This is a genomic window from Moorena sp. SIO4E2 (genome assembly GCF_010671945.1).
In the GTDB taxonomy this organism is placed as follows: domain Bacteria; phylum Cyanobacteriota; class Cyanobacteriia; order Cyanobacteriales; family Coleofasciculaceae; genus Moorena; species Moorena producens.
In genome coordinates this window covers 78,059-135,729 of record NZ_JAAHIE010000001.1, presented here as the reverse complement: position 1 = coordinate 135,729, position 57,671 = coordinate 78,059, and the positions used below count along the sequence as shown (strand labels likewise).

Sequence of the window (57,671 nt, the reverse complement as noted above, 5' to 3'; positions counted from 1 at the left end):
TGTGTAAAGACGGATAGTTAATCATAATTTTTCATAATTTTAATACTTTCAGGACTGCTGCAGTAAATCTACTTGTATGGTTACACGCCGTGCGCCCCTACTACATATAGAGTTTAAAGTCCAGTTTTGGGTAAATCCTGACTTTAAGGCCCTCACCAAGGCTATAGGGTTAAATAGGTAGTTAAATAGGTAATCAAATCCACTTTGTCCACCTGAGTGCCCAAACTTTTTCAACACCATAAAATGGGGCTAATAGTAGTGTGAGTGCAACCCATACTGGTCCGACTATGTATAACCAAATACCGCCACGATGACGTTTGATAAAACCCTCCAAGGGATAACGTAGTCGTCTATGCCAATAGGTTAGAGGGATCCATTCTTTGGTGTAAGTTTTGTAGATCTGCTCTAATTCATAAGTGGCTTTTACACCAGCAATGCTGGTTTTATTGTCACCACTTACTGGAGCAATGCTTAGCACCTCGTCGATAACGCGCCAGCGCACACCACGGGAGTAGAAATAATTAAATAGCTCAATATCCATGGTGTACTCATAACTTTCATTTAAAGGTTGAGGTCGATCAAGCAGCTTGCGCCGATAAAAGCAGCTAGGTTGGTGAATTGGAGAAGCAACAGCGATTAAGTCAATTTGTTTGAGTGTAGGAGCTTTGATGTAGATCTGGTTTTCTGCATCCTTGATCATAGGTCGTGCTCCTAATCCTAAGGGCAAGACTCGCCCAAACAGGCTCATCCAAAAATTAGCTCCCTTGAGTGGTTGACCTAAATTTTCAGTCCTATATTCAATTTGGCTGCGACCAACTAGGACATCAATATCAGGTGACTCGGCAAAGTATTTGCCCACTGTGTGCAAGGCATCTGGTGCTAGGAGGTCGTCACTGCACAGCCAATTAACGATATCACCATTACACTTAGCAAAACCTTTATTAATGGCATTAGATTGACCACTGTCCTTCTCACTAACCCACCAGGTAATGTATGGTTCAAACTGCTTAATTACCTCCACACTGTTGTCAGTGGAGCCGCCATCCACTACAATGATTTCCAGCTTGGGATAGTTCTGATCGATTAAGCTTTGTAAGGTTGCACCGATAGTTGCTCCGCTATTATAGTTAGGAACAACTATCGAAATGGTCGGAAGTTTGGCTAAGTGAGGGGCTTCTTGTTCACAAATGGTACTTTGCTCTGAATTTTTCATGGCTTACTATCCCGTTTAATTTAATGAAATAAATTAATAAAATAAATTTTTAATTATCAGGATAAGTTTAATGATATAGCATTTTAAATTATCTCATTAAACTTAATACTTAGTAAGTATATAGCGTTTCTCGTACTTATGAGGTACAGTCAATTTTATTTCCCCTACTCCCTACTCCCTGCTCCCTACTCCCTGCTCTCTGCTCCCTGTTCCCTTTACCCATCAAGTCTAGTTTCACATCTCAACTAAAAATGCTAGATCAGACTTGGGCAGCTTTCATTAAGTGGCGATTTTTGACAATTCGACTCTGGTAAACACCTGCGGAAAGAGCGGTTGATACGTATACAGTCCACAATATGTCCTCGACAAGAATTGATGGTTCTAGGCTAAAGTTAGCAATACTGAAAAATATTAGGTAGAGAAACATCCATAAAAATTCTATTTTTTCCCTTAAGCTTAGTAATTTAATTATCCTAAATAATGCCGTCAATAAACTAACCACAAAAAGTAAAACACCTAAAAATCCAAGTTGCAGAGCTAACTCAAGATAACCACTATGAGAATGACCATGTCCTCCATGGGCAAGCCATGTAGAGTTGATTACAGAGTAACCGGCGTCGGAAGACCAGAATCCCTCAAAACCGTAACCTAACCAAGGTCGTTCTAAAATTCTCTCAAATAACAAAGTCCAAATAGGTAAACGCCCGTTAAATTCAAGATCTTTGCCTAGAGTATCAACTACTATGAATTCCAGGTTCCATAAAATTAATATAGATGCAACAAAAGCCAGTAGAGCTGAGACCATGTAAAGAAAAGTTTGTAACTTATAGTGCTGTTTTACAAACTTGTGAAGGGGCAGGAGGGTAATCATAACTAAAAAGATTACCAACGCTGATTTTCCTTGAGAAAGCAGGAGCATCAAAACAGACAAGCTAAATCCAGCCCACCCTACCCAGCGATATTTCCGGTGGTTGAGGGCGGTCAATAAAGACATTATGGCATTTAGGGACATCAGACGAGCCAAATGATTTTTATGCCTAAGGATACCCTGAGCGGGAGCTCCCCCGAAGCCATTACCTAGAGTGACCAATAAGCTTAGAATCGCCACTATGCCTAGCACCCATGCCAGAAGACGCATTTGCTCCTTAGGGTTATAGCGAGCTGCTAAGTATCCTCCGAGGGCAGTTGCACGTACCACAGCTCTAAGTAATGCTGGAATACCGGGAACGGCAGACCATGCAATCGACCACACAGCAGTCCCCACTAAGCATAGTAAAGGTATATCCTTTGTAAAAACATATGCAACTCTTTTCCATCGCCAAATAAGTAAAAAAAACAAGATTAGATAGCTAGCAAGTTTTAAAAGCGTAAGTAGAGAGCCTGGTATGTCAAGAAACATGCCAGAAAATAAGCAGATGCCAATCATAAAAGGTTCTAACTTTAGCAAAAAAAAAGTTATTAATTGATTAGGCGATAACCTTTTTAAATTCACCATAAACTATCTATTAATACGACTTTTATAGCCCTAGTTATCTCAGAAATAATATCTCTCATATTAGTTATATAGCGTTGCTCGCAGTTATGAGGTACAGTCTTCTTTGACACTGATTCCCTGTCTTGATGCAATAGCGAGTGGGGGGAACCCCCAAGACCGCGCTGCATCGCTTAAAACCCTCTTTACTATTGCTAGCATGCCTATTGCCTATTGCCTTAAAGGGATAAGTAATGTCCCTCACTCGTCCTGAGAACTGCTATAATTATACCCCCGATAAAATTTCATTAAAAAGAGATAAGTAGCGTCTTGCTTGAATTTCTAAGGTAAATTCTTTTTCTACCTTCTCGCGGGCGCGGTAGGATAGTTTTTGATGTCGCTCTGTGTTCTCCAGCACCCAAGCAATTCCTTGAGCCAGAGCCTCAATTTTGTAAGGTTGGGCTAAATAGCCGTTTTTCTGGTGCTCAATCAGATCGGGCATCCCGCCAATGTTGAAGGCGACGCAAGGAGTTCCACAGGCGATCGCTTCCATCACTGTGTTTGGCAAGTTATCTTGAAGGGAAGGGGCAACAAATACATCTGCTGCTGCATAGACTAGTGCTAGGGAGAGATCATCGCTCAATGTACCTAAGTAGTGAGTCTTAAAACCAAACTCAGGTGGATTGTCTGGCTGAGAGTCACCAAAAATAACCAACTCTAGTTGATCTCGCCACCCGGATTGGCTCAGCTCTTGCAGCGCTGGTTGTAACAATTCAAACCCTTTTCGTTTGTCACTAGTGGCATTTACTGCTCCAAACAGAATAAGTTGCTTATCCTGGGGCAAACTAAGTAATTCTCGCGCTACCTGCTGATGGATGGGTCTGTATTTTTGAGTATCAATCCCATTGGGAATTAGCTCAATGCGCAGATCCTGGAAAAGGGAACTGGCACTGGCACATTTGGCTAACCATGAGCTAAGGGCGACAACCGTCAGGTCAAGATTTCTCCAAGCCTTGGCTTTGCGCTGCCATACCCAACGGGATAAATCCCAGTCTTTGCTGCTGTGAAGTTGAGGACAAGCACCACAGGAGGCTGTATAGCGATCGCAATCGTGATTGTAGTGACATCCCCCTGTGAATGGCCACATATCATGAAGAGTCCAAACAATCGGTCGCTTTAGTTTCGCAATGGTTTCAATTTGCACATAGCCAGCACAAATCCAATGGAGATTAATAATATCGGGCTGAAGTCGGGCAACTTTGGGGACAACTGCATCGGGAAGCCACTGGGTAGTAAACGTGGTATCTTCCCGTTGAGGGTAAAGCTTTTGAGGTAAAGCGCCAAACGTCCATCTCATCCTGGCTAGGCCCTCTTTCAACTTGATTGTCGGTCCAATTACTGTTTGATCATGACTAAATTTTTCCTGCACTAGGATTTGGGAATCTAAATTAATGCTTTGCAAGCCCTGATGTAATCGATAGGCAGCACGAGCAGCTCCACCAGATATATCGAAACTACTAACAATTAGAGTCTTCATGGTTTAATACCTTCCATGAATAGTGAATCAGGTTTACGCACTTTGCCATCAACCATATCTAGACCGTAGCTATTAAAATCTTGAATACGGCTTGAATCAGCACTACAAACGCGCACCTCCACAAATCCTGAGCGCTCAAGCAGTCGTCGTAAAGAAAAGCGGTCATACATCCAATAATGAATTTCACCTGAATTCCGAAACAACCCTACTTCAAATGCCCGTCGTGCTTCATTGCCTGCGATCAGAGTCACTAGATATTTGGCAATACTATTTCTGAGATTAAAGCTTCTAAAGGTTTTGTAAAACCAATAGGCATCCTTAGATGCTAGTCGCTCTATCAATGATTGTTTTTCAGAGTTTTTATCCAAAAATAGATCGGCATTGCTACCGATACGAGATACTATAAACTCTTTATTAGTAAGATTAGAGTCAGCTAGATAACTAGCCATTTCACCACCTTTAACGTGGCGAACTGTCTGGTCATAAAGTTCTAACATTATCCAGTCATAGTTAGCCTCTGCTTCCGTAAGACCAGACTCAACCTGTTCTAGAGTAGAGATATAATTTCTAGCTATTGATTCTAGATCAGGGACAACTGCCCTAATTATTCCCCGTGGCTTAAGAACACGCCAACACTCAGCCATAAGTTGATCAGCTTCATGCTGCTTGAGGTGTTCTATTACATGAGAACTATAGCAAGCATCAAAATAAGCATCAGGGTAGGGCAAATTTTTCCTGATATCATGATTATCAATATGGGATGATTGTGGTGCTAAATCAACGTTCGTCCACGCAGGATGATTAGAATATGTAGAGCCACAACCTATATTTATTAGTTTGAACATATACTTACCATAAAAATCACATCACTCAAGATAACTATTGGTTCATAAGACCTCTTGGCAAAGGATTGTTTGGATACGACTTTATCAAAAAAATCTGAATATTAGTTGGTGTTATCATAAATCATCAACCCCAATGATGATTTATTTGTCAATGCTATAAATAAAAAATGATATCATGCTTTTCAACAGGATTTTTTATTTGTCATACCAAGTTATAGTTTAATATTAACTAATAAATTATTTTCAAAAAATATAATGAATTAACTTTTTTTGAAAATAATTGTTAATTCAACTTTATTTTAATGCTGTCAGCGACATCAAGTTTTGCCTAGGTTATAAAACTTTTTTAATATTTTTTGTATTTTTTTAATTTTCGAGCGTTTAATAAAATTTTCGTAATAGTTTTTATCATAATCTCGATCTACCGCTGTAAAATTGTTATATTGGATCGGAAAGTTAAGACTTAGTGTTTTAAGTTTTGCTAGTTCGTTATCCGTTGATAAGGTATGAGTTGCATCTTCACCAAAACCAATATTTGAAATCAGGTTTACAGCAGGAACAACTGATAATCCAGACTGGGCAAGTATTGCAAAAGTCCATCGGTAATCCCAAGCATCATACTTACCGTTTAGTGTATATTCAATAGATTTTTTAAGTGCTTTGTAATGCTCTTTATTTGCCAAGACATCCCTGATCCGATTTTTGATCTCAGGATTTGACCAAAGACTCATATTAATATCATAATAGTTCCATGCCCTTCGCCAAGAAGCCCAACCCCAAGTTGCAGTATAATATGAGAAATGATAACTCTGAATATCAGAGTTCCATTGACCTAGAAAGTTACTACCACTAATGAGCATGATTCGCTCATCATCTCGATATCTCTCTAAGAGATTTTCACAAAATGGAAAAAAATCGGGATGTGGAAGACAATCATCTTCAAGAATAATTGCTTCTTCAACGGTGTTAAAAACCCAGTCTATGCCACTTGACACTCTCTGACAGCAGCCCATGTTTACATCAGAGTAGTTTTCCAAAACCTCACAATCCCAATCGACGCGCTCAATAATTGCACGAGCTGCAGCACACTTTTCTGCTTCACCTGGTCGATCGGCACGAGGTCCATCAGCAATGACTAAAAGTTTGGGAGGTTTGGCTTGGCGAATTACCTCAAATACTCTCTCAGTAGTATCTGGTCGTTTGAAGATTATGAACGCAACTGGAGTTTTCATCTCGATCTATAGAATTAATCTAGAAATTATTAGTTTTCAATAGCGACCTGTTAAATACTATTTAAAATAGTCTGAAGTTTCTCTATGAGCTGATCAGTAGAGTGAAGACGTCTATAACCCTGAAAATCCGGTTGCACTTCTTGGTTATATTTTTCCAGTTGACTACAGAGGCGACCGATAGCATAAATACATTGCAGCACATCCCCCTCATTGATACTTAAACCCAATTTAAATTTGCGAACTCTCTCTGCCATACAAAAGTTGCTGCTCACAATCACAGGTTTTTCAAAGACTGCTGCTTTAGTCAGGATATTGCTACTGTGGGGGAAGTTATTATAGGCAGCAAATAAGATATCGCAATTACTAACTAAAGCGTTAAATTTTGCTTCATCAGGAATACGCTCAAAATAAAAAAAGCAGTTAGGTAACTTTAAGTTAAGAATAGTCTGGAGTCTGGCTTGCTCCTGGGAAGTGTAGGTCTGCTTGGATAACTGACCAGCGAAGACAAAAAAATAGTCTTCTTTCACCATCTGCTGAGCAACTTCTAAAAGTGTCAGAACTCCTTTGCGCTTGGATTGTACCCCTAGTAATCCAATGATTTTTTTGCCATCGGCTTGGGCTTGAATTTGTTTCACGATTGACCAATTAAAGTCTGGGGCTGACTCGTCGGCAAAATCGGGAAAAGTAATTACATTTTTACCATTGATTTTGCTTTGTAATTTGTTAGCAATCCCTTCGTCGAGAACAGCAATAGCTGGGCAATGAGAAGACTTTAAAACAGCATGAGGTTTTAGAGGACCTCTATTGATAGACCAAAACTTTTGTTTAAGCCTCAAATGACGAGGGTGAAAATAGAGACCAGACCAACGGTAAGGGAAAATCCTGTCTACTACATGGTGTAGCAGGTAAGGTGCTAAGCAACTATCAACCCAGGGAAAAAACACTAGATCGGGTACTTTACCAATCTTCGATGAAGCATGCTGAATGCTAACTTTGGCGTAGCACCAACGTTTTACTGCATTCAGGGCTGCGCGAATTCCATTGATCGGAAATGAGCTAGGCTCTGGTGTTTGACATTCAAAAACCTGGAATTGCTCTTGATACTTAGAGCAGTTAAAGGCAACCCATTCACTCAATTCTGATGGTTCTGGGCAGAAGGCTATCACTTGATGACCAAGCTCAAGCAAAGTTTTGGTGAAAACCTTGAGGTATATTGGACGGTGCCCATTCCAATTTTCCTCAATTAGAGCAATGGTTTTCAAGGTTATAACCTCTTAAAATAGTTACATCTCACGACCAGCTAACAATACATACTGATATAAATACTGGCTACCAGAATTTTCCTTTTCCAGATTTATTGATATGCTCTCTCTAATACTAATTTCAAAAAATCTTGCTCACATTTAATCACCCACCACATGAAATTGATATAGCAAAGGGAGTAGGGAGTAGGGAGTAGGGAGTAGGGAGTAGGGAGTAGGGAGCGGTGCGACCCGTGGCGAATTAAATTCGCCACGGGTCGCACCTCTGCATCGCTCCTAAACTCCGAAACGTAAGTCTAAGCTGACTTCTGACTTCTGACTTCTGACTTCTGACGCTAAGCGTAGCGCTATATGAGATGCACCCCTGTTGACGGATGCGATCGCATTCTAGTTTTGTAAGACCTGATGATATAGGTCGATATATCGCTGGGCTTGCAGCTCTATTGAGTATTCTTCCAAGGCAATAGCACGACACTGTTGTGCCATGGTTTCCCGTAGATGTTTGTCTTCCAGTAGCTGCACAATGCCATTACAGAAATCTTGAGTATCCTCTGGTTGAGCTAAATAACCAGTAATACCAGGACGTACTAAATCGGGAACGCCGCCGATTTTGAAAGACACCATGGGTGTACCACAAGCCATACTCTCTTGCAGCACCAAGGGAAGATTGTCCGCACGGGTGGGGAAAAGAAACAAATCAGCAGCAGAATAGGCAATGGCTTTAAAGCGATCATTGCTGGCATAACCAAGATTCAATGCTGGTATGCCAACAGTCTCAGCAATTGTTTCGCCACCACTACCAAACGTTAGCACTACACTTTCAGCCTTGAGGGACTGGGGTAGACTTTGCAACGCTTTCAATAGCAAATCGCCGCCCTTGCGGTTCTCTGCTAAGTTTGTTGCTGCAAACATCAGAACTTTTTTGGACGTGGGAATGCCGAGTAGAGATTTGCACTGTTTGGATTCGAGAGGCTGATAGACTTCAGTATTAATACCATATGGAATATGGTGAATCCCAAAGCGGTTGAGCATACTTTGCTTAGCTTGCTCACCAAGCCAGCGACTGGGAGTGACAATTGTTAAGTTTGAGTGACTATAAGCCCAGTTTTTTAGCTTCCACTCTATATGAGTGTTATCTTTTGGAATAGCTGGGTAAGTATCTAGATCGGGACACTTGCCACAACCACTTTTCCAGCGATCGCAGTCATAGCTATAGGCACAATGTCCCGTAAAGCTCCACATATCATGGAAGGTAAACACAGCAGGTTTACGTTTAGTTAATGAAGGGATTGCTAGATAGTTAAAGTATCCACTACTGGCACCATGAAGGACATGAAAATTGAGGACATCGGCGTTTTTGTAAAAGCTGTGCTTAGGAATATTAAACGTGCCCAGTTTATTAATATAGTAGAGTCCTAGTTGTTGGGTAATCGGGTCAGTTAGTTTATCTAGAATCGGTAAACGGGGAGCAGAATCTACGCGATCACTACTAGTTTTGAGCCTCCAGACTAACAAGCGTGAGTCTGCGCCTTGACCCAGCAAACCTTGATGGAGTCGGTAGCCTGCGATCGCGGCTCCTCCAGAAATATCAGACTGATTGATATGTAGGACTTTCATGGTGCTCGGTGAGGTACTTTTGATAAATGCTAGAAGCTAATGTGCATTTAAATTGGTTATTTCCCGTTCTCTGTTCCCTGTTCCCCGTTACCTTTGAGGAATTTAGGTATCCCAATCTAAATGCTGAACAGCTTAAGTGGAATAGCGAACAAAGCGATAAATCTGCAGCCGAGATTAAGATAATCGACGTTGCTGAATAATAGAATGATTTTAAGAGTAGGTGCGCGCCTCCTAGGCCGCGAGGGATTGCTCGCGGCCTTGGGTCGCACCTGTAGAATGGGCATCTTGCCCGTTCGATATCTTGCCCTTGCGGGCAGGATGCCCACTCTACTCCTATCCATTACTTAATTCAGCAACGCCAGATAATCCATTGGTAATGATTGCAGGTACTTCAACTTTGTTGATTGCTGCTCTTAACTCCCCCTCGTGTTCCAACCTACCAGCTGCATAATTTTCATAGAAAAGCTTGGTAGTAATCTGGTCGCCAAAGCCAACAATACTTGGAACATTAAACAGTAGCTTTAGGGACAGACAAGCTGTACTGACGGCAAACACCCTGGGTTGATTATTTCGGCTTGAATCTAGGGGGAGGAAAGCTTCGGAAAAAAATACCTCAAATGGCAGAAAAAAGAGGTCTGGTTCTGATAAAACTATTATTTTATCAAACAAGTCAGATAGGGCATACTCCAACTTCTGGAGTTTGACATTGTCATCTCTAGGATGGGGTTTTAGCACCAGTACTGTGTTTGGCTCTATACCTTCACAGATCAGGAATTCACGGTAAGCAGCGATTTCATTCTCCAGAGACATTCTACCCGCCTCAGACAAATTTGAAGTGAGTAAGATTGAGACGGGAGACTCAGCAATGTTCTTGCGAAACTGGAGAATGTATTCTGGGTTTACCAAACCCCTCAGCTTTTGAAAAGTTTCGAGAAGCCACACCTTATTTAAGGTGACAGTTTTCATGGGAGGTGATTCCCCAAAAACGTCAGGCAATACAAAATAACCGATATCAAATTTTAGTCTAGGTTTTAGGGACGTTTTTATTTTTAATATCGTCTTAACTTTATTTAATAAAGATTTATATTTGGCTTGTATATAGTTAATTAAATTAGGCTTATTTTCTTGAGTTTCTGGAAACAAAGCTTTTGAATTTACTGAAAAATAAAAGCCAATACTATCACCGTAACAAATTTTTTGTGCCGATTTGTAAATATTAATAAGTAGCTTATTTCCAAACATCCAATTCCGGCACAGGTAAATTTCATCAGCCCTGTTAGTGCCAACCATTTCATGGACCATACGGAAAATTTTTGATGGGCTGGAATAGTCTAATCGACTCTCAATATCACTGAGCTGCTCAGGGGTGATGTACACAATTTTATGCCACTCACCCACTAACTCTGCTATAGTTTTGATAAAGGCGGCAAATTCATCAATTTGCCCTGGGGGAGAATAGAGATGATAAATAACAAGGTAGTCTTCGTATTTAATATTAAGGTCTTTTTGCTCTTTTTCTCTGTAACTAAGGACTGATAAGGCAGTCACTAGTTGAATGCTGCCTTGACAGGTAATGATGCGTTTAACAAGTTTAGGATTAGTCATTTTGTTTATGGGAATATTCAGCGTTGCTCCTGGTTAACAGACAAAAGTCTTAACCCTCCCAAGCTGAAGGCTTGCAAAGTCATAGCCAATCCGCTTTGATAACCCCCCTTTAGCCCAGACGAGAACGAAGTCGCGCGTCCACAAACTTTCGTCCGCACCTCAAGGACTAAACTATAAAGGGGGTTTTTAACGCCGATTTGGTATTATCCGAGACTTCTACTTGAGAAGCATTGCCTACTAACCCTTTCAGAAGTTATTTTTTGAATCGGGATAGTATTCTATACTTCCAGTGGGCATAAACTGAGCTTTTGGTTCAGCTGTAGAGTTTAAGTTCTAAGCTGCAGGGGCGTAAGCATTCAGCTATCAGCTATCAGGTATCAGCTCTCAGCTCTCAGCTCTCAGCTCTCAGCTTTTAAATAAAACAAGTAAGCATTGGTTTAATCTCTGTTACGTCAGCCATTCGCGAATGGCTGACCGCTGACCGCTGACCGCTGACTGCTGATAGCTTGTAGCTTATAGCTAAATGCTTACCTTAAACCTGTACTTTCATCAAGAGCTCACATATTTCTCGAACCCCTCCTTGCCCACCTGCTAATCTGGTAACATACACAGCACAGTCTCGGTTTTCTGGCATCGCATCAGCAACAGTTAAGGGACATCCTACAGCTTCCAGAACTGGTAAATCAATGATATCATCACCAACATAGGCGACTTGGGCAAGAGATAAACTCAACTGTTCACAGAGTTCTTTGAGGACAGCTAACTTATCTTCAACCGCAAAAAAACTGTACTTGATTCCTAGCTTTTGGACTCGATGTCGGGTTGCCCTACAACTGCTATTGGTAATAACAGCTACCTCAATTCCAGTCTGTTGCAGTAGCTTGATTCCCATGCCATCCTTGACATTAAACTTTCTGAGTTCTTCACCGCTTTCTGTGTAGTAAAGTCCGCCATCGGTCATGACACCATCCACATCTAGGGCTAGCAGTTTGACCTGGGATAAACGTGCTTGTAATTCAGCTTCAGGGATTTTGTTCATGGCAAATTTACCCCAGTTGTAGTGTCCAAACCCGCACGAACATTCAGAATTCCCTTTAGCACATTTTCCAGTTCGGCCAAGGGTACCATATTCGGACCATCACTAGGGGCGATGTCAGGATTTTCATGAATTTCCATGAACAGAGCATCAATCCCAACCGCAGCCGCAGCTCTGGCCAAATAGGGAACAAAGTGTCGCTGTCCACCAGACTTATCTCCCTTTCCTCCTGGCATCTGGACGCTATGAGTGGCATCAAAAACCACAGGATAACCTAACTCGCGCATCTGAGGGAGGGAGCGAAAGTCTACCACTAGGGTATTGTAACCAAAACTAGTACCCCGCTCAGTGAGTAAAATATTCTTGGCTCCCCCAGCTTCCAGTTTGCTGACCACATGCTTCATATCCCAAGGGGCAAGAAACTGACCTTTTTTGACGTTAATTGCCTTACCTGTAGCAGCCGCAGCGATTAGTAAGTCAGTTTGGCGACACAGAAAAGCTGGGATTTGCAGGACATCGACTACTTCAGCAACAGTTGCAGCTTGGTGACTTCCGTGGATATCGGTAAGCACTGGCACACCCACCTTCTGTTTGACCTTCTGGAGAATTTCTAGACCTCTGTCTAGAGTTTGTCCCCGAAAGGAGTTTATTGAAGTTCGATTGGCTTTGTCAAAGGAAGACTTGAAGATCAAAGGAATATTCAAGCGATCGCATACTTTGCGGATCTCCTCTGCCATTTTTAAGGTAAAGTCTTCCGATTCAATGACACAGGGACCACCAATCAGGGTGAGTGGGCAGCGATCGCCAATAGAGAGGGTATCAGTGATTTGGGTATTATTCATGAGTTTTACGACTGTTGGTTTCTTAAGACAGAAGCTTGGAGGTTTCTATTATCAATAATTTATCTCATGTCCAGTAACAGTTGTAGGGGATTATCGGGGTAATTAAAACTTAGATACTTCTTGTACTATAAGTTTTACAAGATGTATTTTGTGTTTTTATGGTGATTGTCCGCATACAGATATTAAAATTTTTTAGCACTACTATAATAATCTTTTATATTTTCATGATTCACGAAATTAATCCACTGGTTACTCTCATCTCCAATTAAAAAAATGTCCGATTTAGGATTAGTTTTTTTAGCTTGAGCTAAACTATAGAGTAAGTGAAGATAATTTCCCCGGTGAAGAGTGATGATAGGTATAGACACAAATGTATCCTCCAAGATAAAAATGTTATATTATCTGAATAATTACACTATAATTACAATTTTTTTATAGACTAGTTTGGGAGTTATGACCAAAAAATCATGTCGATAGCGATCGGCATTCTCTATTGCCTATTGCCTATTGCCTATTGCCTATTGCCTATTGCCTATTGCCTATTGCCTATTGCCTCTTGCCTCTTGCCTGCCCGTAGCGCTATAAATTTAATTGTGTCCGACTACTTAAATTACTCAACAACGTTTATCTTATCATGATTACTTGTTGTGGTTTGCGACTGTAAGGACAGAATTTCTGACACAAGTTCATTAGTGTAGACCTTGGCAGCAGAGTAAACCAGATGATCGGAATTTTCCATCTGCTCCTTGGGAAAGGTCATTGGCTCTCGGAAAATGTAGTGTACTCGTTCACTCTTGGCAGCATAGGCACCGAGAGTTTCTTGAAGTTGATTAAAATAGGCTTGAAAATCCTCATGCTCATAAAGACCTTCATACATTGGGCTGTTGGCTAAGTAAACATTAAAACCATACTCTTCCGCCAGTGCCACTATTCGTTCCAAAGCTTGACGGTTGTAGGGCGAAAGATTAAATTGATTGTTTCTGGCAAAATTGATATGCGACTCCTTCTGTGCTTCTACATAACTAGGGTTGGGTTTTTCCCAAACCATGAACCCATCTTCTTCTATATTGTAGCTTCTGACTTCCTTGAACGTATCCAGAGGAAACCTGAACCATAACGAAAGACTCTTGTTTTCAGAATAGAGGGGAAAATATCGCTCGATAAATAAAATACCCGGACCCCGTAAACGAATCTTTAGTGGTGGTTCAAGCTCCTGCCAGTATCCCCAACTCAAAGGAACTCTCGCTAGTAACGGAAAGTTAATTCCGCGATGCCAAACATCGTAGACATGCACGATCAGAACATTTTTTGGAGCTCCAGATTGCTGTATATATTTTTCTAGCATCCAGGCATCGTTGAGGCTCAACATGTTGCCGATAGTGCAGAGATTGATTGAGGTAACATCGAGTCTCTCGTTGAGAATACTTGGAACTACCCCCTGGTTACAACTGGAATCTCCTAGGATGAGCCAGTCAACAGGTTGCTTCAAGCCCAGTAACATTTCCCATTTTTCCTTGACCAACCAATAGCCTCGATTAGGTCGATGGTCATTCAGATACCATTTAGCTGCAAAATTGCACAAAATAACAAGTATCAAAGTTCCCAATAGAGATAGCAAGACTCCTCGACGGTTGGCTGACCCAATAATTTCTTCTGGTAGCTGTTGATTGGCGCGTTGTGCCATGTTTTTCCTTAACTCTTTACTCTCGTCATTAATCAAAATCAGAATTGGAAATAGATGAATTCTCCAGATGTGCGAACACCGAAAACACAAATCCAGATAATCAAGAAACTGTAGACCGGAACCCGACACCAATAGTTTAGCTTTGTTAGGATAAGCAGGTCACGGGTCACATACTGATAGATCTGAACCATGACCAATGGCAAGCAGAAAAACACTAAGTCATATCCCAAGAGTAAACTCTGATCTGATCTACCCACCCCCACTCTGGTAAGCATGTAATAGATTTGATCGGCTGAACTGGAACGGAAGATTACCCAGCCAATGTTAGTCAGGATAAACATCAACAACATTTTGCCCAAGATCCTTAGATAGGAATACTTACCGCTCCAAGGATCTTGATGTTCTGGATTCTTATCAAAGATGCGGTAGATGATCAGAATCAGCCCGTGAAATGCACCCCAGATCACAAAGTTCCAGGCAGCTCCATGCCAAAGACCGCCCAGAAGCATTGTTAAAAATAAGTTACGGTAGGTGTTTAAACTCCCCTGGCGGTTACCACCTAAGGGAATATAAAGATAATCTCGTAACCAAGTAGATAGAGAAATATGCCATCGTAACCAAAAATCACTGGGATTGAGAGCAAAATAGGGTAGCTTGAAATTCACCATCAACTCAAAGCCCATCAGCTTGGAAATTCCTCGCGCAATGTCAGAGTAACCAGAGAAATCTCCGTAGATTTGCACGGTAAAAGCCAGAATACCGATCAGGACATCCAACCCCTGATATTGGGTGTAGTTATTGAATATTGGATTGGCGATAGTCGCCATATTATCAGCAATTACTACCTTTTTAAAATACCCCCAAATAATTAGTAATATCCCAGCATTAATTTGTTCTATATTGAGATTACGTGGTAATATGATTTGGGGTATTAGCGTAGTTGCTCGTTCGATCGGGCCTGCCACCAACTGGGGAAAAAAGGAAACAAAAAGTGCAAAATCCAGGAAATTACTAATCGGCTTCAACTTTCCTCGGTAGATGTCGATGGTGTAACTCATCGTTTGGAAAGTGTAGAAAGAAATCCCTACAGGCAGCAGGATAGTTAAGGTAACCCAGTCAACCTGGAGTCCAACAAGTTTAAGCAAACTGCTGAAACTTTCTGCGAAAAAGTTAAAATATTTGAAGAAACCCAGTAGGGAAAGATTAAAAATTAAAGAGATACACAGGAGTAGTTTTCGTTTTCGCTCTTCTTTGATGTCTTGGAGCTGTTTTCCTACTGTAAAATCAACAACCGTGGAGAGAGCTAGCAGTGAGAGAAACCGCCAATCCCACCATCCGTAGAACACATAGCTAGCAATCAGCAGCAGAATGTTCTGGGCTTTATAGTTCCTATTTAAAAACAGGTAAAGCGTGTAGACAATGATGAAGAAAAGGACAAAAATAAATGAGTTAAATAACATCTTGGAGTTTCCTAAATTTGTTCATGGTTCTCTCATTCTGATCGGTACTCCAGCTTGTATGGTGGGCAAAAAAAGTTGGCTTCTTTTGAGTAGTCTAGATTAGATGATTTTGCCCACTCTACTTTAATTGATAGTTTTAATTGATATTTTTTTTACAGGCAAGTCCCTTTGTTCACGGTTCTCTCATTCGGAGCGGTACTCCAGGTTTAACTGAACTCCACTGATTTAGGCAGTGGTATTGGTCTTGGATTGAGGGAGTCTATATAACCTCAGTGCAAATCGTTGGATCTTGTTCCTTAGCCAAAGTAATTTTATCCTGACTAGGGATAGGAATCCGCCTCTGCTGATAAAGTGGATGTAAATAGACAAAAACCTGGAAAGCTTATTCAAGACAAGAAGCTCAGATTTATCAATAATAGATTCGTAGATGTTAAATTCTTGTTCATTCGGTTTCGGAATTGTCCTAAATTCGATATGGGCCTGTTCATATAGGTTACTTGGATAGCTCATCTTTTCTGCTAAGAATCCTAATAAGTGATCTACAGCCTGTTTATATTTATCTAAGTATTCCGGCGTTCTTTTTTGCTTCTGTCCATAGTGATTGTTGTTACCATGGGCTCTATACCTTACCAGAGGTTTGGCTAGATAAAATTTTCTAGCTCCTACTATTGAAGCTCCGAAAACTAAGCAGTCATCTGCACGAATGCGCCAATCTTCTTGCTGGGGAAGCGGTAGGAACTTCTCGAGTACATGTCTACGCATCGAAACTGTCGAAGTTCGATGACCTACCCATGCTTTTTTATAGAGAGTGGCGATTCTGGAATAGCCCAAATCTCGTGTATTGTTGTAGCAACTGGCGATTCGTTCTTCATTCCCAAATACCTCAGCGCTACAAAACAGAAAATCACACTCTGGGTGCTCTTGGTAAAATTTTACTACTTCTGCAATGTAATTTTCTTTATAAAGGTCATCGGCATCAAGAAAACAGATAATATCTCCACAAGAAGCAATAAATCCCGCATTAAAACTTGAAAGCTGCCCCTCATTTTTATCTTTCAATACCAGCTTGACTTTTTCGTTAGCTGCAAAATTTTTATGTAATATCTGGGCAGATTTATCTGTTGATTTATCATCGACAACAATAATCTCATCTACGGGAAATGATTGTTGGAGCACACTATCGATAGCATCACTAACATAATGCTGATAGTTATAGTTGTTAATTAAAACCGATAGTTTCATATTTTTTTAAATGTATAAAAAAATTATTGTTAAATAATCTGACATAATATAGCGTTTATCATAGCTATGAGGTACACATTATTTTTTACCTATTGCCTATTGCCTATTGCCTATTGCCTATTGCCTATTGCCTATTGCCTATTGCCTATTGCCTATTGCCTATTGCCTATTGCCTATTGCCTATTGCCTATTGCCTATTACCTGCTCCCTGCTCCCTAAAACCCAGAGATTTGTACCTGATGAGTATGATAGTTGCTATATACAGGTACCATCAATTAAAGCTAGAGCTGTCAACCAAATTTTTAAGATTAGGTTCGGTGACTTCGGTACCAGGTAGCTCCCATGACTAAAACTCCTGTCAACCCTAATGCTGCAATCAGTGGCAGTATGTCTCCTGTTCTCAGTGCCTTTAAACCAGAGCTACCTATTAACACAAAAGGGAAAACACCCGGAATGATGCCTAGAACCGTACCCAGAAAATAGTCCTTGAAGCTAACTGAGGTGAGACCAGCAGCAAAATTGACTAAACCATAGGGAATGATTGGCAGTAGTCGAATCGCAAATATGTATAACACCCCTCCGCGACGCACTTCAGTGTCCATCGCCCGCCAACTTTTAGCTAGCTTCTCAACCACTAGCTTACGCCCGACAGTGCGGGTATAAGCGAAGGATACCACTGCGGCAATTACCGCAGCAACACTAGTCCAGAGTGTACCTAACCACGGACCAAAGATGGCTCCTCCAGTTAAATTAAGTGCTGTTGAAGGGAGTATTAACACAGTCGCTACAACATAAAAGATGATATAGATCACTGGTGCCCAGATCCCAGCCTGTCTCAGCCAAGACTGAAGTTGCTCTGGCTCAATGCCTCCAAGTAAATGCATCACTAAAGCAGTTGCAAAGAGACAAACAAATGTGAGCAAGACAACAAACCGCTTATAGTTGAGCATCAAATAACGCTCCTACTTATCCAATCAGTCATTACATTTATCTCCGGTAAAAAGTTATTTTTATCTACTGTAATAGTAAATTTAACAGTGAATTATATCATATATAATACCGTAATTATAACCTATTTTTATATTATTTATTTTTTTGAGGAAATAACTTGATCATTTAGTGAATATGTTTTTGGTAAACCGTAGAGTTCACGAACTAGATAAATCGGTCTTTGTTTCGATTCTTCAAAGATGCGACCAATGTATTCACCAATTATACCTAGTGTCAGCAATTGCACTCCTCCTAAAAAAAGTATGACTACCATTAATGAGGCGTAGCCAGGAAGATCAATCCCAAACAGTAACGTACGAACTATTAGGAAAGCAGCATAGAGGAATCCAGCTATAGAAAGGATGAGACCGACATAACTCCAAACCTTTAAAGGCAGGAGACTAAATGATGTAATACCATCAATGGCAAAATTCCAAAGTCGCCAATAGTTCCACTTAGTGATTCCATCATAACGTGGAGGGCGATCGTAGAGTATAGAAGTTTGCTTAAAACCAACCCAAGCAAATATCCCTTTCATAAAACGGGTTCGTTCTGGCATTTGCTTGACAGCATCAACTACACGCCGATCAAGCAAACGAAAATCTCCAGTATTGGAGGGAATTTGCACATGGCTTATTTGACCAATCACTCGGTAGAAAAAATTGGCAGTAAAACGCTTAGCCCAAGTGTCTCCCTGACGAGAACGGCGTGTTGCATAAACAACATCGTAGCCCTCACGCCATTTGTTAATCATCTCCCCCATGATTTCAGGCGGATCTTGGAGATCTGCATCAATTGGTATAATGGCTGCACCACTAGCAAAATCGATACCAGCACTTAGAGCAGCCTCTTTACCAAAATTACGAGATAGATTGATAACCTTAATTACAGGATTTGAGTAATGGTGCTGGAGCAGTAACTTTAGCGTGTTATCCTTGCTGCCATCGTTGATACAAACAATCTCATAGTTGATGTTGAGATTGTCTAGCCCTATCGTAAGGCGTTCAAACAGGTAATCAATGTTGGACTCTTCATTATAAAGAGGAATCACAACGGAAATTTCGATATCGTCTTCTGAGTTAGAGAACATAATAAGCAACCTATAATCGCCATTGTATAACAATACAATTATCGTTTATTTTGTTGATATATCACATAAACAACGGATATATATTAAATATGTTTTATAAAGATATTATCAATATTATTGGAAGTTATTTTATTTTTGTAATAAAAAAAAGTTGTTTTTTATAGGCAGAATCTATCCTGTATTTTTGCTCAATTTTATGCTTAAATGATTCTGGCGTCTTATATAAAAAAACATCCTGGAATTCCTCAGGAATAGTAGGTTGGTTAGGCTCGATAACTAGCTGAAGTTTGACCTTGGGATCTAGTAAATGACTCAATTCCATGATGTCACCAAAGGTACCACCGCCATTTTTGGAGGCTTCACCGCTAACTACTAATGGCATATTTGCTCGATTAATAATCTCCGCGATTTTTTGATTATCACTGCGACTAGGTCTCACTGATTGAATAGCACCAGACAAAACTCCTGCTGCCATGATTGTTATGGTAATTATTCGCAAATGCTTCCGCTGCAAAAATTTTATTTTCGTGGAAGTGAACTGAGTAGAAAGAAAGTAAGCAACGGCGAGTTGGCATCCTAAGTAAGACGGAACGAAATAACGAGCGTTAGTTGAACGTATTCCACCAGACACTAAATCTGGAAGAGCTAGACTCAGTGAAATTGGTATGATTAAGGTGACAACAAATAGCCATATTTGCTTGGGGGTGTGTCGGCACAGAACATAAATTGAGTACCCCACTAGAATTGCCATAGCAAAGGCTAGCAAGGTTTTCAGAGATTCTGGAAGCCAAAATTGGGTTTTAAAAAAGACGGATTGAAGATTGAAAATCCAACTTTTTACTAAAGTGTTTACCGGCAGTGACATATCCATCCAGGCTGTTACTTCCTTTAGTTTGTCCAGATGGGTCAAAATCACCAGAAGCCAGGGCGAGAACGCCACAACTGAAACAAATGATGTTAATAAGTAAGCAACAGCTTTCTGACTTAGCCGAAATCCCTCATTGACAGCCACGTAAATTCCATGACCAAATAAGACAAAGACAGAAAATACAGCAGAATAGAGCGATAGTATTGTAGTTACTGTATAAATCACCCATGCAGATTTTGTTCCTAACCTCATTGCCCGCAGCAGTGACACGCTCATTAGTAAAGTCGTAACTGCCCACAAACCGTACTCCCGTATTTCTTGTGCATAGTACACATGGAAAGGAGAGATAGCTACTAATCCCATCGCTATCCATGCTGTCAAATAGGACTTAAAAAGTTCCAGACAAAGCCAGTAGATACAAGGGAGTGCCAACAGGCTGATTAAGACAGGTAAGCTTCTGTTGATGCTTACAGAATCCCCTAACCACTGAAACCAAAACCGTGCTATTAAAAAGTAGATGGGCGGATGATGTTGATCTTCTGTTACCAGCCCATTGAGAGTGTCAAAAAATTTTTTTTCATGATTAACACTTTGATACTGTCTTAGTTCTTCAACTCCAATTATGTGACCCGTAAATACTTGTTGAATTACCTCCGGTACCGTATAACCAGAAATTCTTAGTAAGGTGTAAGTCTCATCATGCCAATAAGCTCTTGTTTCAAGATTACAAAATCTAAAAAATACCCCTAATATCAATAAAAAGATAATCAGTAATTTTAACCAATTTGGTGGAAGTATCAACCTGGTTTTGATGATTTTATTCATATAACATATCTCATCATATATTATTTATGTTTAATAAAAATTATTTGATATTTTTTATATTATAGTATCATTATGACCTAGATTTAACTGTGGTTTATGTTATACCTATATACAGGTATACAGGTATAAAAATACTTTATTAAAACCTATTTACCTATACATTTTTTGATAAATTGCTTGACAGCATTATGGTAATTTAGCCTGATAGCCTTGAAATAGCCTGCTCTGATAGTTTTGTCTTTGATCAGATGCATAAACTTGAGAAGTTTAGTTATAAATGATACATTATTGTTTAATCTTAAAAATTCCATGGGTTTCCCCCCCATTTTGCGATCATACCAAGACAACAACATGCCTTGCTTTAGAAACATAAATGGTGTCAGCCCATCATATTTAGCATTTGCTGCTAGATGGGTAGGTAGATTAGGATTCACCTTTCTAAATGCCTCGGTGATCAGTGCAATGCCATTTGGTTTTAGCATGGAGTGTATATCTCCAATAGCAGCAAATGGATCACTCAGATGCTCTAGCACTTCAAAGGATAAGACTACGTCATATTGACTAGATAGACATTGGTTGTAATCACTTATAATAGTTATAGATTCATCTAATAAACCATAATTAGCAAACCGTACTTATGCTACAAACCAGTGACGAGACACGGTATTAGACACGGTAAGGGCGATGGATATCTCGCGAGATAGGTACGTCCCTTTCCATGTCCCGCCGTGTCCAATACCATTTCCTACCCATGGGTCAACCTCTCTCAAAACCGTTGTTTTATTACGCTCAGTTCAATAATCCAGTTAACTGTGAATCTACACTTAGGAGTCTAGCTTATTTTGCCACCCTAGAAAAAAATCGTAGAAACCGCTCAGATAGCCTTATCCCTTAATCACCTTTTTCGAGGCTTTGTACAAAAAACCCCTAATTCTCTTGAGGCATTGAGAGCGAGATATTTTCCATCTTAGAAAATAGTACCAATACCTTATCCGCCAAAGAACACTAGGTCTTCTCGCTAGCATGTATTCGTCTTGTTTCTTAGCATGGATATCTTTCCAACCTAATCCATCAGATAAGAGAGTGCGGAAAAGACTTTCTGAATTAACCCATTCGCCAGCCACATCTTCACCAAATGGTCCAGCTGAGTGATAGGGGAATGAATACACTTCTTCTCCAGTAGTTGTACTTATCGGCCAATTATGATATGTTGTTGCAACACTCGAACCATTAACAATTTTAAAGGCATCGTAATTTCCAAGGCTCGCCAATAAAATAAACACTTCAATAGAATGCGATTCAGCGGAAATGTACTTAGGTCGAATGTCATTATTTAAAAGTGATCGAAGGATCACATGGTCATAATGCTCGATATCGATCTTGACGTAATAGGGATATCCGTGTTCGTAAAAGAGCTGATTGACAGTTTTTCCAGGTAGGAAGACTTTTTCGTAGTTTTCAGGTTTATGTGTGGGAGCAGGAAACTGGCTTAGCACATGTTTAGTTTTATGTATGTAGAAGGGAACGCTTGTAACTTCATTAGCTGCTGTCAGAACACAATTCTCAATAACTAGTTTCTGTTGTTGAATCTCGAGTGCGAATCGTTTCTGCATTTGTTCACAAAGGATCGGATTGGCCTCGACAGCAATAACGATATCGGCTTTCTTCAAATAATAAGGGACATCATCTCCGTTATTAGCACCGATATCATAAATAATTTTTTTGTTCCCATTTGTAATTGAAGTCATTACTCGCTATTTATTTATATCCTTTACGGTTCACACTTCAATATACTTTATATTAACGATACTATCAGGATATTTTGATGGCGGAATACATTTTGCTCTGTCTCTAACTTGAGGATATTTACTTTGCCAACTTATTCTTTATAATAGTTTTTTAGTCTCGGTATTTAATTCTCTAATGAATCTCAGGTAAATACCCATTTTTATTGATTTTATATAATTATATCTTATTATGTCAAAAATAGGTAATTAATTTTGTGCACCTGCTTATTAAGTTTATTGACTTATTATGCTGAGGGGGTGACCTGACCCCTAAAAAGCTTAGTATATAAGGCTTTGATGTCAATGATATCATGGAAGATACAGTCCCAAATTAACCCTCGATTCATTTTATGGAAGCTCAAAACCTTATAACTACGTCCAAGGTCGCGCCCAAAACAGAATGTATATTTTTGTAACTTATGGGCTAAAATTATTACTGGGTAATAATTTCAGCTTGCATGTCACCCCCCCAGCTTATTATGACGAATAATTTATTTGGTTATCACTACTTATTTAGACAGCATATACCCTGTGAAATTTTAAGTACAGAATCTTGGTTATTTGTCAAAAAAAATTAGATGCGTTTGCCCTGATTACCGCTACCGTCACCTAGCATGAGAATTTTGATTTGCTTAGGATCTAATCCCCACTTTTCAGTGTATAAGCTGATTCGGTTTAGTGCTGACTCAGTCCATTTTTGTCGAGCAGGGTTTATCCAGAAAACAAGGGTTTCAAAGATAAATCCATAGCTCTCGCGGTAGAGTTGCTCCATATGTTCGTCATAGTGGTGGGGTGTTACCTGGAAGACAGGTATATCCTGTAGGACATTCCAGCCCAGATTCATACCTTCCATCCATACTCTGTGTCTAACTTATTGCTCCGATAAATCTGTAAATTTAGTAATTTCATTAACGATATCTTCAAAGGATAAAGGAATATGTGATGCTATGTCTAATTTCATGATTACTAGAATTTTTTGATGACGTTTTAAACTAACTTTTTTATTATTTAAATACTACTTACTTTTATATCTAAATAATTCAGGATTGAATTATTTTTTAATTAATCATGAATTTCTGATTAACGTCTTTGTCCAGTTCACTAATGGCAGGGAGGACAATCCCTGACTTACCTTGGCCTTAAAACTCAGCTTGGGTACAAACAGTTTTGGTGTAGACTTTACTAAGTGAGCTTGAGAAGGTCTAGTCAGTTTTTGGTAAACCAAACAGGCTCCTACTCCTAACTGATGGTGGGAATTAGCTGCACAAATTCTGATCGGTAATAAACCAGACCATCTTGCTAGTATGCTTAACATTACTTTTGTGAAAATTGTAGCTTTTCCTACCACTAATAAAAATCCCGATTCAGGGAGTTGTGGTTCAATCTCTACCAGAAGCTCCTTGATAGATAGCAGCTTATCCGGCAAATCCACCATTACCATCTGAAATTGTTTGCCCCCTGTCAGCTCTAAAGGCAGACTTTGTAGCTGAACCTGGTCTTTAACCTCAACCTTGGAGCACCAAGTTTTGACATCTGCTAAAGCTTCTGTAGTATTAGCATAAGTAATATCTAACCGTGGCAAGTCTGCTAAATCTGACAGTAGCTCTTTATTTCTACCTTTCCAGTAGAGAAGTTTGATTCGAGAGTTAAGCCGATGGATTTCTTGAATCAGCTCGTAAATTTTTAAACGAATGACAAATTTTTTTTCGTCTATCGGCTGATTAATGTGCCGCACCCGTGTGTCATGTTCTAAACGGAAAGGCGGCTCAATCTCACCCTGTAAGATGTAGCGGTAGAACTTTTGCTGTATTGCTTGTTGACTGTAGCAATCTATCAGCTTTTGATGAGCTGCTATAGCAATTTTTTCTGCTTGCTCAGGATGCTTTAGATAAAACTCAATCTTATTCAGCAGCTCATTTTCACTATCATAGCACTCTAGGTGAACCCCTTCTTCAAATAGAGAAAATAAACCTGACTGAGGACTGAGACGGTCTGTTAGTAGAAAACCTCCTGCCATGAGTACCTCAAAAATCCGGCGATTTGTATCTCCATTTAAACCACAATTCAATACTATCCGGGACTTACTGTAGTCCTCTAAGGATTCAAGATATGGTTTGCGACTGATATCAATTTTGACGCCATTATCCTGCAGGAACTTTAGTAGGTTGCTGCGGTAGACGTGCAGTGATGACTGAGAACCTCGGAAAATAATATCGTAGGATTTGGCTTCCTTCTTCTGAGGAACATAGTGGTCAATGACAGGAGTTCCTGGTAACCAGAAGACATTTTTCAGACCTGCTTCCACAAAGAAATGTAAATGTTGAACCCCCTGATAGACCCAATGGTAATCACAGTCAAAGCTTTGGCAGTATCTAATGATGCCACTTAGAGACCCATCACCCCAGTGAAAAGTATCCCCAATTTTCATGACTTTTGGACATGTTAATTTATCAAGTCCTCGCGGCATGAAGTGTATATTCCTGGCAGACATCTGCACTAGATCAGGATAGAAATCACTGGGTAATTTATCTAAAATAATATCAATAGAGAATTCTCCCATTGGGACGGGAATAGCTTTACCTGCCTTTACAGCCTCTGGCGGTGGATTAGGGCAAGCAGTTAATAGTTGAGGGTCATTTTCTCTTAATCGATTCAGATTGAACTGAGAAATTGATACAGGACCAGAAATAATACGTAGTTCCTTAATCATTAAGGTAGTGCCACAAATTGAGAGGTTGTCATAGAATCAGCTACTTTTTGAGCCAAAGCCTTTAGAGTGCTATGCAGTTGGTGCCATAATCAAGGCTTGAGCCTGCACTAAATCCTCAGGGGTATTAATCTCCAAAACTGCCCTTTCAGTAAGACACACCCGAATCGCAAATCCATGTTCCAGTACTCGCAACTGCTCTAAGCCTTCACACTCCTCTAGGAGTGTGGGTGACAGTTGAGCATATTTGCTCAGGAAATCTCGCTCAAAAGCATAGAGTCCGAGATGGTGAAATACAGGTGCATCTCCAGAATTACGGAAGTAAGGAATGGGAGCGCGGGAAAAGTAGAGGGCGTGACTTTTGCGATCGCATACGACCTTGACTGAGTTAGGGTCTTGATAGTTTGTTGCCATATCCAGAGGACAAGCAAGAGTCGTCATTGCAGGAAACTCCCCTTTGAGATAGGGACTTACCAGCTGGGTCAGCATCTGAGCAGTAACAAAAGGTTGGTCTCCTTGGACATTGGCTATTGCCGTCATTTCCGGATAACGTTGAGCTACTTCTGCAACCCGGTCAGTACCAGTAGCATGGTCTGAGCGAGTCATTTCTACCTCTCCCCCAAACTTCCCCACACAATCCGCAACTAATTCAGAGTCAGTGGCAACTACCACCTTAGTGAAATCAGGACAACGTTTAGCTGCTTCATAAACCCTCTGCACCATTGGGCGATCGCCAATCATTGCCAAGGGTTTGCCAGGAAAACGAGTTGAATCATAGCGAGCAGGAATAACGGCAAGAATATTCATAAACTAAGTTACCTAACGGGTGATATAATGACTGTTATTAAATTTATCAGTAGCTTTTTTTAACTCTCGTAAAGACGAGAAATAACTGGAGTATTGCCACAGGTTTGGGCGTAAAATAAATTATCGAAAAATATACTTTATAGCTTTCAAATCTACCAATATCTCTTACCCAAAACAAAGACTTGATTATGAGTCCGAGACCGCAGTTGCTGATTATGGGTATGATTTCGCCCCCCTAACCCCCCAATACTGGGGGGAAGGAAACTCTCAAAGTCCCGCGCCGCCCAATACTGGTGGGAATTAGCGGATGCTTCGATTTTTTACAGATGGGGATTTAGGAGGCAGTAGCCAAATAATACAAATAAATTCATACTTAAATTCAGCAACGCCTTATGATCTATTTGTAAATGCTATAGCTAAGTCTACTAAACCAGGGTGAAAGCATCAGACGTGATAGTTGTTGCTTGCACCCGATTTAGTAAAGCTAACTGTTCACCACCATTGATAATCCAGGTATCATTGCTATTGGAACCAGTACCTTGAGTGATTGTCAGCTGCTCCCACCTTAAACCACCAGATAGTGCCAGCCAATCTTCACCAACTACAAAATCAGTAATGGTCTTAGTTCCCTCTCCTGGGGCTAAGACAAATATGTCGTCACTAGCACCTCCAGTTAGTAGGTCATTACCACCACCACCATTAATGATATTGACATCTCCATCACCTATTAAAATATCGTCATAAGGTGAGCCAATCATGTTTTCAATATCATTAAGAGTATCTTCACCACTATTAGTATTCAGAATGCTGTTGTACCAAACATCAGCAACCTTTCCATAACCTTCTACATTGGGGTGAACACCATCTGGCAAATCACTGGGCACTAAGGCACTGTAAACATCGACAAAAGTTACGTTTTTGTCTTCCTCGACCTTGTCACTGACAATATCGGGTATAGATAAATTAAAATCTATGCCCTGCTGTTGTTGTGCTGGAGTTGGAATAAAATCACTGTCCGGTTGCTCTGGATTTGTACCAAATGGTGGGATTGAGCTTACCAAAAGCTCTGTATCTGGTAACTGATTAGTAATCTGATCAATGAGATTACTAAGCCGTAATGGTGCTGTTAATGATCGTCACCTTTGAGTATGTCATTGGTGCCGATCATTAACAGCACCATATCTGGCTGATAAGTGTTTAACCAACCATTAACATTATTGGCAATATCACGAATTCTCCATCCCCCAAATCCCGCATTGTCTTTATCAAAGCCATCGGGTCCAGTAGACTGGGGGCCAACAAAATCTATGTTGAAACTATCATCGACTAATAAATTCCACAAATCATCACGGTAAGCTGCTGTATCTCCCCAATCCCGACCAGGCAAGCCGAAGGTGTTGGAATCACCTAGGGGCATAATCTTAAACGGCGTGTCAGGTGAAGTGGCAAATTTGTGAGTGACGATATCAGTTTCTAGGTTGGCAATGATAGAGCCGTTTGCCTGAACATAAGTTATAGTATCAATTCCGTTGCCCCCATTAAACGTGTTGTTACCTGTACCACCATTAATTACGTTACCGAAGTTGACAGTTGGTGGGTCTAGTTCAGGCTCAGCCTCAGGAGTTGGGGTCACAGATGGTGAGACCGGAATCAAATCAAGGTAGTTGATATTGAAGCCCCCACTCAGTACATCCAGGCGCAATTGATGAGTCCCGGCACTGAGGCTGAGCACTTGGGAAGACTCGATCGTCTGCCAAGTTCTCCAGCCACCAGTGTTGCCCAAATTCACACTAGCCTGTTCTCCGTCTAGACTGACTTGGAAGCTATGATTGCCATTGAGTGCAGAAGCCACACGAGCTTCGAGTTGATAAGTCCCGGAACTGGGAATGGTGACCTCATAGGTCAGCCATTCTCCTGACTCAATCCAACCCACCAGCGGCGTGCCATCTACATCGCCGCTGTCAGAAATATCCACATCCTCAAAGCGATACTCTCCACCATTGTTGCCAGGGTCAAGATCGTAATAAGCTACCCCTTGACCACCAGTATTGTAGTCTTCTGCTTCGATGCGAACAGAGTTCATAACCTACTCCTAATAATTTTTATTTCCTATTACACGAGTAGGTAGATGCTTCTTCAAGCTTGCTCAAAGTATACCACTTTGAGCAATGTCATGGAGTCTAAGTAAGCCAATACAGCGTTTGTGTTTATCCACCACCGGCAACACGGAGATTTGAGAAGTCCGATTTTCCATAAGCTGTAAGGCATCGTAAGCCAGTTGGTCAGGTTGAACCATTACCGGATTGGGAGTCATAATTGCTACTGCCTTGAGGTGTTCTAGCTCCGTTGGCTTGATTTTGGCAATCGAACGTCGTAAATCACCGTCAGTAATAATTCCGAAAAGTTCACCCTTATCGTCAACTACATTGACTGCTCCCAAACTGCCTTTAGTGATAGCACCAACAATTTCAATCCAGCTGGCTTGAGGGGAAATCACAGGGTTGTCTTGGTCTTTGTGCATTAAGTCTGCGACTCTCAAAGTCAGGCGCTTACCCAAACGTCCTGCCGGATGATTCAGAGCAAAATCTTCTGGCGTTAGCCCCTTAATTGGCATTAGTGTCATTGCCAAAGCATCTCCAATTGCCAGAGCAACCGTTGTGCTGGTAGTTGGAGCAAGATTAAAAGGACACACTTCTTGATCAACGGAAGCATCAAGCACAACATCTGCATTGCGAGCAAGAGTAGAGTTCAGGTTGCCCACAATCGCAATAATCGGTAATTGCCGACGCTTGAGGTAAGGCATTACAGCCACAAGCTCATCGGTTTCACCACTGTTGCTCAAAGTCACAACCACATCTGAAGAGGTGACGCTCCCTAAGTCACCGTGCATAGCATCCCCTGGATGTAGATAGGTTGCTAGAGTCCCCGTACTCGTCAAGGTAGCAGCAATTTTACGCCCTACAATTCCTGACTTGCCAACTCCCACCAATACCACTTTACCTCGACAATTAGCTAAAAGCTCAACAGCTTGCTCAACTTCCTGAGGTTGAAGTCGATTGGCAGCTAGAGTAATTGCATCAGCTTCTATTTTTAGCCTTTCAACAACCTGTGAAAAGCAAGTTTTTTCCATTAGGAACTGCATATATCTGTCTATAATTGGGGTAATATAAGTAGATATACCCTAAACTAAATGATTTAATTTTTATCTCCTTAAATTCCCCATACATAAGTCGATTATAGGCTATTTTATTGGAGTTTTAAGTAACTTAAAACCGTAAGTATTCAGCTATCAGCTATCAGCTATCAGCTATCAGCTATCAGCTATCAGCTATCAGCTATCAGCTATCAGCTATCAGCTTTTGAATAACATAGGCATTCGTCACAGCGTCGAAGCCTGTGCCACAAACTAGAAGCCTGTGCCACAAAGCTGTTCGCGTAGCGTGAGCTAAAAGCTCACGGCTGACCGCTGACCGCTGAATGCTTACTTAAAACCAACTAGTTTTTTTAACGGATTTAATCGCCCTTTTTAAAGAAGCTATTTCCCGAGCCATAGTTGAGAAATTTCCCTCTAGTAAATCACGCCTGACGTAGGAACGAACAAGGCTTAAATCAATATCAGTTTGGGTTATATAACCGCAATCCCTAGCTTCGTTAAAGTACTGAAACCATAGATCTCCATAGGGATGATTGGTATACTTCCAGGGTTGAGTGTAGAGGTTCGTATAGTGGATTAAATTCGTATCTTTGTCATAGTAATCAAAGACATTCCAAAGGGGGTCTAGTTCTCCGATCTGGTAATTGTGATGAGCAAGAAAAGCAGGACTCATACGGGCAAGGTCAGGGTAAGAATACAGACCTTGCTCAATTTCGTCGTAGTAGGTTTCTAAATCAAAGTTGCATTTTTGACAATCGATCAGCATTACGCTCAAGCCCCAAAGGTCTTTAGCTTCACTGCTATAAGCTCTTTTTGCCAGGAAATCACAGCCATTCAAAGGTGTGTCTAATAGTTCACCAATATCAGTAAAACAGATAGTATCTGAGTCAATATAAATAGCTTTACCTTGATAGTTACAGAGTTGTGGAATCAAATATCGATAGAGACTAAACTCAGTTGTATTCCGATATTTAACTCTTAAGGACATGGGAGCGAGATAAGGCTGATCATCATTAAGTTCAATAGCATTGTGGGTGCCATTGAAAACATAAATATCCAGTTCCCTATGGCTATGCTTACGAAGAGAGTAAATTGAGACTTTCCTCTCCAGTAGACTCGCTTCGCCAGATCCGATAAATACTCGCACACGCTCTTGATTTTTCATGGCTAATTTTCATAATAGTGCTAGGAATTATTTATTAGTAATAATTTGATTAGATAAATCTATTTGACTTTGACTAGTCTTGGAAAAAACTTGATCCTGTTTACTCTCTTTAGGTTCACCACGTTTACGAATAACCTTGCCTGGTACTCCTACAACTACGGAGTAAGGCTCAACACTCTTGGTTAAAACTGTCCCAGCACCGATGACAGAACCTTTACCTATTCTGCAACCATCAAGGATTCTTACTCCCGCTCCTATCCAAACATCATCTTCTATAATGACACCTTTCTTAGTAGACGGTTGAAGGTCGATAGGCGTATCAAGATCATCAAAGGTATAGTTTGAAGTAACAATTACAGTATGGGTAGCGATTCTGACCCAGTTTCCTATAACTAAGTCACCTGCACCATAAAGAAAACAGAAAGGGTTGACACTACAGTCACTACCAATTTTTATCTTACCCTGTGCAGATATGAGCATTGCTGAACTTCGGATAATTGAGCGATCGCCAATATGAATAGCAGAGTCTTCCAAATTACATTTAAGAGTTACATTATTTTCTACAATGACTCGATTTCCCAGAAATAATTTATTTAAATTATTTTTGATTACGCTTTTGCCTATATAACAGTCTTCCCCAAGATTTCCCAGGTTTTTACGGTAATAGTTTTGTCTTAGTTGTTTTTTATAATTATTCCGTAAATTACGAATTAACTTAAATAAGTTATACATCTATTATAATGGTTATAACAACAATATTTTTTGTTATTGGGGTAATGCTTTCCATTTTCTAGGTTGATAAAATTGACATTGTGTCATTAATGAATTACTTTTAACTTTGAAGGTTAATGATACGTGGTCGTAGATATAATTAGGTGGCTTTTTGACCCATACTCTACTAGAGTAAGAACCAGGTCTTAATCCAAGATAAGGCATTTCTAACTGAAGTTCAACTATTCCATTATAAATTTTTAATATTGTGTTGTCTAGGTTACTATCCAGGTTTAATAATGGTTCCCCTTCTCCAGAAATTTCTCTAATCATAAGACAAAGGATTCCATGATAAATTTTTGTGTGAGCTTTGCACTTAACACACAAGTATACAGGTTGACCACTCAGAGGATATTCAATCCTATTTCCTTGTCCATCTCTAAAGTAAACGGCAAGAATATCTAAACCAGTGCTTTCTTCTGGTGGTTTTTCTTGAAAGAAAACAGCGCCCTTTGATTCCTGTTTGTTATCTAGGAACAAATCTTCATCATATTTTTGCATTACCACAGCCGCCTTACCAACTGCTAGTAATTTTCCTCGTTGAAGATAAATTGCTGAATCACAAATAGATAGAATAGAATTAGGATTGTGAGCTACTAGAACAAACGTTGTACCTTTATCACGTAATTCAGACAGCTTTCTATAGCATTTCATCCTAAACAGAAGATCGCCGACTGCTAGCACCTCATCAATCAGAAGAATATCTGGTTCTGTATGAATTGCACTAGCGAAGCCTAACCTTGCTGCCATTCCAGAACTATAGGTTTGTACCGGCGAATCAATCGCATCCCCAATTTCCGCAAACTCTAGAACTTGATCAAACCGCTGATCAATTTCTTCCTTCGACAACCCCAAAATCGACATATTGGCATAAATATTTTCCCGCCCTGTCAAAATCGGATTAAACCCTGCTCCCAAAGCAATCAATGGTGCCAACCGACCTTTAACTTCCACAGAGCCAACATCCGGCTTAATCAAACCACTAATAATCCGCAACAATGTCGATTTACCACTACCATTTGTCCCCACTAAGCCAATAGCTTCTCCTCGTCGCAATTGAATACTGACATCATTCAGTGCCCAAAACTCCTTTTTCCGCAGCTTCTCATCCTTCTGCCTCAATCCTACTAACTCAGTGGCAATATCATGGACCCCATATAATAAAGACCGCTTCAAGTCCCGACAAAACTTTTTAGAAACCCCATTAACCGAGAGAATGACTTCACTATCCTGGGATTTGTCCGCAACGTCTCGCTCAGTGCTACTAATCATAATTAAGAACTGATCCTCTCAACTACAAAAGGGATGGATAGACGATAGACAATCCAAGCTAGGAGCAATCCCACAACAGCAATCCCACTCGTAACCCAAAATCCCAGAGGTTCTGATATCACACCTGTCGTTGCCAACTCTCGTGTTGTCACCAGCAAAGGAGTGACTGGATTCAATTTCACAATAGCGCCAAATACCCCCTCACTAGGAACTGGGTAGACAACTGGAGTCAGAAACAACCAAAATCCAGTTGCCAAAGTAAGACCCATAGAAAAATCTTTATACAAGGCTCCCATCGGGGCTAATAACAAGCCAATAAATGTTCCGAATAAGACAAGATGAATGAAAGCCACTGGTGCTATAATCACGCTCCAACTTACTGGCATCCTGAACCAGATAAACAAGCCCACAATCAGAATCAGCTTGATACCAAAGTTAAAAAATACTTGACCCAGTTTGCTAAGAATAATGGCTTCACGGGGGAAATTAATTTTAGCCAACATCGCCTTTGCCTCGGTCACCGCTTGGACAGGACCATTCAGTGTTTCCACAAAAGTCTGCCACAGGGTCATGCTAAACATCACATAAGCTGGATAGGGCAAGTCTGTGCTACCAACATTAATCACCCCATTACTCTTAGCCAAAGTAAAGCCAACAGCCGTCACAATTGGTGGTATAAAAGCCCAGATAATTCCCAGCAATGACTGGCGGTATTGAGCACTGATATCCCGGACCAGAAGTCGCCAAGCTAGTTCTCTAGAAGCCAGCAAGTCTCGCCGCATCTCTTGAAATAATTGAAGCGGATGCCTCATCTGACTCTCAGGGGTATAAACCACCCTGGGTAATCTCTGATCTGATCTTTGAGTCCGTTTCAAAACTATCTCCTCACTAAAATCCCTATGGTTACTCTGGTTTAAACTTGTGGAATAACAATCAATTATTTTATCGAATCGATTAGATAATAATAAATTTTAAATTAATTTAAAATTTATTATTATCATAGCTTTACCATAGCGCCCTGCTAGGTTTTAGCTCTGAGGTATTTCTACTTATTTAAGGTATTTTTTTAAAGAGTGTAATGGCCATCAAACGTAATAATATAGGTTTTATTGCTAAAATATCAATGGGTTACAACTCTTTAAAAATTGAATAATTTGATACTATTTTTTTTGCTAGAATCTACAGGTTATGGTGAGATTTTAAATCTAGAATTATGGTTTATAATAATTATCTGTTCAGTTATTCAAGAGTTATTGGTTAAATCTGGATAGTTTAGCCAATCAATTAAATTCATTGGTTCAGAAAAAAAACTCTACCCCAGTTGACCAAACTATTCTTCAGCCAATTTTTTTTCCAATCACCAGCCTTGATATCAAGTTGCGTTCAAAGATATCACGATTCACAATCAGGATGGGGAAGAGGGGAAAGAGTCCAGAGTATACCATCGGGCACCTCTGGTTTAGAACCGGACTTTCCGACCCGTCTGTTGCCGGTAATATCATGTCAAGATAATTACCCTTAATAAAAATCTCCCCCATCTGGCCATCTGGCCATCTGGCCATCTCCCCACACTTCCCACCCTCCCCAACCTCCCCGCGCCCGGGCCCCAAAATTGATGGGTATTCAACCAGACTTGATATAAGGGGTTAATCATTTCCCGACTCTTCGGATTTCAGCTCTCGGATCACTTAGCAGTTGGATAGTAAAAGATTTAGCTAAAGCTTCAAGAATCCCGGTCTATTTATAGCGGGGAGACTCAAGACAACCCATACAGGGCAATCACCAGTGGCGGAATAATCAATGCCATCAACAAACTTAATGGGGCACCCACCCTAGCAAAATCCAAAAACCTGTAACCCCCTGGCCCATAAACCATGGTATTGGTCTGATACCCAATCGGAGTCATAAAACTATTGGATGCTGCAAACATCACTGTAAACATAAATGCCAGAGGATTGAGACTCAAACTCTTAGCTACCTCCACAGCAATCGGCAATAGTAACACCACCGAAGCATTATTAGACAGCACCTCTGTGATCAGGACAGTAACCACATAGAACAGTGTTAACAACCAATAACCAGGGAGATTACCCCCTAGTGCCACTAGATTTTCCGCTAACCATTGGGTTGTGCCTGACTCCTTCATGGCTATTCCCAAAGGAATTAACCCAGCCAGCAGGAAAATAATATCCCAGCGTACTGTTCCGTACAGTTCCCCAGGCTTGAGACAACCAGTGATCACCATCAAGACTACTCCCAACAAGGCACTCACCATAATCGGTAGTACATTAAAGGCAGCTGCTAAGACTACCCCTACACTAATTGCGATCGCAATCCCTGCTTTGTCTCGCCGTAGGGTTTCTAAATCTCGCTGTCCAATCACCAACAAATCTCGACTGGTTTGCAATCCCAACAAACTTTGCCTCGGACCTTGTACCAACAGCACATCACCAAAGTGCAAGCAAACTCTTCCAAGTCTTTCTCTGACCAGTTCCTGTCCCCGTCGAATTGCCAAAACCGTACCGTTATAGCGTTGTCGAAACCGCATATCCTTTAAGGTTGAGCCAATTAAATTAGAGTTAGCCAGGATCAACACCTCAGCAATCCCTTCCTCCCCAGAGGTAAGACCCGTTTCCAAGGGTTGCTTTCCAAATTGGACATCAGCTAAGATTTCTATCCCTCGTTCATCTTTGACTCTCAGCAGACACTCCCGACCAGACCTCACAATCAAAATATCCCCTGGTCGCAATACTTTATCTGCCAGCGGTTGGGGAAAACGGCTACCATTGCGAATCAGTTCCAAAACGTCCAAATCAAACTTCCGCTGAATTTCACTGGCACGTAGGGTTTGCCCCACTAGGCTGGAATCTGGTGTAATTACAATTTCACTGACATACTCTTTGAGATTATAGTCCTGAGTGACAATACCATTGCTGGCTACTTTACGGTTGGGCAAAAGTCGGGGTGCCACTAGAGCCAAATATGCCAATCCTATGGTGAATGTAATTAGCCCCAATCGGGTGAATTGAAACAAGCTGAAATCACCATAGCCCAACTGTTTAGACAACCCACTGGCCAAGACATTAGTGGAGGTGCCAATGGTAGTGATCATGCCCCCTAAGATAGTGACAAAGGATAAGGGCATCAAAAGCCTAGAAGGGGAAATACTTTGCTTGCGGCACCAATCTTCTACAATAGGAAGTAGTACAGCCACCACAGCGGTATTGTTAATGAAGCCTGTTATGGGCCCAGCAATTATTCCCATGGTAAAGATTTGCTGGGTTGACTCCTTGCCTCCCCACTTCAGCAGTAGGTCATTCACGATTTGAAGCGCCCCAGTTCGGGCAATCCCAGCACTGAGGATAAACATAGCCATCACAGTGATCGTGGCAGGGTTGCCAAAACCGGAGATTCCCTGTTCTGGGGTGACTAGCTTTAGAAGCATAAGTAATACCATCACTGCGATCGCAGTGATATCCACTGGCATCCATTCCCTAATGAAACTGATTAAAGCTAGTAGGACAACGCTCAGGGTTAGAAATATAGTCATAGATAGCGATCGCTCTCACCAAAAAAGACTACCTTAGTTAGGTAGCTCATGGACATCCATCAAACATTTTGATAAATTTACCTATCCATGGAATTTATCTCGCCATATACTAGCCAAAATGATTCAATAACGCTATTAGTTAGCGTATCCTTTATCAAACTAATTTATAGTTATAGCAATGAGCATAAGCCTTAGGAAATCAAATTAATTTAAAGGTAACTTCGGAACTTCGGAACTTTGGAACAAGCATGTACTAATCTTTATTCCCCGAATTCATCCGTGAATATGAACTTAATTATTCATTATTATCTAGTCAAGTAGATCCCTTAATTAAAACTTTAAATTAAGACACCCTTGATTTAAAAAAAATTAATAATAAACTGTCAATTATTGTTGACTGTTAACTGTTGACTGTTAACTGTTGACTGTTAATCTTACCATCCCGCCAACAAAAAAATCAATTAAATTAAAATTGAATAAACTCCTGGGGGTTGCTCTGAGGATGCCAGGGGAACAGGTAGCTTCTGGAGTAGGGGAGTAGGGGATATTCCATGTCCGTCCCGATTCCCCCATCCCCCCATCTTCTTCAAAGTAAAGCGTGGTAGCTCACGCTTCGAGCAATTTTCCACTTCCCATCAAGCAGAATTCCCAGAGGGATCACCCTTACTACCCTTGTCAATACGCTTGATCGGTTTCGGTCTTGGTCTTTGGGGTTTGGGTGCTGTGGCTGTAGCCACGCCATCCTTTTTACGAGGAGGGCGTGGCTTCGGGTAACTCTTTTTAGCACCAAAACGTTTTTTATTTTTATTAAATGGTTTCCTCTTTGGTCCAAATTTGTTGAGAAAACCAATATCGTTTCCTTCCTGGATCACCAGGGTATTGGCTTGCAGCTGTGCATGTAAATCCCAAAAATGACCAACGACCCTTTCTCCCAGGCAACCCTTAAGCTTTAACTTGAAAAACTTAGGCTTATCTGACTCTTTACGAGGTAATTGCCTAATTTTAACAACGACTTGTTCCTTCTCCCGCGAATGGTAGATCACCTCGCCACGAATGGAAAAATAGCCATCCTTCGGAATCGGTTCCGCCTCAGCTTCTGAGGAGTCATTTGATGTCTCGACTTCTGCTTCGGACTGAGCAACTCCCGAGTCAGTTGTTTCAGCTGAAGCTGTGGGTTCGAGAGTTTCTGGTTCCCAGACGCCAACAATTTGGACATGTAAGTTATCGTCTGCTTGCCTGATGCGGGGATAGACAACCCAGAGGTGGGGCTGATTGAGATCTAAGTGATTCTTGACCAAACTCATGACCCGACCGAGTAACACCGCATCAATCAAGGTTCCATCTGCCGCTACAAGTGTTCCCCTGGTCAACTGCTCTGCGGAAGGCATATATTTGCCATTGACCAGACCAATGGCGCGGTATTGCCTAGGTTCACTGGGGGCAGGAATTGGGTGCTGTCTTGAGACCTTACTTGAGACCTGAGTAGTTACTTTCCCATTAGATTCAGCTAAGGGAGCTGATTTGGTGGTATCTTGAGAGCCACCAGTTGGTGTTTCTGGGGGCTGGTTTTGCACACTGGATACTTCCGGTGGTTGGATTCCAGATGACTCAGCTGAGTCGGGAAGCCGATTCACAGACGAATTCATATAACCTCCTAGCGGCGGAGACACATTCCCATGGGTGGTTTTGACTGACATTGGCAGCATTGTTTTGTCAACATCTTCCAGCTTTCCGGTGTCCTTTCCAGAAAAAATTATCCTGGATTCTTGCCACCACAAAACTGGAGGGTGAGCGCACTTGGTACTAGTCTACCCACTGTACAGAATGCAGTGAGATAAAGGCTAGATCCGCAAAGTTTATGGAATCTTTAATCTGAGCGGTTTCTAGCCGATTTAACTGAGCTTTAATGCTAGCTTATTTAATAGATAGGATTTATGGGAGGATACTTTAAAACCCCCAAATCGTTTCATAATGGCAATAGAGTTCAAGAAGGTTTTGTGTCTCAAAAGCGCAGTCTGTGGATCAAAATAGTGCTAGTACTAGCTGTGCTAGCGTTTATCGGTATTTCGATGATTCCTTTGCTAGGGAATATTTTCAAGGATAATCCCGCCTCTGTTGGGGCAACACCTACAGCTACACCAAATATGTCTGCCCAGCAGCAAGCAGAACTAGAAGCTCAAGCCAAGGGTTATGAACTAGTCTTGCAGCGAGAACCAGAAAATTTAACGGCTTTGAGAGGTCTGCTGGAGATACGGCTGCAGCTAAGAGACATCAAAGGCACGATTGAACCCCTAGAAAAGTTAGCCAAACTCAATACTGACCAGACAGATTATGGAGTCTTGCTGGCTCAGGTAAAACAACAAATTGGCGATCGCGAAGGAGCAGCTCAAGCCTATCGGGACATATTAAACGCTAAGCCTGGGGATATGAATGCTCTGCAAGGGTTAGTTAGTTTGCTAACCCAGGAAAACCGCCCAGAAGCAGCCATCGGTTTGCTGCAAGACACCTTAAAAAGTTCCCAGCAAGTCAATGAAATTAAGCCTGGGAGCATTGATGTCATTTCTGTGCAGTTGTTGTTAGGTCAAGTTTACGCGAATCAGAAGCGTTATGACGAAGCCACAGCTATATATGACCAGGCAATCAAAGGCAACCAAGATGACTGGAGACCAGTGCTAGCTAAAGCCATGATTTTTCAAGAACAGGGTAACACTGAAAAGGCTAAACCCCTCTTTGACCAGGCTACATCCCTAGCACCAGCCAAGTACAAAGACCAAGTCAAACAGTTGGCAGCCGAAACTCCAAAAACTCCGGAAACTCCCGAAATTCCCGAAACTCCCGAAGATTAGTGATGAGTAACCGACACAGAGTACTAACGCTAGTTACCCATGACTCGACCACTGAGGCAGTCTCGGACTAGTAATCAATACTTCCGCTCTTTCGGTTCAAACAAGGTCATGCTTACCGGTTTATATTGCAGGTCAATACCTGCGGATGAGTAAAAAGCTAGGGTGTGTTTGAGAAAATTGGGATCATCCCGTTGGGGATAATCCTCCCGGCTATGGGCACCCCGGCTTTCTCGTCGGTTCAGGGCAGATGTAAGAATGATTTCTCCGACTATCATTAAATTGCGCAGTTCCAAGGCTTCGATAATTTCCGTGTTCCAACAGTTGCCTTTGTCATCCAAATAAATTTGCTGGTACTGTTGTTTCAATTGTTCCAGTTGGTTTAACCCCTCCTCCATGGAAGCTTGGTTACGGAAAACGCCACAGAATTGGGTCATACAGTCTTGGAAGGCTTGACGCAACTGGTTAAGCCGTAAGGTGCCAGATTTTTCCACAAGGGCTTTGATTTTTGCCTGGGCTGCATTGAGGTAGGATTGCTCATCAATGTCTGGTAACTTCCGGTCTTGGACGTATTTTGCGATCGCAGCACCAGTTCTTTTGCCATAAACGACACATTCCAACAGGGAATTACTCCCGAGGCGATTTGCCCCATGAACAGAGATACAGGCTGATTCCCCAGCGGCAAAGAAGCCCTCAATTAACCCATCTTTACCACTATGGACTTGCCCATCGGTGTTGACAGGGATTCCCCCCATGGAGTAGTGGGCAGTTGGTCGTACTGGCATTGGTTGATGTACTGCGTCAATACCAAGCAAGCGATGGGCTTCTTCCCAGCAAAACGGAATCCGACTCATAATCTTGTCTTTGCCCATATGGCGCAGGTCAAGGTAAACAAAAGGTCCACCTGCACTGCCATCAGGATGAATTCCACGACCAGCTCTGAGTTCTAGGGTAATCGCTCTTGAAGTAATATCCCGGGGTGCCAGTTCCATTTGTTTGGGGGCGTAGTCGCTCATAAAGCGATCACCTTCTGAGTTAATCAGATAAGCCCCTTCCCCTCGTACCGCCTCAGAAATCAAAACCCCCACCGGATACAAGCCCGTAGGGTGAAACTGTACAAACTCCATATCTTCCAAAGGCACCCCAGCCAGAGCTGACATTGCCAGACCATCCCCAGTGGAGGCAAAGTCATTGGAGGTCGTATTAAATACCCGTCCATAACCCCCGGTAGCGAACATGACAGCTTTTGCCCGTACTACTTCCACCTTCGTGTCTAGGAGCTGGAACATAACCACCCCTTTTGCCTGACCCTCTTCCAAAATCAGCTGCATAACGTACCACTCATCGTAGAGTTTGACACCGTTATGCCGGAGATTGTTCACCAGTTCATGCAAAATGGCGTGACCCGTCTTATCTGCCGCGTAGCAAGTGCGCCGATGGGAATGACCTCCAAAAGCCCTCTGAGCAATCCGACCATCCGGTAAGCGGGAAAACAGCACCCCCATGTGTTCCAGCTCAATGACTACCTCTGGAGCCTCTTTGGTGAGGATTTCTACTGCATCCTGGTCTGCCAAGTAGTCAGACCCTTTAACCGTGTCAAAGGCATGGGCTTCCCAGCTATCGGACGCATCAACATTCTTCAGAGTAGCTGCCATACCCCCTTGGGCAGCCACCGAATGGGAACGAATTGGGTGAGTTTTAGCCACAAGGGCGACATCCAGCTTAGGCTCAGAGCGTTTAATCTCTAAAGCAGCGCGACATCCAGCTAATCCCCCACCGACAATAATGACATCGTGTTCTAGCATCTCGGTCGTATTATGGAATCCGAATTCCTATTTTATGCTCTAGGTTATAGCCTCTAGGCATCTAGCCTCTAGGCATCTAGCCCCTAGGATTCTGACAAAGAATGAAGCGCCCCTCATCAAGCACGGAGGCTCTCAACTCTCCTTCCCCGGGTTCTGAAAAAGCCGGGGATGGTTCGGATTCTCTTCAACCGGTCGCCTCAATCGGTTTCTGTCTAGGCGCTCTGCCGACCGCTGTTGATGTGGTTTCCTCCTCTTCCATCTGAGCAATTTCAATATGGTTTAACAATGTAGTCACGAAGGCAAAGAGCAGGAAGGGCAGAGATAGTACCAAAATCAGCCCGACAGTTGCCAGAGCGTAAATTTGGCGGTCAGCACTCCAAAGAGCTAAGGCTGAGGCGAGACTCAGGAAAATTACGATTAACCAAACCATAATTTGTCCATAAATGTCACCAAAGCTTAGGGTGCAGACAATGCGATATCGTTGTAAGTTATCCATGGCATCTCTTGACACATTTCTTTATTTTTGTGACATACTCCCGACGCTGACAAGCGCGGTACAGCGCGGGCTTCTTACCAACTCCAGCCATCGCTTCGGATACTCGGTAAGCTTTATTAACGACACGGGATGCCCCTCCGCGCCGGAACAATACAAGAAGTTCTAGAACCAAAGTACTGCAGGTGCGAGCCCGTTGGTGCGACCCAAGGCCGGGGAACCCGGCCTTGGGTCGCACCGCCACGCGAATTTAATTCGCCGACGGAAAGCGCACCTATGGAATTTTACCCATTCACAGATAACTCAAACTATCGAGTTTTTCTGAAGGTCACCCCATATTCTTTGTTGTCAAGGTTTAATTAGTAGGTGGCGATTAGCTCTTAATTTGATGTCCCTACTATACCTAGTATGTCACAGTTAATTGGCAAGCTCCGTTACGACCCTTGCCCCGCTGTCATCCTAGAGATGAAACCTTAGAATAGGGTCGCCTTAATCAATGAGTTTTAACCTTTTTCCGCATAGCCTGCCAACCATAAAGGCGACCCTATTCTTACGGTAACTTCAAGACACTTACCCTATCGGGTAAAGTGCGGGGCTTCTCGCGGTTTAGCTAAGCATATGCGTCTCATCCAGGTTTGGGGGATTTCTCAATAATTTTTAAGAGGAGCGCAACATCACTTTACATTTAGACCTTAGTCCTATGTATTTTGTGAGCCAAATTAAGCCAGATGGTATTGACTTTTGACCAATAACCAAAGAGCGCCCTCGGTAGGATTTGAACCCACGACCCAGGGATTAGAAATCCCTTGCTCTATCCACTGAGCTACGAGGGCATAGCTATATCATACATCAGAAAAAACTGTTTTTGCTTGGCTGGTGATCGGGTACCAGTCTCTGTGTGGCTAATACCTAGTCCTATCAAGGCGCTTTGGGGGTATTCACTCCTGTGTCGGTAAACCATAAACAACTATTATACCAATTTCAAACGGGACAGTCAAGGTCAAGGAGGAACAGGGAACTTAGGATCAAGCAACAATGGCTCCGGTAACAGAAAGCATTCCCCGTTAACCGTTGCCCGTTCCCCGTTCCCGATCTCAGGAGAGCCTTGGGCTTAAGTGGATAGCCACCACAATTATCGATTGCTTGTCTCAATTAGCGGTAAGACTCAAGGCACTTAGCTCGAACCCGAGTTAAGGTAGGTACATAGTCAGTGTCACTGATCAGAACTTAGTCAGACCCTGTCACAAGGATTCTGATCAGGAGATAGTGACTAGTACTCTGTCAAAATTGAATTGAGGGGTAAACTATACTTTTCCGGATTAGGCACGCTTTTACTAGGCATTAGGTATGACTTAACACCTTGCCACCGTGCCACCGTGCGACCTTGCCCTAACCCTCAAAACTAAATTGACAGAGTACTAGGGGGTTAGAACACTTCGTCAACAGCACCCCCTGACCCTGTCAGGAGTCATGTGCCAGTATCATGTTTATTTTGAAAAGGCAGGATGTTGAAATCTCTAGTATTCAGCACCCACAGAGGGAGCAGCAAATCCCGATTCTCAATTACCAGGGGCAAACCTTTCGCCTGCTCAGTGTATTTGGTTCCACTCAGGAAGAGGAAGCCATAGCTTTCTGGCGAGACCTCACCGATAATCGGGGCAAAGCTTGTGTATTGTTGGAAGAACCTGACCGCTACAGCGTTTGGGGAAAAATCCGTCTGGAGCAATTAGGCACTGAACCCAGCTCTGAGGGCACTAGGGTATCCTACATTCAAGCCTGTCTTTTGCTACTACAGACGGTGTATATGGATGTGGAAGACTTCTTAGGAGCTAGACAAGCTGGGTTGTTTCAGAAGGATATCGCCAAGATCTTGATAGATTTAAACTTTCCCCAGGTTGAATCGACCCAAGCTGTACAACAATTGCTCAAAATCGACCCCCTTACCAACTCTGATTTTCCTACCTGGGAAGAACATGATTTGATCACCCTGTTGCAAGAACTCTATCGCTTAGGTAAAGACTATTTTGGCAATACCAACTTTGCTCAGGGGGTTAGCGATATATTGCAGGATATGCCCCCTCAGGAGCAAACTCAGTTTATCAACTGGCTTAACAACTCTGATCTTGGTAATCTATGGCAATAATCTACAATTGAAAATAAGCTTAAGAATCATAGATATTTTAGCTGCCTAACCATAGTCTTATTGTGCTAGTCAGTGATAAGTGTGAAATTCCTTATGAGCAGCTCTGCAGAACGGTCATCAGGTAATCTATCCCCCCTCAGCAGCAATACCATCATCTATGGTGGTATTGCTTGGGCGATTATCTCCCTATTATTCTTCTTGCTGTTTGGGATTACATCCCCTGGGCAAGAAAGTCCATTTTGGTACCTGATTACTACCTACTTTTTAGAATGTATACCCTTCCTAGTAGCAAGTATTCTCTGTTTCAGAAATTGGCGTAGCCCTCAGATTGCCAGTGGACGAAATGTCTGGCTAGGACTTGGTCTGGGGAATCTGTTCTATTTGATGGGTGACTTGATATTCGGTGTGTGGGAGCTGTATTTTCACCTTAACCCTGATGTATCACTAGCAGATGTGTTTTACTTATCGTCCTACGTATGTCTTGGGGTAGGCATGTTTTTAGCAGTTATTCCCAGGCGCTTAAACTTAGAACTTTGGCAAGGGTTAACGATTGTAGCGATTGCCATAGTGGGGATGGCCTTAGCTGCTTTGCTGTTACTTGCCCCTTCCCTCGAATCCAGCACTCCTGAATCTGGTGATTTGATAATTGCGTATTCTATTTCTGACTCGACCACAGCAGTTCCGGTCAAGGACAATAATGCTATGGTCATCTCGGCAGAGCCATCTGAAATAACCAACTCTGAGGCAAATCAGAGTACCGATCATAATTCTCCAAGGTGGGCTATTGAACTTGACAACTCACTGAGTGCCTATTCAAACCAATTGACGACCCTCTACATTGCTTTCGATGTAATTCTGCTGATTATTGCCTCATCCCTACTGTTAGCGTTTTGGGGTGGACGTTTTTCCCAATCCTGGCAAATGATTGCCGCTGCCACATTTTGCCTGTACATTGCAGATATGTGGTTTAAGTATGCTGAGACTAGACCGAACTACGAAAGTGGCGGTTTACCAGAAGTCTTTTTTGTATTCAGTGGTGTATTGTTTGCAATAGGGGCTGCCCTGGAATATCAAATATCGAGCCGTTCCCGTCGTGGTTCACGCAGGCGAGCTGAAAAAGTAGCATGAGTCCAAGAAAACTATCTGATGTCGATAAACAGGACATCCTAGAACTATATCGACAGACAGCAGAGACAACTTCAACGCTGGCTGACCGTTATGGAGTTAGTAACTCCACCATTAGCCGTATCCTTAAGAGCAACTTGTTGGAGCCAGAATACGAGGCTCTAATCCAACAAAAGCGCTCTAATCGTACTGCTGATCATGTTTCCTCTTCTACTGTCAAAACGGCTAAGCCTGTGGTAGATTCAGCAGCTCAATCATCACTAGTTGGACTCGAAAATGAACCATTAGCAAATGAACCATTAGCAGAATCTATCAGTGATTTATTGACTTCAACCTCTACTGATGGACGTCGGCGGCGTAAGCGTTCCTCTGTGGCTACTCAACCACCAGTGGAGGAAGAGGAGCAACATACCCAACTGCAACTAGATATTACCACATCAGGTTCAGATGAAGATAAGTCTGTTGATGACCAAGATGAATTCTTACCTGAGGATAAGGGACTAGCAACTAGGAGATTCGCTGAGTTGCTGGACGAAGATTTAGGGGATTTGGATCAAGATGATGATTTAGAGGATTTGGATGACCTAGATGATCTAGATGACCTAGATGACCTAGATGATCTAGATGACCTAGATGAAGATTGGGACGATGACTTGCCAGATCCTGAGATTCACGAATCCATCAGAACCTCTGTGGCTAAAAGCGGTTCTTACATTGAAATTTTGCCCCTCTCGGAAGCTTCTCTTCCTAAAACCTGCTATTTGGTAGTCAGCCGAGCGGCGGAGTTAATTGCTCGCCCTCTGAATGAGTTTAGCGACCTCGGACAAATTCCTGACGAAGAAGTTCAAGAGACAACCTTGCCAGTATTTGAAAACCATAGGGTAGCACGGCGTTTTTCTAACCGTTCTGAGCGAGTCATCAAGGTTCCTGATGCTCAGATGCTTCAGAAGACCTCTTCCTATTTGCAAGCTAAAGGAATTACCCGATTATTAATTGATGGTCAGGTCTATTCTATTTAATATCAAGTCCCCTGGCTTCTGGGTGAGGGACTTTCGCCCTTAGGGTTTTAGGGAGTCGGGAGTCGGGAGTCGGAATTCCCCCTACTGCTGGCGGAAGGGTGGGAGGGGGGAAGCAAATGGAATGTACTTCATAAGTATTTGAAACGCTATAACTATTGATATAACTTACTTGATATAACTTAAGCGCTTTGAGCGAGGGCAAATAGTTGGTCAGCTGTGGACTCAATCAGCTCCCGTTTAACTAGTCGGTAACGCCAAGATTCTGGTATCCCTTGATATCCATAAAATGCCCCTGCCAATTGTCCGTAAACTGCCCCGGTGGTATCAGCATCATCACCCAAGTTGACGGCTAACAGACAGCCTTCCCGAAACGAGCTACTGTGCTCAAAGGCCCATAACGCGGCTTCTAAGGATTTGACTACATAACCTGTCCCCTTAATTTCTGGGGGCTGGCGGTATTTGAAGGATCCTGTGGCAATTTCGTGTATTTCCCCAACCATTGGGTTTTCTTGCCAGTATTGAGGAATGGGGCAATAGAGTTCCGAAAGCAGTTCTTCTTTGCTTACTCCATTAACTGCTCCCACTAGCAGGGCCCCCAAGTAGCGACAAGCATCGACAGCGGTTGCTACTCCATGAGTGGTGCGTGAACTATCACCAGATTTCTCGATCGCTTCTCTGGGTTTTTTAGCATAAAACAAAGGCACAGGAGCCAAGCGCATGATAGACCCATTACCAGCACTACGGGGAGCTGTGGAACCACAGTAAGGGTTTTGGGTTATTTGAAATTGCTGCAAGGCTTGGGATACTGTGTTTCCAATGTCAAAACACTGACCTGTGCTGCTGAGATAACCTTCTCGGGACCATCGCAGATACTGCTGTAATTGATCAACTGGATCAAACCCCTGTTGCTCAATCAAACTATGGGCTAAACACAGAGCCATGGATGTATCATCAGTCCAGTAGCCAGGCTTCAAACCAAAAGTCCCACCACCCACCATATCTTGAATCGGGGTAAAAGAGCCTGGTGGCTTAAACTCTAAAGTAGTACCGACTGCATCCCCGACAGCCAATCCTAAGAGACTGCCACGGTAACGGTTAATTAGCTCCATGAGATAATTCCTCCTGTGACATACTCCCACACTGACAAGCACGGTTCAGTGTGGGCTTCTTACCAACTCCACCCAACGGTATCGGCTTTCGCCGACGCGGGGCGCGTTCGGATACTCGGTAAGCTTTATTAACGACACGGGATGCCCCTCCGCGCCGGAACAATACAATAATTTCTATTTTTAATTAGTAGGTGGCGGTTAGCTCTTAATTTATTTTCCCTACTACATCTAGTATAGACGATATTCAATTGTAATTGTTTCCTTATTCCATGCAATAAGAGCGCAAAATTCATCCCATAAGACGCGCGCCTTAGATAGGGTCGCTTTACTACATGCATATTTAACCCTTTTACGCATAACCGACTAACCATAAAAGCGACCCTATCTTACGGTAACTTTAAACACTCATGCTGCGCATTGAGATGTGGGGCTTCTTTTGCTAGAAGCTAATCCATCACCTCTGCTACTCTAGTGTTGGTGTTTTTTGCATCTTCGCGGTTAATCAAAATCCTGATTAACCCAACACCTCACCCGGAGCTTGTTCAACCCATGAAACCGTTACTCAGACTCTGGCCTATAGCCTTGGTAAATAGACTGGTTTCCTTTCAGCAAACCATTAAACATCAGGGTTGGTGGATTTTGCTATTTGTGATCGGCATGATAATTCCTCTATGCCAGCTTTCCCCATCCTACGCCAGTAGTACCTTTAAGGATGTCCCAGAGAATTATTGGGCACAGCCGTGTATCACCAAACTAGCACAACAAAATATTATCAGGGGTTACCCAGATGGTACCTTTAAACCGAATGCTCCGATCACCAGAGCTGAGTTTGCTGCACTGCTTCTGAAGGCTTTCCCTAGTGCTCCTCAAGTGCGCACTGACCAAAAATTCGTGGATGTACCAACTAATTACTGGGCTAATCAGGCTATTCGTAATGCTGATAAAACGGGATTTTTGGCTGGCTATCCTGGTAGAGTTTTCCGGCCTAAGCAAAATATCCCTCGTGTCCAAGCCTTAGTATCTTTAGCGAGTGGATTGAAGTATCAACCGGTTAACCCTTCCGTAGAGACTTTAAAGGCAGCGTTTACTGATGCTACGGCAATTCCGAACTATGCCCAAAATGCGATCGCAGCAGCTACGGAAAATCAGATTGTGGTCAATCCCCCTAATGTGAAGCAATTCAAACCTAACCAACAAGCTAGTCGAGCTGAGGTAGCTGCTTTCTTGTGCCAAGCTACCCAAACCACTGGATTGATTCCTAATCAATACATTGCTAAGGTTGAGCCACCAACTCCTGGTTCTACTGAAGCGGAGTTAAGGGGGGTATGGCTGACAAATATTGATAGTCAGGTACTGTTTTCTACTACAGCAGTAACGGATAGCCTAGAAAAACTTAAGGAGCTGAACTTTAACACGGTATATCCTACAGTGTGGAATTGGGGTTATACACTATATCCGTCTCAAGTAGCTAAACGGGTAGTGGGACTGGAAGCACGAATATCCACGGAGTTAGAAAAAGACTTATTTGACCCAGAAAAGGGGGTACAGGGAGGACGAGATGTTCTCAAAGAGATTGTCGAGGTGGGACATGACAATGGTTTGAGAGTTATTCCCTGGTTTGAATTTGGCTTCAAAGCACCTTCTTATTCTGAATTAGCCAAACGCCACCCAGATTGGCTGACCCAAACCAAAGATGGGGTCAAGACTCAAACTACTAAAGGATTAGAACCAGAGGATGAAAGACTACAAGAGATTGTTTGGCTCAATCCTTTTAAACCAGAGGTACAGCAATTTATTCAAGATTTAGTTATCGAAGTTGTCAACAACTATGATGTTGATGGGATCCAATTCGATGACCACTTTGGCTTGCCAGTGACCTTTGGTTACGATGATTTCACAGTAGAATTGTACAAAAAAGAACACCAAGGTAAATCTCCCCCCACTGACCCAAAGGATGAGGAATGGGTACGGTGGCGAGCAAATAAAATTACGGATTTCCTAACCAAGCTGTTTCGAGCAGTTAAAGACAGTGTTGAAGACAGTAACAATGATGTGATTATTTCCCTATCTCCCAATCCCCAGCGTTTTTCTTACCAATTCTTTTTAGCTGATTGGGCAACTTGGGAACAACGGGGTTTGGTAGAGGAACTAATTGTCCAGATTTATCGAGATAATTTCAGCACTTTCATCTCGGAATTAGACAAGACAGAAGTCAAAAGAGCACGAAGTCATATTCCGGTAGGAATTGGGATTTTAAGTGGTCTAAGAACTCGCTTAGTTCCGGTATCACAAATTCAGCGGCAAGTGGATGCTGTCCGACTGCGGGGATTTGCTGGTGTATCGTTTTTCTTCTATGAAACCTTGTTGAATATGAGTGATGAACCAGCTTCTGAGCGTGAGAGGGGTTTTGAGGTCATGTTTCCTGAGTTCGTGAAAGCACCAAATATAGAGGATTGGAAGAAATCGAATTGAGGCGTTGCTGAATTGAAGTCTGTTGCTATAAACGCTATTTTCTATTAGTTTACCACAATTTAATTATTTTTCGGAGATGTCTAGTCGTCGGAGTATATATCGAAATCATATCAATCGATTCTATCCCTCCTACATGCTAAATGGAAACTCTTCGATTTGCCGAAGGTAAACCCGAAGCAACTGGCTGTCTGGGGACGCGCAAGTAATACCAGACTTAGCAAGTCCCTTAACAGTATTTTCGCAATCCAACTTTGACGTGAAAGAGGATGCCTCTAAATAGGTTAGCTGAGTTCCAGGAATTTTTTTCGTTAAAAACGGCAAGATGGGACTTAAAACATTTTCTGGGGAACTCAAGATCACATCCCGCATTTTTGATTCCCAATCGGGATAGTCTATTTGCTCGATAAGGTAGCCGATAGAACGAATGAGATCGACTAGCTCCCCTATCTGCAAACACTGAGGATTGACTAAGTGGAAGCTTTTTCCTAGGGATTCTTTCTGCCTAGATAGATAAACAATGGCTTGACTAACATAGTCTACTGGTGTCAAATCGAATTCAATATTGAGATCGGGAGCAATGCCTTGCTCGACAAAGCTCTTGAGCAGGCGACCTAAGGTTTGCTCGGCATTAGATGCGCCAGTTTTACTGTGCCCGCTAATCGTCCCTGGTCGGTATATACTAACCGGAATACCAAAAGAATGTGCGGTTTTCAACAATTTTTCTGCTACCCATTTACTTTGAGCATAGCCTCCATAGACTACTTCACAATCTTCCAGAGGGTCTTCTTCTCGAATGGATGGCTTGTTGAAATACCCTGTTGACTTAAAAATAGCGGGTGAAGAGATAAAATGGACGGACTTGAGTTTGATTTGACTGGCTAATCTCAAGATTTCCTGAGTTCCTCCCACATTGGCTGCTCGCATAGCTGTGTAGGGATAGGCTAAATTCAAGAAAGTGGCAGAATGATAGATAATATCGATTTCCCGCGCTAGCTCCTCGAACTGTTGCTCGTGTAGTCCCAAAAGTGACTGGGACAAATCCCCTATCACTGGAATAATCCGGGAGTTGAAATTTTCATATTCTAGTAAATAGCGATCGAGGTTGTTGGTAATTTTATGCTTGCCTTCAGCAGTAGTCTTACAGCCACGAACCAGGCAATAAATCCTGGCTTGGGTTTGTCTGAGGAGTTCATCGAGTAAAAAAGCACCGAGAAATCCCGTTGCTCCAGTCAATAAAATAGCATTGGGTTCGGAATAATACCCAACAGAAGTAAAGTTCGGTTTGATGGTGGGATCTAGAACGGCTTCTGAAAGCAACTCTTCCACAGTCATGCTTTCAATCCCTGCAGCCTCTTCTGAGTTGCTGAATTTATCGATTGCTTCAGCCATGTTAGCTACTGTGGGTGCTTCTAACAAGGTGCGTAGGGGGAAATCAACTCCAAAAGCGTGTCTTACTTGGAAAAGGAGCCGAATTGCTAGCAGAGAATTTCCTCCTAATTCAAAGAAGTTGTCCCTCAGGCCAATTGGATGGATGTGTAAAACCTGACTCCAGAGTTGGGCTAATTTTGTTTCTAGTGAGGTACGGGGTGGGACAAATTCTTGCTCTAAAATAGGTCGTTCGGGATTAGGTGCAGGGAGCGATCGCCTGTCTAACTTACCATTAGGGGTTAGGGGCAACTCGTCTAAAACCACAAATGCGGCAGGAAGCATGTATTCTGGCAGCTTTGCTTGGATAAGTCTTCGCAATTCTGGCACAATTTCTATCCGAGATTCTTCACCCACAGTGCTGACAATATAAGCGACTAAGCGCTTGTCACCCGGAATATCTTCCCTAGCAATTACTGCGGCTTGTCTCACCACAGGGTGTTGAGTAAGTACTCCTTCAATTTCCCCTAGTTCAATGCGGAAACCGCGAATTTTTACCTGATGATCGCTACGACCGAGTAACTCAATATTACCATCGGCAAGATAGCGAGCTAAGTCTCCTGTTTTGTATAATTTTGACTTTTGACTTACTCTTCGAGAAGCCGCTTTCGCGTCTATGACTTTTGAATTTTCAAAGGGGTTGGTGATGAATTTTTCTGCTGTTAATTCTGGGCGGTTGAGATACCCCCTGACGAGATAGTCTCCGCCTACGTAAAGTTCCCCAGTTTCTCCTCTGGGAACGGGTTGCATTTGCTGGTCTAAAATATAAATTGGCAGGTTAGCAATCGGGCGAGTTATAGAAAAGTTACGCGGTTCTGGTTCTGGTTGACAGTTCCAGGAGCTAACAACAATGGTTTCAGTAGAGCCGTAGATTTCAATTGCTTCGCAATTGGGAAGGCTCTCCCAAAAGCGTTGTTTGAGAGCAAAGGGAAATGCTTCCCCACCTACAAAGATTCGTCTGAGATTCCTGCAACTCTTCAAGCCCGGATCTTCCAGGAAAATCGAGAGCATAGAGGAAACAAAATAAGCAACGGTAATTTGCTCTTGGGCGATTAGCCGAACTATGTAAGCACTATCTTTTTCACCGTCTGGTTTTGCTAAAACAACGCAAGCTCCAGCCATTAGAGGCCAAAATAACTCCCAGCGACTGGAAACATCAAAGCTGAGAGAGGCTTTGTGCAAAACGCGATCGCTTTTCTGATAGGGAAAAGTCTCTTGAAGCCAGCCCCAGCTTTGACAAACCGCTCTATGGGGCATCATTGCCCCTTTTGGCTTTCCGGTTGACCCAGAAGTATAGGTAATGTAAGCTAAGTTTTCTGCTCCAACCCTACCGACTGGGTTAGTATTGCTTTCTACAGCTATTTTCTGCCAATCTGTATCCAAGCAAACTAGATGTCCTTGATATTCGGGAATTTCCGCCACCAATTTCTGTTGCGTCAACAGCACTGACACCTGGGTATCATGGAGCATGAACTCCAAACGCTCGCTCGGATAGGATGGATCTAAGGGCACATAAGCCCCCCCTGCTTTAAGAATCCCCAAAAGTCCGATCGCTGTATGGATAGAACGCTCCACACAAATCCCCACAAGGGTTTCCGGTTCTACACCTAAGGAGCGCAAATAGCTGGCTAACTGGTTCGCTTTGCCATTAAGTTCTCGGTAGGTTAACTGCTGGTTGTCACACACAACCGCAATAGTATCAGGTGTTCGTTCTACCTGGGCTTCAAATAACTGAGGTATGGTATTCATATACTTTGAGGTTTTGGGTGTTAGGTATTAGGTGTTAGGTGTTAGGTGTTAGGTGTTAGGTGTTAGGTGTTAGGTAAAACACCAATTCTTCCGATGACCTAATTTTTCTTATTATCCTTGAGTTTTTCGATCAGAATGTTGAGCATTCTTCCTATTTCATCGCTTAGCTCTAAAACAGGTTGTAACTCCGAGTTTTTAAGATAAGATAATCTACCAGTAATTAGCAAATGTGTTTCCAATTCTTTCAGAGATCCATTAGCTATGGAGAGATGATGGATATAGTCTCCCAAATGCAGTCTCCCTTTCCCCTCAGCGATGTTAGCTGGAATTGAAACGGCAGCTCGTTGAATTTGGCTGCTCAGTCCATAAATCTCAGTTTTTGGTAACTTAGAAGTAAGTTGGTAGCATAGTACAACCAAGTCCATTGCCCGATTCCAAACCTTTAAGTCTCGATAACTCTTAACTTCGATCACCTGGATCACCTTTTTCGTTTAGTCATTATCTAAAGCCCAACATCTAACACCCAAAACCTAACACCTAACACCACTTCTCTGATGCACTCTAGCGCACGTATGAGGCTCCATTAATATCAATGTTGGTTCCAGTTGCCGAGGGGACTTGTCCGGATAAGAGGAAAACCACCATGGCAGCAATTTCCTCTGGCTGGGCGATTCGCTGTAGGGGAATACCTGATAATATCTCAGACAGAGGATAGTTTTGGGTAAATTCCGCAGTCATCTCGGTATCAACAAAGCCGGGACAAATAGAATAGGCTAGTATGCCATCAGCCGCGAAGTTTCGAGCAATACTTTTAGTGAAATTACTCAGTGCTGCTTTGGAGGCTGCATAGTGCATACACTCTGGGGTGTCACCACGATGAGCTGCACGACTGGAAATATTGACAATAATTCCTCCTCCCTTGGACTTAAAGTGTTCTATGGCGCGTCTGGTGATGGAACTAACAGCAATCAGGTTAACTTGAAGAGTTTTGAGCCATTTTTCTTCCCAGACTGAGGGATTATCATCCAAGCTGAGTTCGGTCATGATGGCGGCATTATTAACAACACCATCAATGGCATATCCCAGATTAATAATTTCCTCCACTAATTCTTGTCCTGCTTGGGGCTCGGATAAGTCTTTTTGAATTACAACACAATCCGTTTTTGCTTCGGATGCTAACTTCTGGGCTGGCTCAATATGGGAATTACAGTGCACCACAACTCGTGCTTCTGACCCAATAAGATGTTCGGCGATGGAGTAGCCGATTCCTGTTCCTGCTCCTGTTACCAGAAATGTTTTTTCTGCGATCTTGATCATTGCATTAGTTCCATTAGGTTAAGATTCAGGATTTCTGGCTAGGAAAGAAATCTGGTTTCCAATCCGCAGGCACTTCTCCCACTTCGTTCTTAAAATCGTGAAAGCTGTTCGGCGAAGAAATGGCTATAAAGTGTAGGTCATTGCTTGATTCATTCCTAATTTGATGCAGCGCTCCCGGAGATATTAGTATGCCATCACCCGAATTAAGAACATGTGTTGTGTTCTCAATTACTATAGATGCTTCACCCTCAAGTATAAAGAAAAACTGTTGGGCAACTTCGTGGTAATGTTCTACTCCCCTGCTGTTGGGAGGCATAATTTCCTGTGCAACGGTTAAATTGTCATTGGCTAATAAATGCCATCCTTGACAGCCAGTTCCCCATTGAAAATTTTCGGCAGTAGCTTTATTGATGATCTTTGCGTGGTTTGACATTGCTTTTTTCTCTTAAATCTAAAGTTACTTTAGCATGAGCAAAACTTAGGAGTTTACTCATGCTTTCTTGGCACGGATAAAATATAACTGCTGATAGAGATTGCCCTCTTCTTCTAGAAAGGGGGAGGGTTCTCCTTCTAGATCTGCTAGTTTTTGATAGCTTTGGACAAACTCTGTGTGATAGTTAGCTAAGGCAACATTAATTCTGTGGACAACAGCCCAATTGGCATCACCCCGCTCTTCCCAGTTAATAGAATAGTCTAAAGGATTGTCACTATCGCTTTCAATTCCTTTTCCCCAGTATTTTTCCATTAACCTATGGGTTAGTCTGGGGCCATTTTTACTGGTGGCGATGAAGAGAATTTCCCCTCCTGGTGCCAGGTAGGAACTACCTTGGGTAATTAAAGTGTCCATTACTAGTCTGCCGCGATCGCCATTGCGGTTCCATTCTTCACCCCGAAATTGGTCAGCAAACTTCAGCCTTGCTTGCAATTTTTCCTCCGTATCAGGTAGTGCTGGCGGGTTGAGATAAATGCGATCAACTTTCCCTTCAATCTCTCGATTCCCTTGAATTGCAGCAAAGCAGTTAGACTCAAAACTTTGGAAATCTTTTGGGTTAAGACCATTCAATGCCCAATTGCTTCCTTGCAGGGTAACGGCATAAGGGTTTAATTCCGTGCCAATTACCTGAGCTGCACCACCTTTTCCGGCGACTATGCCAAACATGCCTAAGCCACCAGCAAAATCCATCACCACCTTGCCCCTACAATCATCAGCAGCTACTAGCTCACACATTGTGAGGGAAAATAGTGAAGAAGGTGTCCAAGCATTAGGATGGCTTTCTAGTAAAATATCTAAGTCATTACTGAGATGATATTTGACAATCGTGCCCGCCTCTAAAGACTGATAATCAATGTTACTGTCCGAGTCGTAGGTAATAATTGTTTTTTGTGTACAGAAATCTTTGTCTGTTTCTAAATTCAGCTCTGGAGTTTTCATTAATTCTATTTGTCTTCGGTAAAGCTACACTAATTGGAAAGTTTCAACTGTTTTTTCTAGGTAATAATATGCTAGAATTTCGCAAAATTAACTGTAATAAAATAGTTGTATGCCCAAATCCTCCATTTGATTAACTTCTTGGTAAGTGGGAGTACGATAATATGTTCTTTTACTAAGATCCTGTTTTACATCCCAAGAAAAAGGAAAAGAATATCCTTGAGCTAACTCATCGATGTATTCTAAAAATATTTGGGCACCCTTTTTGTAAATTAAACATAAATTTTTTAGATAGCTGTAGTTTTTATTAAGATCTACAGAGTAAGCTCCTATGATGCTACCTGTATCAATTCCTTCCTCAACAATATGTAAAGTGCCGTAAAGAGATTTTCCTTCAGCCATATCCCACAAGGAACACCACACGCCAGCACGTTCAGGAAGTTTTGATGAGTGAATATTGAAAATCTTACCCACACCATATTCACTTGCTACTTTAATAATTTCTGAACTGATGATTAGATTGTTCCTTACAGACAAACTAATGTAAGGTTCATGTTCTTTATAAATAGCAATAATTTTCTCCTGTTCTTCTCTGTTTTTCGTACTTTTGATGCGATACAATTTGCATTCGTAGTGTCTCGCCATTTGATTGAATGTCATCAAATGGCATTTTTTATTGCCTAGATTTTTTTCAATGTCAGGGAAAACTATGTTACGGATATAATCTTTAGTCAAAAAATTAAACTTAGACAATTTTTCGACTTGGCTTTCTGCTTTTCTCGATACTTTTTGTGACAAAAATATATGAACTTTAAAGTTTATATTGCTCAAAAAAGGAAGCAAAAAATTTAGAGTTATATTAGCGATAATATCTTCGTTACAAAAAATAATCATATTTTTATGCTGATTATTTTTGTCCCTTTTTTGCCTAAAATTGTCTTCACAATTATTCATATCTTCTTGTCATTACTTACTTGTCTATTAAGATCCTCTATTCTGAGTTTACTCTCTAAGTCTTCTGGATAGTTATCGGGACTAAAGTAAGCAAGTTTAGAGAGAATGTCGCTTTGTGTTTTCCAGGCCAATTCATCTTGTAAATATGCCTCAAAACTTTGGCTTGTAACCACCTTTTCTAGTTCTTTGTGTCCAGTAAAATAAATTCCCTGGTCGATGGGATTGGCAGTATTATTATCGAAAGTCCAACGCAGAACTTTTCTAATCTTCGTTTCGGAGTTAGTAAATCCTTCTCTACCATGAAAAGCAACTAAATTTGCCAGCACTAAACTTTCCCTAAGTTCTTCTAACAAAACGCTTGTGTAATTCTCTGGATCTTTATTAAAATTCCAGATCCAGTTCATTGCTATCTGAGTCAAAGCGCTTTTACATTTATATTCAACATCACCATCGGCGCGATAACCCGTTGTAATGCATCTTTTTTCCTTATGGTAATTAATAATTGGTTTACTAAGATGACCATCCGTTCCTTCCCTAAAAAAGGTAACAGCATCTGCTTCTTTTAAAACAGCTAGATAAGGCAAAGGAATAGCATTTAAAAGATGCTGTCCACTCGCCACACGAGTTTCCCCTCCTGATTGAGCATTTTCTAGGACTGTAAACACCACCCAATCAGGAACGACTTTTAAGAATGTGCTGTCTTGATGGACTTCCTGATGACCGTTGTATTTATTACCCTTAACACGATCAGCTGGATTTGCCATCATCAAAACATCATTTTCTTTAAAATCAACGCCATAGTCAGCTAACACTTTTCTGGCTAAAGCATTCTCATTGGATTCTATTTTGCCAGCATTACTATAGGGTTGTCGCACTTGTTCCCCGAGCAATAAATGCAACTGATTTCGCCATTCTTGAAAACGTCGATTATCTAATAACGCATCATTTTCGTGAGTACGGAGAACAAAAAAACCATATAGATTTGTCAATAGCTGCACGTCCCTGCGAATCCCATCATCTGAAAGCTTTCCCCCAGCAGGAATCTGAATAGTGAAATCTTTTTTTGTTAATTTCCTGAGTTGATATAAAAAATCGTAATTGTTCTTTACAAAATTCCTTTTTTTGATGTAATTATCTAGATACATTGTCATTCATAACATTAAGATGATTTATATGTCAAGATATGTCAAGTTTTCTCTTGCTCTTGATAGGCTTTAACTACAGCCTTAATAGTATCATGATTTTCCTTTCTTTCAATTATTTCTCTTGTAACTTTAACAGATTGGTGTAACCTATAAGCATAAGATTTTCTTAACTTTATAAAGTTTTGTTGAATTAAGTAACAAAAACACCTTAGCCCACCGCTACCGGGAGGGAGCATGTCATTTTTGCTGGGGGGGCGACATGAATGGCTATAAAGCTGACAGAACAAGCGCGGGTTGACTGACAAAACTAATCAACCACTTACTGGTAGGTTTGTATTCTGAATTCCAGTCGATAGTCGTTTATCCTGAAGGGGTGACATGGAAGCTAGAATGTAACCATAATAAGCGACCTAGCTCTTATACCTCGTAAATAATACTCCAGTTTATTGGGATTTAAGCTCATTAACTCCTTCACCAAATCCCAAAACGACTCCATAAAACTCACCCAAGTTTGACCATATAAGCTGACAGGGCGCTTGTCGCCCCGTCAGGAAAACGGCTGTAAGATTTACTTAATCAAAAGTCTCTCAAACCAGCACTAATAAAGACTC

General features: G+C 41.8%; 52 protein-coding genes and 1 tRNA gene (1 of these 53 cut by a window edge). 8 read left to right on the top strand and 45 right to left on the bottom strand.

Annotation, left to right across the window (positions count from 1 at the left end; genetic code table 11):
- From F6K37_RS00595 to F6K37_RS00555, 9 genes are all read right to left on the bottom strand, one after another.
- Positions 1-25 carry the 5' portion of a glycosyltransferase family 4 protein gene (locus F6K37_RS00595; RefSeq protein WP_287247496.1) on the bottom strand. 1,139 nt of this gene lie to the left of the window's left edge, so 25 of the gene's 1,164 nt are visible here — the first part of the coding sequence; its start codon is at positions 23-25; its stop codon lies off the left edge, out of view.
- A gap of 168 nt (positions 26-193) precedes the next feature.
- Positions 194-1,213 (bottom strand): glycosyltransferase family 2 protein, encoded by a 1,020-nt coding sequence (locus F6K37_RS00590; protein ID WP_287247494.1) that lies wholly within the window; start codon positions 1,211-1,213, stop codon positions 194-196.
- Positions 1,214-1,472: 259 nt separating this feature from the next.
- The gene (locus F6K37_RS00585; protein ID WP_287247492.1) at positions 1,473-2,708 is read right to left on the bottom strand and encodes an O-antigen ligase family protein; all 1,236 of its coding nucleotides are present in this window, start codon (positions 2,706-2,708) and stop codon (positions 1,473-1,475) included.
- Between the two features lie 262 nt (positions 2,709-2,970).
- Positions 2,971-4,221 (bottom strand): glycosyltransferase family 4 protein, encoded by a 1,251-nt coding sequence (locus F6K37_RS00580; protein ID WP_287247490.1) that lies wholly within the window; start codon positions 4,219-4,221, stop codon positions 2,971-2,973.
- A complete protein-coding gene (locus F6K37_RS00575; protein WP_008179250.1) occupies positions 4,218-5,066 on the bottom strand; it encodes a class I SAM-dependent methyltransferase in 849 nt (282 codons plus the stop codon). Before F6K37_RS00575 ends, F6K37_RS00580 begins: the two co-directional genes overlap by 4 nt.
- Positions 5,067-5,383: 317 nt before the next feature.
- Positions 5,384-6,298, bottom strand: a complete 915-nt coding sequence (locus F6K37_RS00570) for a glycosyltransferase family 2 protein (RefSeq protein WP_287247488.1) — start codon at positions 6,296-6,298, stop codon at positions 5,384-5,386.
- A 50-nt stretch (positions 6,299-6,348) separates the two neighbouring features.
- A complete protein-coding gene (locus F6K37_RS00565) occupies positions 6,349-7,560 on the bottom strand; it encodes a glycosyltransferase (RefSeq protein ID WP_287247486.1) in 1,212 nt (403 codons plus the stop codon).
- 92 nt (positions 7,561-7,652) lie between these two features.
- Positions 7,653-7,814, bottom strand: coding sequence for a hypothetical protein (locus tag F6K37_RS00560; RefSeq protein WP_287247484.1), 162 nt, complete (start codon positions 7,812-7,814; stop codon positions 7,653-7,655).
- Between the two features lie 133 nt (positions 7,815-7,947).
- Positions 7,948-9,177, bottom strand: a complete 1,230-nt coding sequence (locus F6K37_RS00555; RefSeq protein ID WP_287247483.1) for a glycosyltransferase family 4 protein — start codon at positions 9,175-9,177, stop codon at positions 7,948-7,950.
- Between the two features lie 26 nt (positions 9,178-9,203).
- Here F6K37_RS00555 and F6K37_RS00550 point away from each other — a divergent pair, with 26 nt between their 5' ends.
- On the top strand, positions 9,204-9,377 hold the full coding sequence (locus tag F6K37_RS00550) for a hypothetical protein (RefSeq protein WP_008179257.1): 174 nt from the start codon (positions 9,204-9,206) through the stop codon (positions 9,375-9,377).
- A 133-nt stretch (positions 9,378-9,510) separates the two neighbouring features.
- Here the strand turns inward: F6K37_RS00550 and F6K37_RS00545 are convergent, their stop codons facing one another.
- The 3 genes from F6K37_RS00545 to kdsA form a co-directional block, all read right to left on the bottom strand.
- Positions 9,511-10,782 (bottom strand): polysialyltransferase family glycosyltransferase, encoded by a 1,272-nt coding sequence (locus F6K37_RS00545; protein ID WP_287247480.1) that lies wholly within the window; start codon positions 10,780-10,782, stop codon positions 9,511-9,513.
- A 532-nt stretch (positions 10,783-11,314) separates the two neighbouring features.
- Positions 11,315-11,821: a KdsC family phosphatase gene (locus tag F6K37_RS00540; RefSeq protein ID WP_071107476.1), complete on the bottom strand. Its 507-nt coding sequence runs from the start codon at positions 11,819-11,821 to the stop codon at positions 11,315-11,317.
- Positions 11,818-12,660, bottom strand: coding sequence for a 3-deoxy-8-phosphooctulonate synthase (gene kdsA, locus F6K37_RS00535; RefSeq protein WP_008179263.1), 843 nt, complete (start codon positions 12,658-12,660; stop codon positions 11,818-11,820). The genes F6K37_RS00540 and kdsA overlap by 4 nt, the downstream gene beginning before the upstream one ends.
- Before the next feature lie 467 nt (positions 12,661-13,127).
- Here kdsA and F6K37_RS00530 point away from each other — a divergent pair, with 467 nt between their 5' ends.
- Positions 13,128-13,298: a hypothetical protein gene (locus F6K37_RS00530; protein WP_287247478.1), complete on the top strand. Its 171-nt coding sequence runs from the start codon at positions 13,128-13,130 to the stop codon at positions 13,296-13,298.
- Here the strand turns inward: F6K37_RS00530 and F6K37_RS00525 are convergent.
- From F6K37_RS00525 to F6K37_RS00515, 3 genes are all read right to left on the bottom strand, one after another.
- Complete coding sequence (locus F6K37_RS00525) at positions 13,271-14,344, bottom strand: hypothetical protein (RefSeq protein ID WP_287247476.1); 1,074 nt, start codon at positions 14,342-14,344, stop codon at positions 13,271-13,273. The two genes, F6K37_RS00530 and F6K37_RS00525, sit on opposite strands and share 28 nt — an antisense overlap.
- A gap of 38 nt (positions 14,345-14,382) precedes the next feature.
- A complete protein-coding gene (locus F6K37_RS00520; protein WP_008179266.1) occupies positions 14,383-15,804 on the bottom strand; it encodes an MBOAT family O-acyltransferase in 1,422 nt (473 codons plus the stop codon).
- Between the two features lie 225 nt (positions 15,805-16,029).
- Positions 16,030-17,046: a glycosyltransferase family 2 protein gene (locus F6K37_RS00515; protein ID WP_071107472.1), complete on the bottom strand. Its 1,017-nt coding sequence runs from the start codon at positions 17,044-17,046 to the stop codon at positions 16,030-16,032.
- A gap of 66 nt (positions 17,047-17,112) precedes the next feature.
- Between F6K37_RS00515 and F6K37_RS00510 the strand changes: the two genes are divergently transcribed.
- Positions 17,113-17,265 (top strand): hypothetical protein, encoded by a 153-nt coding sequence (locus tag F6K37_RS00510; protein WP_271969908.1) that lies wholly within the window; start codon positions 17,113-17,115, stop codon positions 17,263-17,265.
- 89 nt (positions 17,266-17,354) lie between these two features.
- Here F6K37_RS00510 and F6K37_RS00505 read toward each other — a convergent pair whose 3' ends face one another.
- The 19 genes from F6K37_RS00505 to patR all read right to left on the bottom strand — a co-directional run bounded on the left by F6K37_RS00505 (position 17,355) and on the right by patR (position 37,678).
- On the bottom strand, positions 17,355-17,996 hold the full coding sequence (locus F6K37_RS00505; protein ID WP_071107471.1) for a TVP38/TMEM64 family protein: 642 nt from the start codon (positions 17,994-17,996) through the stop codon (positions 17,355-17,357).
- A 137-nt stretch (positions 17,997-18,133) separates the two neighbouring features.
- Positions 18,134-19,126, bottom strand: a complete 993-nt coding sequence (locus tag F6K37_RS00500) for a glycosyltransferase family 2 protein (protein ID WP_071107470.1) — start codon at positions 19,124-19,126, stop codon at positions 18,134-18,136.
- Positions 19,127-19,250: 124 nt separating this feature from the next.
- Complete coding sequence (locus F6K37_RS00495; RefSeq protein ID WP_287247469.1) at positions 19,251-20,819, bottom strand: glycosyltransferase family 39 protein; 1,569 nt, start codon at positions 20,817-20,819, stop codon at positions 19,251-19,253.
- 146 nt (positions 20,820-20,965) lie between these two features.
- Positions 20,966-21,409, bottom strand: a complete 444-nt coding sequence (locus F6K37_RS00490; protein WP_287247503.1) for a class I SAM-dependent methyltransferase — start codon at positions 21,407-21,409, stop codon at positions 20,966-20,968.
- A 294-nt stretch (positions 21,410-21,703) separates the two neighbouring features.
- Complete coding sequence (locus F6K37_RS00485; RefSeq protein WP_287247467.1) at positions 21,704-22,567, bottom strand: FkbM family methyltransferase; 864 nt, start codon at positions 22,565-22,567, stop codon at positions 21,704-21,706.
- Positions 22,568-23,180: 613 nt separating this feature from the next.
- Positions 23,181-23,459 carry a hypothetical protein gene (locus F6K37_RS00480; RefSeq protein ID WP_287247466.1) on the bottom strand — a complete coding sequence of 93 codons (279 nt, stop codon included), beginning with the start codon at positions 23,457-23,459 and terminating at the stop codon, positions 23,181-23,183.
- A gap of 213 nt (positions 23,460-23,672) precedes the next feature.
- A complete protein-coding gene (locus tag F6K37_RS00475) occupies positions 23,673-25,316 on the bottom strand; it encodes a glycosyltransferase family protein (protein WP_287247464.1) in 1,644 nt (547 codons plus the stop codon).
- 69 nt (positions 25,317-25,385) lie between these two features.
- Positions 25,386-26,120 carry a 3-deoxy-manno-octulosonate cytidylyltransferase gene (gene kdsB, locus F6K37_RS00470; RefSeq protein WP_071107466.1) on the bottom strand — a complete coding sequence of 245 codons (735 nt, stop codon included), beginning with the start codon at positions 26,118-26,120 and terminating at the stop codon, positions 25,386-25,388.
- Between the two features lie 425 nt (positions 26,121-26,545).
- Positions 26,546-27,181 carry a hypothetical protein gene (locus F6K37_RS00465; protein ID WP_287247462.1) on the bottom strand — a complete coding sequence of 212 codons (636 nt, stop codon included), beginning with the start codon at positions 27,179-27,181 and terminating at the stop codon, positions 26,546-26,548.
- A gap of 65 nt (positions 27,182-27,246) precedes the next feature.
- A complete protein-coding gene (locus F6K37_RS00460; protein WP_287247460.1) occupies positions 27,247-28,203 on the bottom strand; it encodes a carbohydrate-binding protein in 957 nt (318 codons plus the stop codon).
- 63 nt (positions 28,204-28,266) lie between these two features.
- Positions 28,267-29,250 carry a KpsF/GutQ family sugar-phosphate isomerase gene (locus tag F6K37_RS00455; RefSeq protein ID WP_202970744.1) on the bottom strand — a complete coding sequence of 328 codons (984 nt, stop codon included), beginning with the start codon at positions 29,248-29,250 and terminating at the stop codon, positions 28,267-28,269.
- 355 nt (positions 29,251-29,605) lie between these two features.
- The gene (locus tag F6K37_RS00450; RefSeq protein WP_287247457.1) at positions 29,606-30,439 is read right to left on the bottom strand and encodes a glycosyltransferase; all 834 of its coding nucleotides are present in this window, start codon (positions 30,437-30,439) and stop codon (positions 29,606-29,608) included.
- 27 nt (positions 30,440-30,466) lie between these two features.
- On the bottom strand, positions 30,467-31,171 hold the full coding sequence (locus F6K37_RS00445) for an acyltransferase (RefSeq protein WP_287247455.1): 705 nt from the start codon (positions 31,169-31,171) through the stop codon (positions 30,467-30,469).
- Between the two features lie 33 nt (positions 31,172-31,204).
- A complete protein-coding gene (locus tag F6K37_RS00440; RefSeq protein WP_287247453.1) occupies positions 31,205-32,482 on the bottom strand; it encodes an ABC transporter ATP-binding protein in 1,278 nt (425 codons plus the stop codon).
- 2 nt (positions 32,483-32,484) lie between these two features.
- A complete protein-coding gene (locus F6K37_RS00435) occupies positions 32,485-33,294 on the bottom strand; it encodes an ABC transporter permease (protein WP_502708856.1) in 810 nt (269 codons plus the stop codon).
- A gap of 525 nt (positions 33,295-33,819) precedes the next feature.
- Positions 33,820-34,044, bottom strand: coding sequence for a hypothetical protein (locus F6K37_RS00430; RefSeq protein WP_287247449.1), 225 nt, complete (start codon positions 34,042-34,044; stop codon positions 33,820-33,822).
- A 194-nt stretch (positions 34,045-34,238) separates the two neighbouring features.
- Positions 34,239-36,032: an SLC13 family permease gene (locus F6K37_RS00425; RefSeq protein ID WP_071107460.1), complete on the bottom strand. Its 1,794-nt coding sequence runs from the start codon at positions 36,030-36,032 to the stop codon at positions 34,239-34,241.
- Between the two features lie 461 nt (positions 36,033-36,493).
- Positions 36,494-36,661, bottom strand: coding sequence for a hypothetical protein (locus F6K37_RS00420; RefSeq protein ID WP_154659665.1), 168 nt, complete (start codon positions 36,659-36,661; stop codon positions 36,494-36,496).
- 6 nt (positions 36,662-36,667) lie between these two features.
- Positions 36,668-37,678, bottom strand: a complete 1,011-nt coding sequence (patR, locus tag F6K37_RS00415) for a heterocyst master regulator PatR (RefSeq protein WP_044492236.1) — start codon at positions 37,676-37,678, stop codon at positions 36,668-36,670.
- Between the two features lie 351 nt (positions 37,679-38,029).
- Here patR and F6K37_RS00410 point away from each other — a divergent pair, with 351 nt between their 5' ends.
- On the top strand, positions 38,030-38,878 hold the full coding sequence (locus F6K37_RS00410; RefSeq protein WP_044492237.1) for a tetratricopeptide repeat protein: 849 nt from the start codon (positions 38,030-38,032) through the stop codon (positions 38,876-38,878).
- Positions 38,879-38,952: 74 nt separating this feature from the next.
- On the opposite strand, the gene F6K37_RS00405 is transcribed toward F6K37_RS00410, so the two are convergent.
- The 3 genes from F6K37_RS00405 to F6K37_RS00395 form a co-directional block, all read right to left on the bottom strand.
- Positions 38,953-40,680, bottom strand: a complete 1,728-nt coding sequence (locus F6K37_RS00405) for a succinate dehydrogenase/fumarate reductase flavoprotein subunit (RefSeq protein ID WP_008179299.1) — start codon at positions 40,678-40,680, stop codon at positions 38,953-38,955.
- 184 nt (positions 40,681-40,864) lie between these two features.
- A complete protein-coding gene (locus F6K37_RS00400; RefSeq protein ID WP_008179300.1) occupies positions 40,865-41,176 on the bottom strand; it encodes a hypothetical protein in 312 nt (103 codons plus the stop codon).
- Between the two features lie 757 nt (positions 41,177-41,933).
- Positions 41,934-42,006, bottom strand: a tRNA-Arg gene (locus F6K37_RS00395).
- Between the two features lie 650 nt (positions 42,007-42,656).
- Between F6K37_RS00395 and F6K37_RS00390 the strand changes: the two genes are divergently transcribed.
- The 3 genes from F6K37_RS00390 (at position 42,657) to F6K37_RS00380 (ending at position 45,460) form a co-directional block, all read left to right on the top strand.
- Positions 42,657-43,316 (top strand): Npun_F0813 family protein, encoded by a 660-nt coding sequence (locus F6K37_RS00390; RefSeq protein WP_008179302.1) that lies wholly within the window; start codon positions 42,657-42,659, stop codon positions 43,314-43,316.
- Between the two features lie 93 nt (positions 43,317-43,409).
- Positions 43,410-44,444, top strand: coding sequence for a hypothetical protein (locus F6K37_RS00385; RefSeq protein ID WP_008179304.1), 1,035 nt, complete (start codon positions 43,410-43,412; stop codon positions 44,442-44,444).
- Positions 44,441-45,460 (top strand): helix-turn-helix domain-containing protein, encoded by a 1,020-nt coding sequence (locus F6K37_RS00380; RefSeq protein WP_008179306.1) that lies wholly within the window; start codon positions 44,441-44,443, stop codon positions 45,458-45,460. The genes F6K37_RS00385 and F6K37_RS00380 overlap by 4 nt, the downstream gene beginning before the upstream one ends.
- 179 nt (positions 45,461-45,639) lie before the next feature.
- Here F6K37_RS00380 and F6K37_RS00375 read toward each other — a convergent pair whose 3' ends face one another.
- The gene (locus tag F6K37_RS00375; protein WP_008179308.1) at positions 45,640-46,569 is read right to left on the bottom strand and encodes an ADP-ribosylglycohydrolase family protein; all 930 of its coding nucleotides are present in this window, start codon (positions 46,567-46,569) and stop codon (positions 45,640-45,642) included.
- A 549-nt stretch (positions 46,570-47,118) separates the two neighbouring features.
- Here F6K37_RS00375 and F6K37_RS00370 point away from each other — a divergent pair.
- A complete protein-coding gene (locus F6K37_RS00370) occupies positions 47,119-49,041 on the top strand; it encodes a glycoside hydrolase family 10-like protein (protein ID WP_287247440.1) in 1,923 nt (640 codons plus the stop codon).
- 129 nt (positions 49,042-49,170) lie between these two features.
- Here the strand turns inward: F6K37_RS00370 and F6K37_RS00365 are convergent, their stop codons facing one another.
- From F6K37_RS00365 to F6K37_RS00335, 7 genes are all read right to left on the bottom strand, one after another.
- Positions 49,171-52,215, bottom strand: coding sequence for a non-ribosomal peptide synthetase family protein (locus F6K37_RS00365; RefSeq protein ID WP_287247438.1), 3,045 nt, complete (start codon positions 52,213-52,215; stop codon positions 49,171-49,173).
- 98 nt (positions 52,216-52,313) lie between these two features.
- The gene (locus tag F6K37_RS00360) at positions 52,314-52,688 is read right to left on the bottom strand and encodes a four helix bundle protein (RefSeq protein ID WP_071986791.1); all 375 of its coding nucleotides are present in this window, start codon (positions 52,686-52,688) and stop codon (positions 52,314-52,316) included.
- A gap of 88 nt (positions 52,689-52,776) precedes the next feature.
- Positions 52,777-53,532: an SDR family NAD(P)-dependent oxidoreductase gene (locus F6K37_RS00355; RefSeq protein ID WP_008179315.1), complete on the bottom strand. Its 756-nt coding sequence runs from the start codon at positions 53,530-53,532 to the stop codon at positions 52,777-52,779.
- A 25-nt stretch (positions 53,533-53,557) separates the two neighbouring features.
- Positions 53,558-53,965, bottom strand: a complete 408-nt coding sequence (locus F6K37_RS00350; protein ID WP_008179317.1) for a cupin domain-containing protein — start codon at positions 53,963-53,965, stop codon at positions 53,558-53,560.
- A 57-nt stretch (positions 53,966-54,022) separates the two neighbouring features.
- Positions 54,023-54,964, bottom strand: a complete 942-nt coding sequence (locus F6K37_RS00345) for a methyltransferase (RefSeq protein ID WP_287247435.1) — start codon at positions 54,962-54,964, stop codon at positions 54,023-54,025.
- 87 nt (positions 54,965-55,051) lie between these two features.
- Positions 55,052-55,915, bottom strand: a complete 864-nt coding sequence (locus F6K37_RS00340; protein WP_287247433.1) for a formyltransferase family protein — start codon at positions 55,913-55,915, stop codon at positions 55,052-55,054.
- Positions 55,912-57,060: a TauD/TfdA family dioxygenase gene (locus tag F6K37_RS00335; RefSeq protein ID WP_287247431.1), complete on the bottom strand. Its 1,149-nt coding sequence runs from the start codon at positions 57,058-57,060 to the stop codon at positions 55,912-55,914. The genes F6K37_RS00340 and F6K37_RS00335 overlap by 4 nt, the downstream gene beginning before the upstream one ends.
- Between the last annotated feature and the right edge of the window lie 611 nt (positions 57,061-57,671).

Coding starts and splice junctions, on each gene's coding strand:
- F6K37_RS00590 (WP_287247494.1), bottom strand. CDS start 1,213: ATGAAAAATTCAGAGCAAAGTACCATTTGTGAACAAGAAGCCCCTCAC.
- F6K37_RS00340 (WP_287247433.1), bottom strand. CDS start 55,915: ATGAATAATTGTGAAGACAATTTTAGGCAAAAAAGGGACAAAAATAAT.
- patR (WP_044492236.1), bottom strand. CDS start 37,678: ATGAATTCGTCTGTGAATCGGCTTCCCGACTCAGCTGAGTCATCTGGA.
- F6K37_RS00335 (WP_287247431.1), bottom strand. CDS start 57,060: ATGTATCTAGATAATTACATCAAAAAAAGGAATTTTGTAAAGAACAAT.
- F6K37_RS00480 (WP_287247466.1), bottom strand. CDS start 23,459: ATGGAAGGTATGAATCTGGGCTGGAATGTCCTACAGGATATACCTGTC.
- F6K37_RS00515 (WP_071107472.1), bottom strand. CDS start 17,046: ATGAAACTATCGGTTTTAATTAACAACTATAACTATCAGCATTATGTT.
- F6K37_RS00555 (WP_287247483.1), bottom strand. CDS start 9,177: ATGAAAGTCCTACATATCAATCAGTCTGATATTTCTGGAGGAGCCGCG.
- F6K37_RS00525 (WP_287247476.1), bottom strand. CDS start 14,344: ATGGCACAACGCGCCAATCAACAGCTACCAGAAGAAATTATTGGGTCA.
- F6K37_RS00430 (WP_287247449.1), bottom strand. CDS start 34,044: ATGGCCAGATGGCCAGATGGCCAGATGGGGGAGATTTTTATTAAGGGT.
- kdsA (WP_008179263.1), bottom strand. CDS start 12,660: ATGAATAATACCCAAATCACTGATACCCTCTCTATTGGCGATCGCTGC.
- F6K37_RS00370 (WP_287247440.1), top strand. CDS start 47,119: ATGAAACCGTTACTCAGACTCTGGCCTATAGCCTTGGTAAATAGACTG.
- kdsB (WP_071107466.1), bottom strand. CDS start 26,120: ATGAATATTCTTGCCGTTATTCCTGCTCGCTATGATTCAACTCGTTTT.
- F6K37_RS00450 (WP_287247457.1), bottom strand. CDS start 30,439: ATGAAAAATCAAGAGCGTGTGCGAGTATTTATCGGATCTGGCGAAGCG.
- F6K37_RS00580 (WP_287247490.1), bottom strand. CDS start 4,221: ATGAAGACTCTAATTGTTAGTAGTTTCGATATATCTGGTGGAGCTGCT.
- F6K37_RS00365 (WP_287247438.1), bottom strand. CDS start 52,215: ATGAATACCATACCTCAGTTATTTGAAGCCCAGGTAGAACGAACACCT.
- F6K37_RS00495 (WP_287247469.1), bottom strand. CDS start 20,819: ATGAATAAAATCATCAAAACCAGGTTGATACTTCCACCAAATTGGTTA.
- F6K37_RS00425 (WP_071107460.1), bottom strand. CDS start 36,032: ATGACTATATTTCTAACCCTGAGCGTTGTCCTACTAGCTTTAATCAGT.
- F6K37_RS00475 (WP_287247464.1), bottom strand. CDS start 25,316: ATGATTAAGGAACTACGTATTATTTCTGGTCCTGTATCAATTTCTCAG.
- F6K37_RS00350 (WP_008179317.1), bottom strand. CDS start 53,965: ATGTCAAACCACGCAAAGATCATCAATAAAGCTACTGCCGAAAATTTT.
- F6K37_RS00545 (WP_287247480.1), bottom strand. CDS start 10,782: ATGACTAATCCTAAACTTGTTAAACGCATCATTACCTGTCAAGGCAGC.
- F6K37_RS00405 (WP_008179299.1), bottom strand. CDS start 40,680: ATGCTAGAACACGATGTCATTATTGTCGGTGGGGGATTAGCTGGATGT.
- F6K37_RS00440 (WP_287247453.1), bottom strand. CDS start 32,482: ATGATTAGTAGCACTGAGCGAGACGTTGCGGACAAATCCCAGGATAGT.
- F6K37_RS00575 (WP_008179250.1), bottom strand. CDS start 5,066: ATGTTCAAACTAATAAATATAGGTTGTGGCTCTACATATTCTAATCAT.
- F6K37_RS00505 (WP_071107471.1), bottom strand. CDS start 17,996: ATGCTCAACTATAAGCGGTTTGTTGTCTTGCTCACATTTGTTTGTCTC.
- F6K37_RS00570 (WP_287247488.1), bottom strand. CDS start 6,298: ATGAAAACTCCAGTTGCGTTCATAATCTTCAAACGACCAGATACTACT.
- F6K37_RS00585 (WP_287247492.1), bottom strand. CDS start 2,708: ATGGTGAATTTAAAAAGGTTATCGCCTAATCAATTAATAACTTTTTTT.
- F6K37_RS00385 (WP_008179304.1), top strand. CDS start 43,410: ATGAGCAGCTCTGCAGAACGGTCATCAGGTAATCTATCCCCCCTCAGC.
- F6K37_RS00510 (WP_271969908.1), top strand. CDS start 17,113: ATGAGGTACACATTATTTTTTACCTATTGCCTATTGCCTATTGCCTAT.
- F6K37_RS00355 (WP_008179315.1), bottom strand. CDS start 53,532: ATGATCAAGATCGCAGAAAAAACATTTCTGGTAACAGGAGCAGGAACA.
- F6K37_RS00400 (WP_008179300.1), bottom strand. CDS start 41,176: ATGGATAACTTACAACGATATCGCATTGTCTGCACCCTAAGCTTTGGT.
- F6K37_RS00375 (WP_008179308.1), bottom strand. CDS start 46,569: ATGGAGCTAATTAACCGTTACCGTGGCAGTCTCTTAGGATTGGCTGTC.
- F6K37_RS00390 (WP_008179302.1), top strand. CDS start 42,657: ATGTTTATTTTGAAAAGGCAGGATGTTGAAATCTCTAGTATTCAGCAC.
- F6K37_RS00540 (WP_071107476.1), bottom strand. CDS start 11,821: ATGAACAAAATCCCTGAAGCTGAATTACAAGCACGTTTATCCCAGGTC.
- F6K37_RS00500 (WP_071107470.1), bottom strand. CDS start 19,126: ATGTTCTCTAACTCAGAAGACGATATCGAAATTTCCGTTGTGATTCCT.
- F6K37_RS00445 (WP_287247455.1), bottom strand. CDS start 31,171: ATGTATAACTTATTTAAGTTAATTCGTAATTTACGGAATAATTATAAA.
- F6K37_RS00530 (WP_287247478.1), top strand. CDS start 13,128: ATGTCGATAGCGATCGGCATTCTCTATTGCCTATTGCCTATTGCCTAT.
- F6K37_RS00455 (WP_202970744.1), bottom strand. CDS start 29,250: ATGGAAAAAACTTGCTTTTCACAGGTTGTTGAAAGGCTAAAAATAGAA.
- F6K37_RS00520 (WP_008179266.1), bottom strand. CDS start 15,804: ATGTTATTTAACTCATTTATTTTTGTCCTTTTCTTCATCATTGTCTAC.
- F6K37_RS00550 (WP_008179257.1), top strand. CDS start 9,204: ATGCTAGAAGCTAATGTGCATTTAAATTGGTTATTTCCCGTTCTCTGT.
- F6K37_RS00460 (WP_287247460.1), bottom strand. CDS start 28,203: ATGAACTCTGTTCGCATCGAAGCAGAAGACTACAATACTGGTGGTCAA.
- F6K37_RS00380 (WP_008179306.1), top strand. CDS start 44,441: ATGAGTCCAAGAAAACTATCTGATGTCGATAAACAGGACATCCTAGAA.
- F6K37_RS00435 (WP_502708856.1), bottom strand. CDS start 33,294: ATGAGGCATCCGCTTCAATTATTTCAAGAGATGCGGCGAGACTTGCTG.
- F6K37_RS00485 (WP_287247467.1), bottom strand. CDS start 22,567: ATGACTTCAATTACAAATGGGAACAAAAAAATTATTTATGATATCGGT.
- F6K37_RS00345 (WP_287247435.1), bottom strand. CDS start 54,964: ATGAAAACTCCAGAGCTGAATTTAGAAACAGACAAAGATTTCTGTACA.